This window comes from Bacillus sp. FSL K6-1005 (genome assembly GCF_038000225.1).
In the GTDB taxonomy this organism is placed as follows: Bacteria; Bacillota; Bacilli; order Bacillales; family Bacillaceae; genus Bacillus; species Bacillus mojavensis.
Map to the genome: position 1 here is coordinate 1,381,943 of NZ_JBBOBP010000001.1, position 57,223 is coordinate 1,439,165.

A 57,223-nucleotide genomic window follows, 5' to 3' on the forward strand; every position below is an offset into this window, starting at 1 on the left:
CGTTAATTGGAGAAACCACATTCGGAAAAGGCACAGTGCAAACCGCAAAAGAATATGAGGATGGTTCAACAGTCAAACTGACAATGGCCAAATGGCTGACTGCTGACGGTGAATGGATCCATAAAAAAGGCATCAAACCGCAAGTGAAAGCAGAGCTTCCTGATTACGCGAAGCTCCCATATTTGGACGCTGATAAAACGTACAAATCGGGCAATACAGGCACGGAAGTCAAAGTCGCTCAGCAAATGCTGAATGCACTTGGCTATCAGGTAAAGGTAAACAGTGCGTATGATCAAGATTTTGTATCAGTCATCAAACAGTTCCAGAAAAAAGAGAATCTGAAAGAAACAGGCGTGCTGACTGGCGATACTACAACAAAACTAATGACAGAACTTCAACAAAAGCTGTCAAATAATGATACGCAAATGAAAAAAGCAATTGAAACGCTGAAAAAAGAAATGTAAAAAACCATACGCGGTTACCGCGTATGGTTTTTTTTAAGCACCCTTCTGGTTCGAATTCGGTTCAGTTTTTTTAGCAAATAAACCTTCCTTGACTGGATTTGAACCTGCTCTTTTTACAAACAGCGGATTGAGAATGACTACAGCGATGATATTGGCGGACAATCCCCAGAAACCTTCATAAATACCGTGTGCAGATTGCGTGATATACACAATAAACGTAACCGCAAGGCCGGCTAATAATCCGATTATTGTCGCCTCTCTCGTTTGGTTCTTCCAGAATAAGCTGACGGCAATCGCCGGGAAGATCTGCACCATGCCGGAAACGCCTAAAAGCTGAAGTGTCACTAAGGCAGTTGGGAACAGCATTCCAAATAGAAGAGCAAGACCGATCACAACAAACACCATGGAACGTGTAATAAGGGTCAGCTTGCTTTGTGACACATTTGGATGGATCAAGTCACGGTATAAGTTATTGGCAAATAAATTCGACGCTCCGATAGCCATGATCGAACAAGGGATCAATGAGGCAAGGGCGATAGTGGCATAGGCAAAACCTTGTGCCACGCCGCCGTAAGACGCCTGAATTAGATGCAGCAGCGCCAGTCTTGGATTTGTATCTTCCGGCAGCACAAGAAAAGCGATAAAACCAAGGAAAATAACTAAGATTAAAACGATGTTATAAAGCGGCAAAAACATGCTGTTTTTTCTAACTGCATCGGCACTTTTCGCCGTAAATACACCTGTAGCGGCATGCGCCCACATAAAAAGTGCCAAGGCGGATACAATAGATGCTGTAATAAACCAAGGGATGCCTTTTGGGCCTTCTGTCGGTATCGTCAGCATTTGCGGCGCTTCCTTCACCAATGTATCAATCATCGGCGTCCAGCCGTTGAAATGAATAAGCGGGAGTGAAACGACCATAAACAGCATAATCACCCATACTAAAATATCTTTAATAATGGCTGTAAAAGTTGGCCCTTTAATCCCGCTGAAAAACGTGTAAAGAGCAACAAGGATGAATGAGATAATGACAACGAACTTTACGTTGATATAGCCGGTGCCCGCAACCTGAAGCGTATCTTGAATTCCGCTAAGCTGAAGACAGATATACGGGATAAGCATCAGGACCCCGACAATTGCAACGAGACTTGCCAACAGCTTACTGTCAAAACGTTCCCGCGCATAATCTGCGAGAGTTGTTAATTTGTGAATTTTCGCAACATTCCAAAGCTTCGGTAGGAAGAAATAGGCGATAAAATAAGCCAATACAGAGTAAGGAATGGCAAAAAACGCAACACTTCCGCCTGTGTAAGCCGTACTGGTCAGGCCTAAGAAAGTATATGCCGTGTAAAGGTCAGCGCCTACTAAAAACCAAACGAGAAGGCCGCCAAAACGTCTGCCGCCGACAGACCATTCTTCCACCGAGGTTCGCGATGATTTGTCTCTCCCGGCGAGAAATCCGATACAGACAACAGTTAATACGATAATAGCCGTAATCATAAGTGCAGTGAGATTTCCTTGCATTATTCAATTCCTCCATCTTTTCTTTGCACCAGGTAAATGCCAAATGAACATACCGGCGTAATAATAATCCACAGCAGCAGCCAAAAGTGGAAAAAAGGAAGGCCGAAAATAATCGGTTCAATTCGATTCACAAGCGGCAAAAGCGCAAGCTGAACGAATGGTAAAATGATGAGTATAACAATAAGTGCTTTTTTAACCATTTACTTTCCTCCTGAGGCATGATAATGCTCACTATAATAGCAGTTGTAAGATAAGATCACAAGATAATTATTAGAAAAAAATGATTTTTTCAATTATTTAATTAAATCACATGGTTTGCATCCTGCACAATATAGGTTTAAAATAATAAATATCTCGAAATCAAGATAATTGAGGAGTGAAGAGATGAAAACAGAAGGATTGCACCATGTCACAGCATTTGCCAGAGATCCGCAAGAAAATTTGCGATTTTATACTGAAGTGCTCGGGCTTCGGCTTGTCAAAAAAACAGTGAATTTCGATGACCCGGGAACATATCATTTTTACTTTGGGAATCAAAATGGAGATCCAGGGACCATTATTACCTTTTTCCCGTTTCAAGGAAGCGGGCAGGGGACGGTAGGGAAAGGCCAAGCCGGCCGGATTTACTTTTCAGTCCCTAAAGGCTCTCTGGCTTTCTGGAAGGAACGCCTTCAAAATAATGGGCTGAATGCAGAGGAGAAAATGCTATGCGGGGAACAGGCGCTTATCTTTAATGATACGGAAGACCTTCCGTTAGCGATCATGGAAGACGGCGATAGCGAAAAAAGCGAGTGGACACCTGACGGCATTTCAGAACATGAAGCCATCACCGGGATGAAAGGCGTGCTGCTGTACTCCTATGATCCGCAAGCGACGATTCAATTGTTAGTGGAAAGCTTCGGATACAGCAAAGTGGCGGAAGAAGATCAGATCGTTAGACTCAAATCCGCAGCGGCTGTCGGAAACGTGATCGACGTTCATTTTCAGCCGGAAAAAAGAGGCGTCGGCGGTTATGGAACAGTTCATCATATAGCGTTTCGGACAACGAGTGAGGAGCAGGCCAATTGGCAGCCGGTGATTGCTGAAAAACATCTCCCTTCATCAGAAATTCTTGACAGGGAGTATTTCACATCAATTTATTTCAGGGAAAAAGGAGGCATCTTATTTGAAATCGCCACAGATGAACCAGGCTTTATGACAGATGAAACGTTTGATGAGCTGGGGACATCATTAAAGCTGCCCGAATGGCTGGAGCAACACCGCAAACAAATTACAGATCTTTTGCCTGAATTGTAGGAGGGGAACATGATGAAGCATATTTTTGAAAAAGGAACATCTGACAACGTCTTACTGCTGTTACATGGAACCGGAGGAAATGAGCATGATCTCCTTTCATTGGGACGATTTATAGATCCGGATGCTCATTTGCTCGGTGTCAGGGGATCAGTGCTCGAAAATGGAATGCCGCGCTTTTTCAAACGCCTCAGCGAAGGTGTATTTGATGAAAAGGATCTCGTTGAGCGGACAAAAGAATTGAAAGATTTTATCGACGAGGCGGCACAAACGCATCAATTTGACCGGAGCCAAGTGATTGCAGTCGGCTACTCAAACGGCGCAAATATCGCGGCAAGCCTGCTTTTTCATTATGCGAATGTTTTAAAGGGGGCTATTCTGCATCATCCTATGGTGCCGATACGGGGGCTTGAGCTTCCCGATATGACAGGGCTTCCTGTTTTCATTGGGGCCGGGAAATATGATCCGCTCTGCACAAAGGAAGAATCGGAAGAGCTTCACCGCTGTTTGCTTGACAGCGGGGCATCTGCTTCAGTTTTTTGGCAGGATGGGGGCCATCAGCTCACACAGCATGAAGCTGAACAGGCTCGCCAATGGTACAAAGATACGTTTCAATAAAAAAACCTTAGTCCGTGTTTTTCCGGACTAAGGTTTTTCTTAGATTTACAGCCAAGTTGACACTTTTGTTAGAGGCAAGCGGTTGCTTTGATGTGCAGGTTTCACTGCTTTACCGATAGAAATAAGCATAACCGGAACATAGCGCTCGCTGATATCAAATTCCTTTTGGAACTGCTCCTTATTAAATCCTCCGATTGCGCAGGTATCATAGCCTTTCGCTTTTGCGGCAATCATAAGCTGCATAGCAGCCAATGAAGCATTTAAGAAAGCAGAATCGCGTGCGAACTGTTCACTTTGGTAAGCACCGTTAATTTGGCCCAGCAGCGTTTGTTTGATTTCGTCCGTGATGAAACCTTGGTTTGCCAATTCAGCGTAAACGTCTTCACCGTTTTCATTCGCTTTTAGATCGCCTAAAATGGCAACAACAGCAGATGATTCAACAATTTGCTTTTGGTTATATGCTACAGGCAGAAGAGCCGCTTTTGATTCATCGCTGTGGAATACTGTAAAATGCCAGTGCTGCAGGTTCCATGCAGAAGGCGCTTTAGTCGCGAGCTCCAAAAGTTCAGTCAGTTCCTCTTTAGAGATAGGGGCATTCGTATCATATTCCTTAACAGATGCCCGTGCTTGCAAAATGTCCAGAGTATCAGTCATAATGTTTCCTCCTTCGGGTAAACGTGGTATGATAATAGAAAAGTTAGAAGCTTACTAAATGTAACTTGAAAGATCATTTTAATGGATCAGTGAATACTTGTCAAACAATAGATGAAGGGATGAAGACTAGTGGGAAATACAATGTGCCCTAAAATGGAGTCAGCTTTCTCATTGCTGGGAAAACGATGGAACGGTCTGATCATCCATGTACTAATGGATGGGCCGAAACGATTTAAAGAGATAACGGAAACCATACCGATGATCAGCCAAAAAATGCTGGCAGAGCGCCTTAAAGAGCTAGAGCAAAACGAAATTGTAGAACGCCAGGTTCTTCCCGAGACACCGGTAAAAGTGATCTACACGCTGACTGAAAAAGGAACAGCGCTGGAAGCTGTATTTCAAGAAATGCAAGCGTGGGCCGATCAATTTTGTGAGCCTGGTGTCACAGTATGCGAAGAAGAGAAATAATGGAAGGGAACAGAAAAGGGTTTGTTTCAGTGAGAAAGTCATGTAAGTGGGTCATGCCGTTTACATGACTTTTTATTTTAGACCATGATGTGTATCAGCTTTTATTTTACATGGATAAAAAGAGATGTTAGGATGAATTCAACATACATAAATAGGAAGGTGTCCTTCCGTGAAAAAGTTATTAACAGCTATTCTGTTGTTAATGGGAATCATCATTTATCTTGTTGTTCAAATCAGCAAACCGGAACTCTATCTGCCTGAATTTTATATTTACGATCAAAACCCTGTCAGCTTTCATTGGAATTACATAGGCATTGAAACTGGATATAAAAAGGGAGACCCTAATTCTATCCACCAAATCTGGATCACTCCGTTATATTTCGTTTTGCTGGCTGTTTTCATTCTGGTTATTTCAGCTTTTCTGAAAAAGAAATAATAAAAGAGAGGTCTTGAATAAGGATCTCTCTTTTTTATTTCATTGACTGGCCATTTTCTAAGTGTAAAGCAGATGAATACGTTTCACCATTTTATAACTTGCCATTCAAAAACTGTGCTTCGCCGAGCCCGAAACTCCAATCAGCATCACCGTTTTCTGTAATGGAAACCATGAGGTCTTCCGGGGAAATACCGCATTCTGCTTCTAGTTTTTCAGCCAGCAAGGCATATAATTTTTCTTTTTGGCTCTTTGTTCTTGTTTTACTTGTAATACTGATGACGATCAAATCCTTGCTTCTATGAAACCCTAGTCCGGTATCGTGAATCACGAGCTCATTCTCGGGATGCTGGTGGACAATTTGATATCGGTCACTCTCCGGCATGCCAAATGCTTCTACCATTGCTTGATGAGCAGTGTCTAATAGTGCTTGTAATGCTTTTTGATCACGGCCTTCTATTAGATCGAAACGTAATAATGGCATTTGAATACCTCCTTTTGAGACACAGATTTTATGAGCCTTGTTAACACATTGTTTTGTTATCGGAGCCAATTGATAGCTGAAAATTTGCTGGCTTGATAAAAAACATAACATATAACCAATAATTGATCAATATATAACCATAATATTATCTGACAGCCTATAAAATCATAAATATTATTGACAATAGTTGATTAGAAGATTAGTGTGAAAATACTAGTTGATCAAAAGATGACAATCATATCGCCAAGGATTTTATTTCGGCAAAGTGAAAACGCTTTCTGATAAGCATCCTGTGCTATATCAGAAAACAAAAATGCAATGGAGGTTAGTCATGCCGGTTTTTATCGTTGCAACCGGGGTTCTTATTTTGTTATTTCTGATCATTAAAATGAAATTACATACGTTTGTATCTCTTAATGTCGTTTCATTTGTAGTGGTGATCGGCCTGGGAATGGATCTAAGCAAAATCGTACCTTCTATAAAAGCGGGAATCGGCGGTCAGTTGGGACATTTAGCTTTAGTATTTGGGTTTGGTGCAATGCTTGGGAGACTTGTCTCAGACGGGGGAGGCGGTTATCGGATAGCCATTACGCTGATTGACAAATTCGGAAGGAAAAGAATACAGACAGCTGTGGTTATTGCCTCATTTATTATTGGCATTGCTCTGTTTTTTGAAGTCGGCCTTATTCTATTGACTCCTATTGTTTATGCCATAGCGAAAGAATTAAAGGTGCCTTTTCTCTATTTGGGAATCCCGATGGCTGCTCCGCTTATGGCGGACAGCAGTGTAAATCCGGGATTGATGGTGCTTGTGACCGGAGCGGGAAGCGTGATCGCATGTCACGTAAATGACGCAGGGTTTTGGATGATAAAGGAATTTTTCGGCTTGAGCACGAAGGAAACGTTTCAAACATGGACACTGCTTTCAACGGTCCTCTCGGTAACAGGGCTGGGCTGTGTTGTATTGGCTGGATTATTTTTGTACCAATGCTTTATCAATAAAAATTAATGTAACAATAGCCTCTAGCCCAATCGTTTTTCTTCCTGGATGAATACCTTACATATAGGCAGACATAAAGGAGGAAAAAGTCATGTACCCTCAACACTCGTATCTTCGCGGGAACCCAGGTCCGGCCGGATACCCGGAACGAAACCCTTTTTTGTTTGGCGCTCCTTTAGTCGGCGGTTTATTAGGCGGTTTTCTTGGGAGTGCTCTTTTTAATTATCCGCGTCCCTATGCGTATCCGCCTGTTCCCTACGGTTACGGAGGTGCACCATACGGTCCAGTGCCGTATGGCGGAGGTTATCCCGGTTTCTATTAGGAAAAACGGCCTGCGCAGAAGCAGGCCGTTTTTTATCGCATTATTTCTACCTCGGACATATTGTAGTCCTGCTGTTTATGAAACATGACTTCCAACTGGCCGTCTTTATAAACGGCTTTCGTCCCTTTCCGCTTGACAAGACACGGAAGATTTACTTTTTTAGGATGGGTCGAACCTGGGAAATGTTCAATCAGTAATCTGTGAGATGTATGTTTAATTTTAAGCTGTTCCAGCTGACTTTCGGTTACTGCAACCTTTACAAACACATGGTCTGCTGTTTCGAATATATCTATATCAGGTTCGGTGCGCTGTGTTTTTTCTTTAGTCGGGAGGGGATCGCGAAATGGAAATTGAGCCGCGGAATCACTTCCGAACACACTTTCCATTACACTGTTTACATAATGCTCAACCTCTTTTGGATCAGCCTTTTTTAATGCTTCCTTGGAAAATTGATTGTGGAAAGGAAAGTATTTGTTCCACTCAAACATCTTCGTCACACCCTTTCTTCACGGACAAAATAGTATATGTCTGCTCGATCTTTCACGTGATATAATATAAGATGCTCTAAAGAAAGGCAGGGACAAAATATGCATCATTCAGAAACAAAAAAAGGCGTTCTTTACACAGCCGTTTCCTTTACCATGTGGGGGCTGTTTCCGCTCTATTGGAAGCTTCTTGAACAGCTGCCTGCACTTGATATTTTAGCTCACCGTATCATTTGGTCTTTTGTTTTTATGTGTATCGTGCTATTTTTCTTTCGTCAATGGAAAACGGGGTGGCATGAGCTGCGGTCTTTAAAAAAGAACGGAGGCATACTATCCTTATTTCTCGCTTCAATTCTCATTTCGATTAACTGGTTTGTATACATATGGGCTGTCAATCATGGATTTCTGCTCGAAGCAAGCCTTGGTTACTACATAAATCCGCTTGTGTCAGTTCTTCTCGGCATTTTGTTTTTAAAGGAAAAGCTGAATCGCCTGCAATTGGTTGCCGTTTCGATTGCGGCAGCCGGTGTAATTATTTCTGCGTTTCAATACGGATCCATTCCGTATATCGCGCTGCTGCTTGCATTCAGCTTCGGCTTATACGGGTTTACCAAAAAAAGAACAAGCCTTTCAAGCGCTATCGGTTTAACGCTGGAGACATTCATGATTATGCCGATTGCATTGGGGTATTTGCTGTTTAGCGGCCATATTCAGCCTGCGGGTGCAGAAAGCGGCGGGGCATGGGTGCTTCTCTTTTTTGCCGGTGTGTTTACCGCGCTGCCGCTTTTATTGTTTGCTGAAGGGGCGAAGCGGCTGCCGCTGTATCAAGTCGGTATATTACAATATATTGCACCGACCATCACCTTGCTGATCGGGCTGTTCGTTTATCATGAGCCATTTTCAAGCTCGAAGGCATTTACTTTTGCCTGTATATGGGCTGCATTAGTCTTGTTTACGTTTTCACAAGTAAAATGGAAACGGGCATCAAAAAGCCATTGAGCCTTTGGCTTTTCAGTTTGCCTATATATTATGTATAATCATTTCATGTATGTAAGACATAAAGGAGCAGGACGATGGACAATGATATAGAAATAGGAAAAGCATACGCCTCGCTATGGAACAGCCGCTCTTTCTCAAATGAAGATGAAGAAGCGATTACAGAGGCAATTGATCTTGAGCTTTTGGATAAGAGAACACATCCGAGACTCCGTAAACCTATGCTGGAAAAATATTATGCCGCTATACAGCGCATTGTGAATTCACAGCTGGAACCGGCTGACAAATATCAACTGGTCAAATTACATACAGAACGCGTACAGTATTTAAAAGAAGAAAGAGGGGAGCAATTATGAAAGCAATCATAAAAGAAGATGTGCAAGCATCTTTAGAACGATATGCGGACCGCCCTGTATATATCCATTTAGAAACCACAACCGGTTCTTACTCGGCACATTTAAATGAAAAAAACATGACGGTTGTTGCTTATATACGCAATGCGAAGGTAACCTATCATCAAGCTAAAATCAAAGGGAGCGGGCCTTACAGGGTCGGCTTAAAAACAGAAGAAGGCTGGATTTATGCTGAAGGCCTGACTGAGTACACAGTTGATGAAGAAAACCGCTTATTAATGGCAGGACACTTGCCGGGCGGGAAACTGGCTATTTCACTTCAAATCAGTGAAAAACCGTTCACAGTTTAAAGAAAAGGGTGAAAAAATAATGAAAGAACACGTGCTTGTAATCCTGCCTCACCCTGATGACGAATCATACGGTGTGGCGGGTCTGATAGCTTTAAACAGAAAAAAAGAGGTGCCCGTTACATATGCTTGCGCTACGTTAGGCGAAATGGGCAGAAATATGGGAGATCCATTTTTTGCTAACCGGGAAACCTTGCCATTATTAAGAAAACAAGAGCTTATCAACGCCTGCAAAGCAATGGATATCAATGACCTGCGGATGCTTGGGCTTCGGGACAAAACGCTTGAGTTTGAAGATGATGAATATTTAGCTGATATCATGGAAGAAATCATAGATGATGTGAAACCAAGCTTAATTGTCACATTTTATCCGGGACATGGCGTGCATCCAGATCATGATGCATGCGGGGAAGCGGTCATCCGGGCATTGTACCGCAAAAAGAAAGAAGACCGTCCGCGTACACTATGCATGGCTATTACACGCAATAGAGAAGAGGTGCTTGGTGAAGCAGACGTCGTACTTGATATCAAAGAAGTAGCAGATATTAAAATGAACGCGTTAAGAGCTCATCGCACCCAGACGGAAGGTATGCTCCGAGAGCTTGAGGAAAAACTGAAAAACAATGAACCTGTTATGGCAACGTGGTTTGAAGAAGAAGTGTATTGGACATATCAATGGAATGATTAAAAAAAAGGTATAAGGTCTATAGGGACCTTATACCTTTTTTAATTTCAAGTCGGATGCAATCGCTGACGCAAGGGTAGATCTCAGTGAGATGTCCTCAAAAGACAAACCGAGCTGAACCGCTGTTTGCGCAATTTCCGGTCGGATCCCCGACAATGTGGATGAAACGCCAATTAAACGCAAGGCCTCAATCAGACTGAAAAGCTGGTGGGCAACCATGGTATCAATGACCGCTACCCCGGACAAGTCAATGTAAAGCTGCGTCACCTTTTTTTTCGCACATTGATTCAAGGTATTTTCCATGATCAATTTAGCACGGACGGTATCAATATCTCCGATTAACGGAAGCAGTCCCACACTGTGGAACAGCACGATCACCGGTGCGCTCAATTCGGTGATCATATCCTTTTGGGCCTGAAGCTGAAGGCTTGTGTTTTTGTACATTTCTTCTATAAAAATATGAATCACAAGATCAAACGCCTTAATAAGAGTGTGATACAAATCCTCGGCTTCTTCGCTTTTCACGGTATCCTGATTGATATGAACAAATTCCTTCACATAGGAAACAAACAAGTCTCTTACTCTGACAAACTCACGGATAATATAGTGGATAGGCGTTTTTAAATGCTCTTGATCCTGAGTGACTTCAAAAGCCCAGGCTTTTAGAATGGGTAAGTATACCTCTTCTTCATCTATAAAGATACGGCTGATCTTATAATTGAAAGCAAGGTTCTGGCTCTTTAAATTTTTAATGACGGCCGGGTCTGTTGATGCATAGATTGAATTTGGGTCAGTTTCCTCGATTGTTTCATACCATGCTGAACTTATTTCTTCCGCATGCTGAGACAGATACTCATATAATTTCTGATTTTGTGCCATGCATATCACCTCTTTTAAAATTCCTGTTTCAATAAATAACGTTTTTGCAGTTTAACCAGCCTGAAAAACAGACCGACTGCTCCTGCCGCTAGCCCTGCAATTAACCCGATCCAATAACCGTACGCGCCAAGTCCTGTAAACGTGCCGACGGCATATCCGACAGGAAGACCGATAACCCAATAAGAAATAAAAGCCGCTGCAAGTGTATAATTGACATCTTTATATCCTCTGAGGGCGCCCTGAATAGGTGCTGCCACTGCGTCGGAAAGCTGAAAAAACAGCGCGTAAATTAAAAAGTGCTGCGTGAGCCGGAGGACATCCGGATCAGAAGTGTACATGCCTGCGATTTGCTCTCTGAATAAAAGGATACAGGCAGCTGTTAACAAAGAAAAGCCTACCGCCATCATGATCCCGATAAAGCTGTAAGAGCGAGCGTCTTTAAAACGAGCTGCTCCGGCCTCAAACCCGACAACTATCGTTAAAGCCATGGACACGCTGAGCGGCAGCATATATAAAAGTGACGCAAAGTTCATGGCGGCCTGATGGGACGCGATGGTCACTGTATTAAAATGGCTCATCAGCAAAGTGACAGCCGCGAAGATGCTCGTTTCAAAAAACACGGCAAACCCGATAGGCAATCCGATTTTCAGCATATTTTTGCACGCTTCCCAAGAGAACTTATACATGGTAAGGAAAATGCCATATCCAGAAAACGGCGCTGCTTTACGAATGATGATAAAACTGATGATACAGATGCACCAATACGTAAGCGCTGATGCAAGCCCGGCGCCGACTCCGCCAAGGGCAGGCATGCCGAATTTCCCGAAAATAAATACGTAGTTTAACACAAAATTTATCGGCAGTGAACATAGTGTAATCATCATGGTGACTCGTGTTTTTCCTAATGAATCAATGAACGATCTCAAAACGGTGTAAACAAATAAAGGAAAAATCCCCAAAGATAAAAAACCTAAAAAGTGCTTCGCAATGTCATGTACGTGAGCCTCAAGGTTCAATCGGGATAGAACAGGGTCAACTATTCCATATCCAGCCGCTAAAACGGCGATGCTTAGAAGCGCGGCCACATATACTGCCTGTAAGACAGTAAAGGGTATTTGTTTGGTATTCTCAGCGCCTAATAGCTGCGCGACGATTGGGGTGACTGCCATTAATATCCCCGCCAGTCCAGTATAGACAGGCGTCCAAAGACTTGATCCAATGGCCACACCGGCTAAATCGGCGGCGCTGACTTTCCCTGACATCACCGTATCTAAAAAGGTTATGAGAGAAAGGCCCGCCTGAGTGATTAAAATCGGAATTAAAATGTGCAATAGCTGTTTTACCTTTTGTCCGGCGTTTTTTGTTTCTTTCATACATTGATCCCCGTTTCTTTATCATAACGAGAGAAATTATAACATTTTATGTATAAAAAGCAATGAACGCCTGGCCTATTCTTTTTTTGTCGGTTTCGTTTTTCTAAACATTTGGGCATAAATAAAAGAAAGCGAAATAACGCCTAAAAAGGTGCAGATATACTGAATGATTCTTTCCATTTCCATTCTTTACATACCTCCTTTACCAATAGAATGTGCATCAATAAGATAAGCATGCGTGCAAAGTTGAAAATATGAAAAGGAGATGAAGGCCCATGCATTACGAACAGATGACAGAAAGTGTATTCACGGCAAAGATACAATCGCATTTAGAACAGATATTAGGGGATGCTTCTCTTATTTTGAAAACGCTTCATGAAAAAGATCAATGCCTCCTTTGTGAATTGGATGACTTGGGACGTATTTTTCAGAATATGCATGGCATCGCCTCATCCTTTTATTTGCAATCATACATTGAACAATTTACACCGTCATTTGTGGAACTGGCCAAGGCGATTAAAAATTTATCGGAAAATAAGCATGGCGCGTTAATTGTCATTGAAAGGACAGACTCGGTTGACAAGTTTATTCAAAAAGGAACATCGCTTCATGCAGAAATCAGTGCTTCATTAATTGAAAGCATCTTTTTTCCGGGAAATCCTCTTCATGACGGCGCTTTATTAGTGAGGGAAAATACACTCGTCTCAGCAGGAAACGTTCTCCCGCTGACGACCCAAGAAGTGGATACTCATCTGGGAACCAGACACCGGGCAGCTTTGGGGATGTCTGGATATACAGATGCGCTTGTACTGGTTGTTTCTGAGGAAACAGGCAAGATGTCGTTTGCGAAGGATGGCGTGTTATACCCGCTCATCTCACCGAGAACATAAAAATAAACAAAAGGACCCGAACTGCTTTTGTCTCATGAGACAAAAAGACTGAAATAGAACCCTTTTTCAAAAGCATTCATGCCATACTGAATGCTTTTTTTCTTGAAAATAGAAAGTCGGGAAATGTAACCTGGTATAAAAGTTATATAAGATTAATATTAATTAAGTTAAATACTTTACCTGATTTTGTATTTATAGTACTGTATAAAATATTACATAAATTTTAATGAAAGGGCGTGGCCGCATGGCTAATGTATTAATGGTTGGTTTTCCGGGAGAGGGCCATATTAATCCGTCTATTGGTGTAATGAAGGAACTGAAATCAAGAGGAGAAAACATTACTTACTATGCAGTAAAGGAATACGAAGAAAAAATCACCGCGCTTGATATTGAATTTCGTGAATATAACGATTTTAGAGAAGATTATTTCGGAAAAAACGCAACTGGTAATGAGGAAAGAGATTTTGCCGAAATGATATGTGCCTTTTTAAAAGCGTGTAAGGACATCGCCACCCATATTTATAATGAAGTCAAAAACGAATCATATGATTATGTCATATATGATCACCATTTCTTGGCCGGCAAAATCATTGCCAATCTGCTGAAGCTGCCGAGATTTTCATTATGTACGACTTTTGCGATGAATGAGGATTTTTTAAAGGAAATGATGGATACATTCAATAGCAGCCCATTGGAAGACTCACCTTATTTCGAATCCTATCAGCAGCTCGCAGAAACCTTAAATTCCGAGTTTCAAGCGGAAATTACCAAGCCGTTTGACGTTTTTTCGTCCGATGGAGATTTGACGATCGTCTTTACGTCAAGAGAATTTCAGCCAATGGCAGAGCAATTCGGAGAAAACTATGTTTTTGTTGGTCCTTCAATTGCAAAAAGAGCCAAAAGCAATGACTTTCCATTCGATCAAATGAACAATGAAAACGTGCTGTTTATTTCTATGGGAACTATTTTTAATAATCAAAAAGAGTTTTTCAATCAATGTCTTGAGGTATGCAAAGACTTTGACGGAAAAGTTGTGCTGTCCATTGGGAAGCATGTTAAACAAAGTGAGTTAAACGATATTCCGCATAATTTTATTGTGCGCCCGTATGTGCCTCAGCTTGAAATCCTGAAAAGAGCCAGTTTGTTTGTCACCCACGGCGGAATGAACAGCACAAGCGAAGGCTTGTATTTTGAAACACCGCTCATTGTCATTCCAATGGGAGCCGATCAATTCGCTGTCGGAAAACAGGTGGAGCAAGTAGGTGCTGGGAAAGTGCTGAAAAAAGAACAGTTGTCTGAAAGCCTTCTGAAAGAAACCATTCAAGAAGTGATCAGCAATCCTATCTATGCCAAGAAAGCAAAAGCAATTGGCCAGTCACTGAAAGCGGCAGGCGGTGCTGAAAAAGCTGCCGTCAGCATTCTTGAATATGTTAAACACAATACTCAATCAGCTAATGCATAATGGATTCAGCCTGTTCATTTGAAATGGACAGGCTTTTAACTGTTTAGAAAAGCTGGGCAGTGTTGCAATCAGAAGAAGGGATTTGACACTTTGATAGAGAATTGAAAGAAAAACAGACAGAAAAGGAGGAAAATCTGCTTCTTTCATCAACATAAACCAATCATTTTACCCCCGCTTAAATAGTTCCTTAGACTTTCGATAAACCTATCCAAATTATGTAAAATATAAGGTGTTTATCTAGAGGTTTAAGGTCGAACGAAGCTACATTTGCTGCCGAATCTATAAAAATTTGTTTATAACGCTAAAAAAGTGACGATATAACGTATGTGTGCCATTTTTGGAAACTGAATACTAATTCTTTCTGTTTGTGTCATAAAAAGTTTAGGAGGTTGCATGAATGAAAAAGAAGATCGTAGCCAGTTTGGCTGTTTCCGCAGTTGTTGGGTCATCGATGGCAGCAGCACCCGCGGATGCAAAAACGATAAAGGTGAAAAGCGGTGACTCTCTTTGGAAACTTTCGCGCCAGTATCATACGAGTATTTCTGCATTGAAATCCGAAAACAAATTGAAATCGTCAATGCTTTATGTCGGACAAAGTCTTAAAGTTCCAGAAAGCAGCAAAAAAGGCAAAACATCCTCATCAAACTCAAACAAAACGTCAACATACACCGTGGCATATGGTGATTCTTTATGGATGATTGCCAAAAATCATAAAATGAGTGTTTCAGAGCTTAAAAGCTTAAACAGCCTGAACAGTGATTTGATTCGTCCCGGCCAAAAACTGAGAATTAAAGGGACAAGCAGTTCAAACAGTTCGAGTGGACCGAAAAAAAGCAACGGTTCAAATTCTACAGGTCCATCAAAAAGTACATATACTGTAAAGCTTGGTGATTCTCTGTGGAAAATCGCAAACAGTTTAAATATGACGGTTGCCGAATTGAAAACCTTAAATGGCTTAACATCAGATACACTTTACCCTAAGCAAGTATTAAAAATAAAAAAAGGCAGCTCATCCAATAGCGGTAGCAGCGGTTCAAAAAAGCCGTCAAACTCAAATTCTTCAAAAACAACTACATACAAAGTGAAATCAGGTGATTCGTTATGGAAGATTGCGAATCAGCTGGGCGTCACTGTGCAAAGTATTCGTGATAGAAACAATTTGTCTAGCGATGTTCTGCGAATCGGACAGATTCTCACAATTTCAGGAACGACTAAATCAAATAATTCCAATAAGAATATCCCGAAAGACAAATCAGGATCAAACGTTCAAATAGGAACAAAGATTGACAGAATGATAACGGAGGCAAAAAAATATGTCGGTGTTCCGTATCGCTGGGGAGGAAATACGCCTTCCGGTTTCGATTGCAGCGGCTATATTTATTACCTCATTAATAAAGTATCATCTATTTCAAGGCTGAGTACGGCAGGGTACTGGAATGTGATGCAAAAAGTCAGCCAGCCGTCAGTCGGTGACTTTGTTTTCTTTACTACGTATAAATCCGGACCGTCTCACATGGGGATTTACTTGGGCGGCGGCAATTTTATTCATGCAAGCTCCGACGGTGTGGGCATTTCCAATCTCAGCAATTCGTATTGGAAACAGCGCTACTTGGGAGCACGAAGCTATTTTTAAACTTTGAGCATGGACATTAGACAGACGGGGCGTTTGGGCAGGACGTCCTGCTGCCCTAATGTAAAAGCCTTTTAAAAGGCTTTTTTTTAGTTTATATCGGAATATGATTGACCACACTGTTAGAAAAAACAAGGGGGAGACAGCATGAATCGTTTCTTGCTCCTTATCGTGGTGGCGGCACTGGGTCTTGCGGGATGCAGTCAGGAAACACCGCCTGACCATCCGCGGCGGGTACCGGATAAAAAGGTGATAGAAACGTCAGCGTTTAGTCATCAGATCCAGCTGATCAATAGAGAAGGCAAAAAAGTCGGGTTTATTGAAATAAAAGAATCAGAAGACGAAGGGCTCGATTTTCACATCTCAGCACACAGCCTGACACCCGGAGCTTCACTCGGTTTTCATATTTATGAAAAAGGATCATGTGTAAGGCCGGATTTTGAATCTGCGGGCGGACCCTTTAATCCGCTGAACAAAGAACACGGCTTCAATAATCCGATGGGACATCATGCCGGAGATCTTCCGAATCTTGAAGTCGGCGCAGACGGGAAAGTAGATGTTATTATGAATGCGCCTGAAACCTCTTTACAAAAAGGAAGCAAATTGAATATTCTCGACCAGGATGGCAGCGCGTTTGTTATTCATGAACAGGCTGACGACTATCTGACGAATCCGAGCGGAAATTCAGGAGCGCGAATTGTGTGCGGAGCGCTTTCTGGCAATAACGAGAAACAGTAATATAGCGGGAGCCCTTTGTATTGAGCATACAGGGGCTTTTTTAGTATACTCGTTAATGGAATACGAATAGGAAAGGAAACCTGTCTATGACATCTCAATTGCAGCACTTAACATTGCCGGAAGATATACAAAATAAGCTTTTATCATATAAAAGCCAGCCGATTTCTCCAGAATTTCAATCGCTTATCGGGACATCAGGCTATGAGGCGGAGGATGAAGCCATTTTATTCGATGCCATTATCGCATTGGCGATGGGGAAAAATATCCTGTTAAAAGGGCCTACAGGCTCAGGTAAAACTAAGCTGGCGGAAACATTGTCCAGTTATTTTCATAAACCAATGCACAGTGTCAACTGCTCAGTTGATTTGGATGCTGAAGCACTGGTTGGCTATAAAACCATTGAAAATCAATCTGGCCAGGCAACGATCGAGTTTGTCTCGGGGCCTGTGACAACAGCCATGAATGAAGGCCACTTTCTTTATATAGACGAAATCAATATGGCAAAGCCGGAAACCCTGCCCATCTTAAACGGTGTATTGGACTATAGAAAAATGATGACAAATCCGTTTACAGGAGAAGTCGTTCGGGCAAAAGAAGGCTTTGGAGTCATTGCTGCCATCAATGAAGGCTACGTTGGAACCGTACCGCTGAATGAAGCGCTTAAAAACCGTTTTGTCATTATTGATGTGCCATATATTAAAGGCGAGCTGCTGAAACAAGTACTCATGTCTCAGTCTGCTCTTCATGATGAGAAATTAATTGACCGGTTTATCACGCTGTCTTCTGATCTGATCGTTCAGGCCAATAACGGGCAGGTGTCTGAAGAAGCGGCATCTATCAGAGCTTTAATTGATACGTGTGATTTAGCCGCTTATATTCCGCCGCTACGGGCCATCGAACGGGGAATTGTAGAAAAGCTTGACGATGACCGTGAAAAGGCGGCGGTCCGAAATATCGCGGAAACTCTGTTTGAATGAGGGATGTGCGATGAAATTTATCAAATTTAATGACAGCACAATTGACTCGTTTTTATTTATGATGCTGACCGATTTGGCCAAAACGCTCACCAAAAGTGAGGCGGTGGAAGTGGAGTATGGCGTTCAGTCCTACTACAACCCATTTGAAAAAAAAATCTACATGAGCCACTTTTGGAAGGACAGAGCAGCTGAAGATATGGAAGCAGGTCTCAAAAGCGATGTCTACCTTCGATCGGTCGGAACTAAATACAGCTCGCTGCAAGAGTTTACGAACTTTTTGGATAATATCCATCGGCATCTTACATTCAAAAGCTTTGCCAAACAGCTGTTTATGCTGCTTGAGGACATCAGAATTGAAGAATGTATCAAACACGAGCGTCCCGGCACAAAACATGTATTTGCAAAACGAAAAGACATGTACAGAAAACATTTCTCCACACAGCTCACTTTAAATTTAGAACGAAGCATTTTTACGGATGCGCTCTTTTGCGCCATGTATACCAAGCTGACGGCGGAATCGCCTCTGGAAACCATCCCGTCTATGCGTGATGATATTGATCTGATGCGACCGTTTATTGAACAGCAGCTCTTGCGTGTGTATGAAGCTGACTCTACACGCCACGTTCTGAAAATTGTCGAAGACATCATGGACGGGCTTGAAGAGGTACTTGATAAAGACATGCTGAATACCTACTTCTTTTTGCCTGAGTTAGATTACGCTAAAGCCGCAGAGCAGCCGTTATTTGAAGAAGAGAAAAAAGCGCCGAAGCTGAGTGATGACGTAACGCTTCCGAAAAAATCAGACGGCGATGAAGATATTCACGATGAAGAAATGCCGACTTGGCACCGTGAAACAGAAGCGCCGTCTAAAAGCTTCCTTCAATTTGATATTGAACACGGCGCAAAATCCGATTTAGGAAAAGATGCTTCTCGTGAAGGGGACGATGGAGACCAAGCTCTCGGCTCTGTTCAAGGTTCAGCCAGACAGACAAAACGAAAAGACTATTCCAAACTGGAAGCGCTAGACTCCAAAAAAGACCAGCCGAACGGCGCGGGTCTTGCCGACGGAAAGGAAAATAAATTCGCGTTTGCGATTTATAAAGAACCGGAGCCTGCAACAAAAGATGAAGAGCTTTCTTATAAACAGCAGGCAAAATCGATCGAATCGTATCAGAAGCGTTTAAAACAAATGATTCAAAAAACGCTTGAACACAAAAAAACGCTGCCAAGGACTGACCTCCACGCGGGCCGTCTGAACAACAAGCTTCTCCGTTATTTTACGGAGCGGAATCCGCGTCTTTTTTACAAAAAACAAGAGCCTTCTTCAGAAATTGACGCTGTTTTTACATTACTGGTCGACTGTTCAGCCAGTATGTTCGACAAAATGGATGAAACGAAGCGGGGTATCGTATTGTTTCATGAAGCCTTGAAATCAGTAGCAGTTCCGCATCAAATTGTCGGTTTCTGGGAGGATACAAACGATGCCACCGAAACGAGTCAGCCGAACTATTTTAATACGGTAATTCCATTTCAGTCGTCCTTAAGACAGGCAGCGGGACCGGCGATTTTGCAGCTTGAACCTGAGGAAGACAACCGTGACGGCTATGCGATCAGGCAAATGACGAAAAAAATGCTGCAGCGGAGCGAGGCGCAAAAATTCTTAATCGTGTTCTCTGACGGAGAGCCGGCCGCATTTGGTTATGAGCAAAATGGGATTGTCGATACAAGTGAAGCGGTTATAGAAGCTCGAAAAAGGGGAATAGAAGTCATAAATGTTTTTCTCTCCAACTCAGAAATTGAAGAATCACAAATGAAAACGATACAGGATATGTACGGGAAGTTCAGTATATTTGTCCCGGATGTCGATCAGCTTCCGGATGTACTGTATCCGCTTCTTAAAAAACTGCTCCATAAAAGCATAGGATAACCCTTTATTCTATGCTTTTTGGCGTTTCTTTTTGTAAATGATTAAATTTTTTGTTTTTTATAAAGGTTTTTTACTATTTTGTGAACAATCAAGGTAGAATCAAATTGCAAACAGTGGTAAAATATCGTTGGAAGCGTTTTTATTACATAATTTTGGACACAGCGTTCGAAAGTTATTTTAAGATAGTGAATGAATCACTTGATTATCTAGGTTGGGGGTAATATTCAAATGTTTCAAAATAATATGAAACAACGAATGAATTGGGAAGATTTTTACGGTCCGAACCTCGGCTATGCGCTGGAGCTTTACGATCAGTACACCCAGGATCCGAACAGCATTGATCCGGATCTGAAGGACATGTTCGATGAACTAGGAGCTCCTCCAAGCGATATAAAAGAGGCATCGGGAACAAAAGAAAAGGGACGTGTTACAGCCGATCTGATACAAAAGATCGCATCAGCAATCAGACTTGCAGAAGATATACGAACCTATGGCCATTTGAACGCTTCCGTCAATCCGCTCAGAAAGGATGGGAAAAAGAGCGAGCTCTTTCCACTATCCGATTACGGGCTAACAGAAGAGGAAATAAAAGAAATACCTGCGTCGGTCATTTGTAAAGACGCTCCTAAAAACATTACGAACGGTTTAGAAGCCATTCAGTATTTACGAAATACGTATAAAAGAACCATCTCATTTGAATTTGATCATGTACACGACTTTAAAGAGCGAGAGTGGCTGACTCAAAAGATTGAATCCGGTGAATTGTTCCAAAAGAACTCAGCCGAAAAGCTGTCAGCTGTGCTGGAAAGACTGACGGAAGTAGAGGGATTCGAGCAATTTTTACACCGGACCTTCGTCGGGCAGAAGCGTTTTTCAATTGAGGGTCTGGACGCTCTTGTTCCAGTGCTTGATGACATTATCGCACAATCTGTCAAATCAGGTACAACGAGCGTTAACATCGGTATGGCGCACAGGGGCCGCCTGAATGTGCTGGCACATGTGCTGGGCAAACCGTATGAAATCATATTCTCAGAGTTCCAGCATGCGCCGAACAAAGATTTAGTCCCGTCTGAAGGATCTATCGGCATCAGCTACGGATGGACGGGGGATGTCAAGTATCACCTGGGAGCGAACCGCGAGCTTCAAGACGCTGAAACGAAGTCGGCGCGTATTACGCTGGCGAATAACCCGAGCCACTTGGAATTTATCAACCCGATCGTTGAAGGCAGCACAAGAGCGGCGCAGGAAACAAGAACACAAAGCGGATACCCGGTTCAGGATGAAACAAAATCACTTGCGATTTTAATTCATGGAGACGCTGCATTCCCTGGGGAAGGAATTGTCGCTGAAACATTGAATTTAAGCTCTTTAAAAGGGTATCAAGTAGGCGGTGCGATTCATATTATCGCCAATAACATGATCGGATTCACAACAGAAAGCGCTGAATCAAGATCAACAAACTATGCCAGTGACCTGGCGAAGGGCTATGAAATACCGATTGTTCACGTAAATGCGGACGATCCTGAAGCCTGTCTTTCAGCTGTTAAGTTTGCGGTAGAATACCGAAAAACATTCAACAAGGACTTTCTGATTGACTTAATCGGGTACAGACGTTACGGACACAACGAAATGGATGAGCCGTCAACTACTCAGCCGATGCTGTATGATGCTGTAAGAAAGCATCCGACTGTCAAACATATTTTCGCGGAAAAGCTCATTAAAGATGGGGTGCTGACCGAGGAAGTTGTTCAAAACATTGAAAAGTCGGTAACGAAACGCATAGAAGACGCTTATCAAAAAGTGCCGGCTAAAAAGGAACCTGTCGCTTGTGAAATAGAACTTCCGGAACCTGTTTCAAACGGTTTTCCGGATGTAGACACATCTATTGATTTTGATGTGCTCCGCAAGCTGAATGGCGAATTGGTCAATTGGCCGGAGTCGTTTAATGTATTCGGTAAGCTAAAACGCATTTTAGAAAGACGGGCCAAGGCGTTTGATGATGACAGAAAAGTGGAATGGTCATTGGCTGAATCTCTCGCGTTTGCTTCCATTCTGAAAGACGGAACACCGATTCGATTAACAGGACAGGATTCTGAGCGCGGAACGTTTGCCCAAAGAAACCTTGTACTTCACGACAGTGAGACAGGCAAAGAATTTGTGCCGTTGCACCATTTGTCAGATTGTGATACATCATTTGCCGTTCATAACAGCCCGCTGTCTGAAGGATCTGTTCTCGGCTTTGAATACGGTTATAACGTGCATTCACCGGAAACACTTGTCCTGTGGGAAGCGCAGTATGGAGATTTCGCCAATGCTGCTCAAGTGTACTTTGACCAATTTATTTCTGCCGGACGCGCAAAATGGGGACAAAAATCCGGATTAGTGATGCTGCTCCCGCACGGTTACGAGGGACAGGGCCCTGAGCATTCAAGCGGTAGAATCGAGCGGTTCCTGCAACTAGCTGCTGAGAACAACTGGACGGTTGCCAACCTGACAAGCGCCGCTCAATATTTTCATATATTAAGAAGACAGGCTAAAATGCTGCTGCGTGAGGAAATTCGACCGCTCGTCATCATGACGCCGAAGAGCCTTCTGCGCAATCCGAATACCGTTTCTGAAGTGCAGGAGCTCAGCGAAAGCCGCTTCCAGCCTGTTTACGAACAGTCAGGACTTTCTCATGAATATGAAAAAGTGACGCGGCTCGTATTATCCAGCGGTAAAGTATCTATAGACATCAGCGATCATTTCAACAAGTTAGAAGACGGGAAAGAGTGGCTTCACATTGCGAGAATTGAACAGCTGTATCCATTCCCTGCAAAAGGAGTCAAAGAATTATTTGCAAAGCTTCCGAATCTTAAAGAAATCGTTTGGGTTCAGGAAGAGCCGCAGAACATGGGGGCATGGAGCTATATCAGCCCTTATTTGACAGAACTTGCACCAGAAGGAGTAAGCGTTCAATATATTGGACGAAGAAGACGATCCAGTCCTGCAGAGGGAGATCCGACAGTTCATAAAAAAGAACAGGAACGTATTGTATCTGATAGCTTGACTCGCAAAAACTAAGGGGGAAATGAAAAAATGGCGGAAATTAAGGTACCTGAATTAGCAGAATCAATCTCAGAAGGAACTATAGCCCAATGGTTAAAGCAGCCCGGTGATTATGTAGAACAGGGTGAATATCTGCTTGAACTTGAAACGGATAAAGTTAATGTTGAATTGACAGCAGAAGAATCGGGTGTTCTTCAAGAGGTATTGAAAGATTCGGGTGATACCGTCCAAGTTGGAGAAATTATCGGTACCATTACAGAAGGCGCGGGTGAAAGTTCTGCCCCTGCTCCTTCAGAGAAGGCTGAAAGCAAAGAAAGTGAAAAAGAAGAAAAGCAAGCTGAACCAACGGCGCAAGAAGTGAGCCAGGAAGCGCAAACGGAAGCAAAAACAAGAACAATCGCATCTCCTTCTGCCCGTAAGCTGGCGAGAGAGAAAGGGATTGACCTGTCTCAGGTTCCAACTGGCGATCCGCTTGGAAGAGTGCGCAAACAGGATGTTGAGGCGTATGAAAAACCAGCGGCGAAACCAGCTCCTCAGCAGCAAAAACAACAGCCGCAGCCTCAAAAAACACAGCAAAGCTTTGACAAACCTGTTGAAGTGCAAAAAATGTCACGCCGCAGACAGACGATTGCTAAACGTCTAGTCGAAGTTCAGCAAACATCTGCGATGCTGACTACATTTAATGAAGTTGACATGACGGCTGTTATGAATCTCAGAAAACGTCGCAAAGACCAATTCTTTGAGCAAAATGAAGTGAAGCTGGGCTTTATGTCTTTCTTTACTAAAGCTGTTGTAGCGGCATTGAAAAAATATCCGCTCTTGAATGCAGAAATTCAAGGCGATGAGCTGATTGTTAAAAAATTCTATGATATCGGAATCGCTGTTGCAGCTGAAGAAGGACTTGTCGTTCCAGTTGTAAGGGATGCAGACCGTCTGACATTTGCAGGCATTGAAAAAGAAATCGGCGAGCTTGCGAAAAAAGCGAGAAACAATAAATTAACCCTTGGTGAGCTGCAAGGAGGCTCATTTACAATTACAAACGGAGGGACTTTCGGTTCACTCATGTCAACACCGATTTTAAACAGCCCTCAAGTTGGTATTCTGGGTATGCATAAGATTCAGCTGCGCCCTGTCGCAGTTGATGAAGAACGTTTTGAAAACCGTCCGATGATGTATATTGCTTTATCTTATGATCACCGGATCGTAGATGGTAAAGAAGCAGTTGGATTCCTTGTTACTATTAAGAACTTACTAGAAGATCCTGAACAGCTTTTGTTAGAGGGATAAAACAAAAAAGGTACATCACGGCTAAACGTGATGTACCTTTTTATATAGAATAGAATGTTAAAGAGTCAGTTCTGTGCTGTTAGAATCTTCTTTTTGATTCTTACCTTTTTTAGACCAATATGTAGCGAGCAGAGAGCCTGAAAGGTTGTGCCAAACACTGAAAATCGCGCTAGGAACAGCGGATAGCGATGAAAAATGTGCCGTAGCAAGTGCTGCGCCAAGCCCTGAGTTTTGCATGCCGACTTCAATTGCAACCGCTTTTTGAGATGCATAATCCATTTTTAACAGCTTTGCACAAAGAAACCCCAGTAAATATCCAATGCCATTATGCAGGATAACTACTGAAAAAATAAGCCATCCTGATTGAAGCAGGTTTTCCCGATTGCCGCTTACAACAGCTGATACAATCGCAACGATACCGATGACTGAAACAAGCGGCAGGACATGAACGGCTTTTGCGACCTGTTTTTTGAAAAACATTTTGACGATTAGGCCTGCAATGATTGGAAACAATACAGCCTGCAAAATCGAAATAAATAATGAGCCAGGCGAGACAGGCAGCCATTCCTTGGCAAACAGCATAATCAATACCGGCGTCAAAACAGGTGCCAACAAGGTGGAAATTGTAGTGACAGCAACAGACAGGGCCGTGTTGCCTTTTGCTAAAAATGTCATGACATTAGAGGCAGTTCCACCCGGACAGCAGCCAACAAGAATGACGCCTACCGCGATCTCCGAGGGGAGATGCAAGCCATAGGCTAAGCCGAAAGCAACAAGCGGCATAATCGTATATTGGGCAATCACTCCGATAATGACGTACAAAGGTTTTCTGATCAGCTCTTTAAAATCATCGGTTTGCAGTGTTAGCCCCATTCCAAACATGATAATGCCGAGAAAAATCGTAATATAAGAACTGATCCAAGAAAATAATAACGGGAACGAAAATCCGAGTACGGCAAAAACAATAACCCAGATGCCGAAGGTTTGTCCCGCGAATTGACTAATCTTTCTGATGTTTTCCATACAAACACTCCTCATACACTGATCAAGAACTTCAGCAGAAATTCCTACAGATTTTTTGGTATTCTCCTATTATAATTAATTTTCTGAATAATTCAATATTAATAAATTGACTGTATTCTGATATATCTATGTAGATAGATGATAAATATATTATGTAAACTAATCAAAATATTCTTGACTATATAGGTAGATATTCTTACAATGAACCTTTAAACTGTTTTGAAAAATAGGAGTGATAGGGTGAAGGAAGCTAATCAATGGTCTTCGAAGCTGGGCTTTATTTTAGCAGCGGCTGGATCGGCTATCGGTCTCGGTGCGATATGGAAATTCCCATATGTCGCAGGCACCAGCGGAGGAGGCGCGTTTTTATTTATTTTCATTTTATTTACAATATTAATCGGACTGCCATTATTGCTCGGTGAATTCATCATAGGCAGAAAAACACAGCAAGATGCCGTCCAATCCTATAAATCTCTTGCTCCTGGGTCTAAATGGCATTGGATAGGCTATTTAGGCATGGCGACGTGCTTTATTCTGTTATCATTCTACAGCGTTGTCGGCGGATGGATTTTAAATTACATTTTTAAAGGCTTTACCGGCGGTTTATCGCATACATCAGGTTTTGATACGCTGTTTGCGAATACCATTTCAAATCCATATTTGGCTGTAGGAGGCCAGCTGCTGTTTATGCTGGTCACAATTTTGGTTGTCGCAAAGGGTGTAAGCAGCGGAATTGAAAAAGCAAGCCAAATTTTAATGCCAGCGCTATTTATATTATTTATTATTTTAATGGTGCGTTCAGTTACTCTTCATGGAGCGATGGAAGGCCTTACGTTTTTCCTGACACCTGATATCTCCGCTATTGACGCCAATACAATATTATATGCGATGGGCCAGTCCTTCTTCTTATTAAGTGTCGGTGTATCTGTAATGGTAACGTATAGTGCCTATCTAGAAAAACAAGAAAATCTGGTGCAGTCTGCTGTATCTGTTACGGTTTTGAATGTTCTTGTCGCCATTATGGCGGGAATCGCAATCTTTCCAGCTGTTTTTTCATTCGGCCTCAAACCGGATCAAGGACCTGTCCTGTTATTTAATGTGCTGCCGACTGTATTTAATCAAATGCCGTTTGGAATTGTCTTTTTATTAGCATTTTTAATTCTATTTTTATTTGCGGCACTGACATCCGCCTTTTCAATGCTTGAAATTTTGGTCGCTGTGCTTTCAAAAGGCGATGTGAGTAAAAGAAAACGATTTGCCTGGATCGGCGGGATGGCTATCTTTCTGGTCGGCGTACCGTCTGCGTTATCATACGGTATTTTAAGTGATATCACCATTTTTCACATGTCCATTTTTGACGCAGCTGATTTTCTGGTCAGCAATATTTTAATGCCGTTAGGAGCGTTATTGATTTCTATCTTTGTACCGTTCAAAATACCGAAAGAAGACTTGTTTAACGAGCTGAAAAGCGGCTCAAATCTCAAGCGAAAGTGGTTTGCGGTTTGGCTTCTGCTCATACGTTATCTTTCACCTGTTGCAATCATTATCGTATTTTTACATGTATTAGGTATTTTTTAAAAAATGAAGCCCCCTGGAAAAGGGGGCTTTTTTAATAGAGTTTCCATACGACTTCTTTTGCCTGTTCAAAACGTTTTTCGGCTTCACGCCAATCGACTACATTCCACCAATGATCAACATAGCTTCCGCGGTCATTTTTATATTGCAAATAGTAAGCATGTTCCCATACATCAAGCGGTAAAAGAGGGATTACATCCCATTGGCTGAAGAGCTGGTGCTTCTCTGCGGCTAAAATCTCCAGCCGCCCGGAACGAGGGGACCAGACAAGAATGGCCCACCCGACACCCTCCACTTTTTTTGCAGCTTGGGTAAAATGCTCCTTAAAGGCCGAATAGCTTCCAAATGAAAGATCGATCATTTGAAACAATGCTCCAGTAGGACGTCTTTTTCCGTTTGGATGCATAGAAAACCAAAAAATACTGTGCAAATAATGGCCCGCTCCATGAAACGCAAGCTCTCTTTCCCAATGAGTGATCAAGTCATAGTTCTTTGAAGCTCTGGCTTTCTTAAGCTCCAATTCTGCTTTATTCAGTCCGTCAACATAGCTTTGGTGATGTTTTGTATGATGAAGTACCATAATATCACGTGAAATATAAGGTTCTAAAGCAGAGTACTTGTACGGAAGCTTTGGAAGAACATGTTTTCCTATAGGAACGAAGGCACGTCTTTCACCTGTTTCTTCTGATTGTGTAATATCACGATAGAGTGTGGCGGCCTGCTGATACCACTGTTCTTCTGTCGTCTGGTCATCCTCCAGCGCTTCAATCATCCTTTCGATTTGATCCTCAAATTGATCAAGCTGTCCTCGTTTTTGAATCTGATCTTTTAAGGCTTCACACCAATTGAACATCTCGGTTTGATAAGATTCACGTTTCATATGCTGTCTCCTTTTCAATAGAATTCAAATATTTGCCGACAGCCAGCAAAGGGAACACATAAGGATAACTGTGGTAACGAATATAAAACTGCTTTGGCAGCCCGATTCCCACTGGATAAGTCAAGCTTCTACCGTCATGAGAACTGCTGTCCATGAGGTAGTTCATTCCTTTCACAATTGCTGGATGACTGGGTTTTTCATATAGCAATAAAGCATCTAAAGCCCAGGCAGTTTGTATAATGGTTCCTTTTTTAAGCGGCACATAGGTTTTGACCTCCGCGCTTTTGCAGGATTCACCCCAGCTGCCGTCATCATTTTGTATGGTTTTGAGCCACCGGATTGCCTTTTGTATCGAAGGGTGGGTTCGAACAACTCCGCAGGCGTGCATGCCGGTTAAGGCAGCCCATGTGCCGTAAATGTAGCAAACACCCCAACGTCCGTACCAAGATCCATTATGTTCCTGATTTTCATAAAGCCAGTTCACAGCACGCTGAATGTGGTGATGTTTTACTGAAAAGCCGGCTTTTTCACCTAAAAAGTGCAGCACACGCCCGGTAAGGTCGGCGGTTGAGGGATCAACAGCCGCATCCTCGGCGGATTCAAGCGGGAGGTGGCGGATAAGAGGGTGGTTCACATTTTTTTCAAAGGCGGAAAACCCTCCATCATTGTTCTGCATCGATAAAAGCCAAGCCACGCCTCGCTCCCAAGAAAAAGGAGAGAAGCTGCGGGGAATTGCTTTTAAGACGGCTGCAGTGTCGTCACAATCAGGGTTATTCGTGTTGATATTTGAAAATCCCCAGCCGCCTGGAGATACGTGTGGATTGTTGACAGACCAATCTGCTATCTTGGTATGCTGCCGCTTTTGTAAAAAAGAAACGGCTTTTGTAATTGTACCGTCTGTTTCGGCAACGCCGTTTTGCTGAAGCGCATAAGTGATTAATGCAGTATCCCAAACAGTGGAAGTGGAATTTTCTAAATAAGGAATGCCGCCACATTCAGTCACCAATGCTTTGATGCCATTAATGGCCCTTCGGATGACCGGTGAATGGCGTGACACACCAAGTGACAGAAGGCTGTATACCATAAATATTGTGGCGCTTGCATAACTGTACAGTGTGCCGTCTTCTTCAATTCGGTCAAGCATATATGTTTTAGCTGTGTGTAAGCCAAGCTCCTGAAGAGCAAAGGGTGCACGAAAAAGCCGCTTCCAATGAGTCAGAACAGAAGAGAGGTCTCTCTCCTCGAAAGCATCAGAACGGAGCCATGTCAAAGGGTTTTTTGTCATGTGCGGGTCGAGGTGGCGGAGAGATTGAACATTGCGGTTTTTTAGTGTGAATCGCTGATTGAGTGTGACAGCCATCGGCGCAAAGTGAATACGTGCATAGGTGCTGAACTGATAGAAATGAACCGGGAATGTTGGGGGGATTGCTAAAAGCGACAATGGTACATATAAAGCGGGCCAAGGGTAAAGGCTGTTTGCTGCAAGCATCCATTTTGTCATAAAATGAATATTCCTCAAGCCCCCATGTGATGTAATGAATTGTTCAGCTTTTTTCATGTGCGGATCAGTTCGATGGTAGCATCCTGAAGCCAGCATTCCGACATAACCTTGGACGGCAGCTGTTATATTGCCGCCTGTTTCGTCAGGGAAATTGTTAAACGTTCCGTCTGGCTGCTGATTTTCGCGAATGCCGGCTGCGAGCGCCGAAATGAGTTCTTTTTCATTTTCATCTTCATCAAGTGAGGTGAGGAGCAGAATAAAAAAAGAATTCGTCATGATTGGACCTTCAAAGCAAAATGTCCAAGAACCGTCACCATTTTGCCTATCTTTCAGCTCTGAAATCGTGTTTTGCTGATAGCGCCTCACCTTCTCCTGAAGTGTGCTCATCACGCTCAACTCCTTCAGAAAGATATATATTCATCAGCTTTTGTTGCCATTACTGAAAGAAAAAAACTGCTGGCAGGCAGCAGTTTTTTTAAAAGCTTTTAGTCTTCAAGATTAATCCATACACTTTTGACTTCTGTGTAGTTATCTAGAGCATATGAGCCCATTTCTCTTCCTAGTCCGGATTGTTTATAACCGCCGAACGGCGAAGCTGCGTCAAACACATTATAGCAGTTTACCCAGACAGTCCCGGCTTGAAGGCGATCTGCAATATAATGGGCTTGTTTTACATTCTCAGTCCATAGGCCGGCAGCAAGTCCGTATTCAGAATGGTTGGCTCGTTCAATGACTTCATCCACTGTTTCATACGGAATCGCCGTCAGGACTGGTCCAAAGATTTCTTCTTTGGCGATTGTCATATCGTCTTCAACATTCGCAAACACAGTCGGCGCGACAAAGTAGCCTTCTTCATAAGGGCAGCTTCCGCCAGTGACAGCTTTTGCTCCTTCATCTTTCCCTTTTTGAATATAAGAAAGAACGCGTTCATGCTGCTCCTTGCTCACGAGCGGGCCGATTTGGGTATCTTTATGAAGTCCGGCTCCTTGGCGGAGTGATTCAGCATAAGACACCATCTCATTGACAACTTCATCATACTGGTCTTTATGAATAAAGACGCGTGAGCCCGCACAGCAGACTTGGCCTTGGTTAAACATGACACCGTTTAAAGCGCCTGGAATGGCTTTTTTCAAATTGGCATCCGGTAGCAGGATATTAGGTGATTTTCCGCCCAGTTCCAGGGTGACACGCTTAATGCTTTTTGCCGCCGTGGCCATGATTTTCTTTCCGATTTCTGTTGATCCGGTAAAGGCAATTTTGTCAACCGCTTCATGGTTGGTAAGTGCTTCTCCAGCATCCTCACCGAATCCCGGAATGATATTGATCACACCGTCAGGGAAACCGGCTTTATCAATTAACTCAGCCAAATAAAGAGCTGAAAGCGGGGTTTGCTCAGCAGGCTTAAGCACAATTGTACAGCCGGTTGCAAGAGCCGCACCCATTTTCCACATCGCCATAAGGAGCGGGAAATTCCATGGGATGATTTGGCCGACGACGCCGACAGGCTCATGGCGTGTATAATTAAAATAGGAGCCGGAAACAGGGATTGTCTGCCCTGTTATTTTTGTGCACCAGCCGGCGTAATAGCGCATATGCTCAATAGCCAGCGGGATATCTCCATTTGTTGTTTCGTTTATTGGCTTTCCGTTATCAAGGGTTTCAAGCTGAGCAAGCTCAGTTTTATGCTCTTCCATTAAATCTGCCAGCTTATACATCAGTCTGCTTCTCGATGCTGGAGACATTGTTCTCCACTCGCCTTGATCAAAGGCTTTGCGGGCAGCTTTAACGGCTTTGTCCACATCTTCTGCCCGGGCTTCATACAGCGACATTAAGGTTTCGCCTGTCGCCGGGTTAGGCGTGTCAAAGGTTGCCCCTGAGGCACTCGGAACAAACTTCCCATCAATATAAAGCTTTTTCGTTCCCTGTAAAAATGTCTCCAGCCTTTTACTCACTTGCATCGTTAAAGAACTCATTCGTAACAAACCTCCAGTCATTTTTATGGCCTGTTCTGAGATTCTTGGTGATAGAATGGATATTGCTTCATTGAAGAGCGGAAATTAGCTGTGATTGTTACTATGGAAGTAAGCGTATACAACCATTCTATACTAGAAAACATGACAAAATCAATGAATAACCGATATTGCAATTTACAAAAGAAAAAAGCTACAATAGGCTTATAGACAAGTAAAGGAGATTTCATCATGATACATAAAAATTGGCTTGAAAAAGAAACGGTTAAAAAAGTAAAGTGTGTTCAGACAAACGCAAAGAAATACATTGTAAATCGCGTATTAACACCAGGGAAAGAATATGAAGTGAAGAATGAGACAGAGGAATTTCTGTTTGTCGTTGATAATACAAATAAAATCGGCGGATACTATAAAGAATATTTTGAAGAGGTATAATCACCGAGAATCCCTGATTGAAGGAGAAACAGAAGCCTTTCATGAACGGCTCATCGGGCAGGAAGCATATGTCACATCAATTTCAGACTCTAATATAGATGGCACAATTGAAGATACAGATCGTTATGCAAAGGACCGCAGCTAAGCTGCGGTTCTTCTTTGATTCAAAAAGGGAAAATAAAACAGATACACAGAAGAAAACGTTAAAAAACTCATTTTTCAAAAAATATTTGTGAAAAATGAAACTTTTTTCTCTATTGGTGCGTACTACATGATGACAGCAATACAAAAAACAAGAAACAAATCAAAAAAGTGAAAAATGTAATCTGTTCGTAATGGTTTAAATGTCTTCTATGTCGTATTCTTATATAGGGATAAAGGACTTATTTTATTTAATGTAATCTCGTCATAAGAAAAATAGATAAATGCAGAAAGAGGGGTTCTTCATTGGGTATTTTTTCTGTTAGCAGACCAACTGACGCAAAGAAGCTTGAAGCTTTGCTCGTTGAAGGGGAAAGAATAGAATCGATTTATAAGCTCCGGGTTGACCAAATTTGCTTTACAAATAAACGTATTATTTTCTTTGATAATAAGGTGTTTTCTAAAAAGAAGGTTCGTGTATTTCTTCCATATAAAACGATTGAAAGCTTTGCCATCCAAGAAGCGGGAATGTTTGATCCAGACACCGGACTTTTATTAATGACAAGAAGCAAAACCTTTGAATTAGAATTTGCGAAAGATACCGATTTAAGCGAAGTGCAAGCGGTATTGACGAAGTATTTATGCAACTGAATAAACTAACTGAGGCCAGCCGTCTCTAAAGAATGGTTTGGCTTTTTTTGTGCCGTAAAAACGCCTTTTTTGGTTTGTCAGTATTCAAAACTGGGAACAGAGAAAAAAAGGAGAGGATACACATGGCACTGACTAAAGAACAAACTCAGCATCTCTACCATAAATTGCTTCATATGCAAAAAGAATTGTCTGGTGAAAAAAAGAAAACACAATCAATGACTGAAGAAGTAGGAGAGCTGTCTAATGGGGTTGATAACCATATGGCTGACCACGGAACGCTTGTAACAGACCGCATGACAGACCAAACGGTAAAAGAAATAGACCGGGAGCTTTTGGAGGAAGTTAATCACGCTTTACAAAAGATAAAAGACGGAACGTACGGAATTTGTGAAAAAACAGGTCAAGATATCCCATACGAAAGATTGGAAGCTGTTCCATACGCAAGAATGACAGTGGAAGCCCAAGCTGATGTAGAGGACGATTTGGAAACGGATGCTCCGTCATTTGAAAGGGAGTTTCACCAACAAGTTAAAGATCTTTCTAATAAAGAAACAATTGATCAAAAAAGTTCTCAAACGTATGAGATTTTAGACCGCGAGCAGGATTCAAATTGAAAATCGCAAGCAAGTACACCGATATAAGGTGTACTTGCTTTTTTTTATAAAAAAATCTCATATTCGAAATAAAGTGATTGACTTTGCATAAAAAAGAAAGTAACATACTATTTGTAAGTTAATATAAAAAGTTTACCGGGAGGAATACAAATGTCTACAGTTTTATTTGTAAAATCAAGTGACCGTACAGCTGAAGAAGGTGTTTCAGTTAAACTATACGAAGCATTTTTAGCTGCATATAAAGAAAACAACCCTAATGATGAAGTGATTGAATTAGATCTTCATAAAGAAAACCTTCCTTACCTTGGAAGAGATATGATTAACGGAACATTTAAAGCAGGTCAAGGTATGGAAATGACTGAGGAAGAAAAAAAACAAGCTGCAACAGCTGACAAATATCTGAACCAATTTGTAAAAGCTGATAAAGTGGTGTTCGCATTCCCGCTTTGGAACTTCACAGTGCCAGCAGTGCTTCATACTTATGTGGATTACCTGTCTCGCGCAGGCGTTACATTCAAATACACACAAGAAGGACCAGTTGGTTTAATGGGCGACAAAAAAGTTGCACTTCTTAACGCGCGCGGCGGCGTTTATTCAGAAGGACCAATGGCTTCACTAGAAATGTCCTTAAACTTCATGAAAACAGTTCTTGGTTTCTGGGGTGTTCAAGACTTGCACACAGTTGTCATCGAGGGACATAACGCAGCGCCTGATAAAGCACAAGAAATTGTTGAAAAAGGCTTGCAAGAAGCGAAAGAGCTTGCTGCTAAGTTTTAATGAATGAAGACTCCTATCCGTGAGATAGGAGTTTTTTTGCGTACATATTATATGGAAGAAAGTGATTACTTCTTGCCGCTAGAAAATGATGTTTTTTTTATTGTAATATATTTTTTGTTTGTCGAATCATAAGATATATTAGCGAAAAAACAGTTTTATGAATAAAAAAAGTTTTTCTGAACAATTGATTTGCCCCCTTGATAAAATATGTCCAATGGTGTACTATATAAAAGAAGCTACTTTGTACGTATTGTTAATTAAGTTTTAACCTTTAAGCTGTAATAGGGAGTTTTATATCGAAGCCGGAATGTCATGCCTCCATTGCAGAGGACGACAGGAACGTTTCTGCAAACACCCACTTTGAGGAGTGGTGGTTTAAAACTTTCTTACTTGCATACGGCAAGATGTAGCGAAGGCCATTTCCTTTATGGAAATGGCTTTTTATTTTATCTGAAAAAGGATTTTTATATCGAAAATTCAATTTCCATTCGGGAAGAAATGCAGGTCTATTTTTTGTGATATGATGGGAGAAATTGAAGGAAAAGCGAGGGTTAGACGTTATGTTACATAAAGCCCAATCTCTGTTGGCGCATTATTTCGGTTATGAAAAGCTGCGCAGAGGGCAGGAGGAAGCCATCCGTTCGGTGACAGAAGCGAGACAAAACACGGTCTGCATTATGCCGACGGGCGGGGGAAAATCAATATGCTATCAAATTCCGGCACTGATGTTTGAAGGAACAACGATTGTCATTTCGCCGTTAATATCATTAATGAAGGATCAGGTTGATGCTCTTGAAGAAGCGGGAATCAAAGCCGCTTACATCAACAGTTCGCAAACCAATCAAGAAATATATGAAAGGCTGAACGGCCTGAAAGAAGGGGCCTATAAGCTTTTTTACATTACACCAGAGCGGTTAACCTCAACAGAATTTATACGTATTTTGCAAAGCATCGACGTTCCTTTAGTAGCAATAGATGAAGCGCACTGTATTTCTCAATGGGGCCACGATTTCAGGCCAAGCTACAGAAACATTGAAATTTTGTTTCACGAGTTAAATGACAAACCTGTCATCATGGCATTAACCGCAACAGCAACACCTGAGGTGCATGATGATATATGCCGTCAGCTGCATATTCAAAAAGAAAACACGGTATATACCGGTTTCTCCCGTGACAACCTGACTTTGAAAGTTGCAAAAGGGGAAAACAAAGATCGTTTTATTGATGAGTATGTAAAAAGAAACAAACATGAAGCAGGAATCGTCTATACCGCGACAAGAAAAGAAGCAGATCGGATTTATGAGCGGTTAAAACGAAATCAAATTAGCGCAGGGCGGTATCACGGGGGCTTACAGGACGAAGTCAGAAAAGAACAGCAGGAAAGGTTTCTGAACGATGAGCTGCAGGTCATGGTTGCCACATCTGCTTTCGGGATGGGCATCGATAAATCAAATATCAGGTTTGTTCTTCATGCACAGATACCGAAAGATATGGAAAGCTACTATCAGGAGGCGGGACGAGCTGGACGGGATGGCCTCGACAGTGAATGTGTGCTTTTATTTTCTCCGCAAGATATTATGGTTCAGCGCTTTTTAATCGAGCAATCGGAAAATGAAGAAAAGCAAAAGCAGGACTTGAAAAAACTGCGACAAATAGTTGACTACTGCCATACGGAAGATTGTCTGCAGCGATTTATTCTGATGTATTTCGGAGAAAAGGAACCTGACGCCTGCGGACAGTGCGGAAACTGTACAGATACAAGAACAGCTCATGACGTGACGAGAGAAGCGCAAATGGTCTTATCGTGTATCATTCGTATGAATGAACGTTTTGGGAAGACGATGGTTGCCCAGGTGCTCGCTGGATCAAAAAATAAAAAAGTGCTCGAAAACGGCTTTAGCAGCCTTTCAACATACGGAATATTAAAGCACCGATCAGTTAGTGAAATCAGCGACTTTATTGAATTTCTGATTGCTGACGACTTTATTAGGATGTCAGATGGAACATTTCCGACTCTATTTGTTAGCGGCAAAGGGAGAAATGTGCTGAGAAGCGAATTGGCAGTAGCGAGAAAAGAAGCATTAAAAGCAGAAGCCATTACGGAAAATGACGAGCTGTTTGAACGGCTTCGCACCTTACGCAAGCAAATTGCAGCAGAGCAGGGCGTTCCGCCTTTTGTCGTTTTTTCTGATCAGACGCTGAAAGATATGTCAGGAAAACAGCCTGTAAATGATGAAGAACTTTTGTCTATAAAAGGAGTCGGAGAACAAAAAAGAGCAAAATATGGCCGGCTTTTTTTAGAAGAAATACAAGCTTATGTAAAGATGACAGCCCCAAAAAAAGCATAAATCAACCTTTTTTTCTTTGAAAAACACATTTTCTTTTCTTTTTTTTGACTCAAACTTAAAAGACTTGAAAAGCCTATTATATCAAGGGTTCAGTAAGACTTTCCAACAGAGAGAAATCCTTCATGTAAAGGAACTGTAATCTAAATCATATCTTTTTGTTATTGATTTGACATTTACATGTGTTACGATATCACCTGTTAGCCGCCAATAAAAAGCTAACAAGGGAGGATTTACTTATGAAGAAGACGATTATGTCCTTTGTAGCAGTTGCAGCACTTTCAACAACTGCATTCGGAGCTCACGCTTCTGCAAAAGAAATCACGGTGCAAAAGGGTGATACGCTCTGGGGGATCTCTCAGAAAAACGGAGTGAACCTGAAGGACCTAAAAGAATGGAACAAGTTAACTTCTGATACAATCATTACGGGAGAAAAACTGACCATTTCTTCAGAAGAAACAACCACATCTGGGCAATATACAATTAAAGCGGGAGATACGCTTTCTAAGATTGCTCAAAAATTCGGTACGACAGTTAACAACCTGAAAGGTTGGAATAACTTAAGCTCTGACATGATCTATGCTGGATCTACACTTTCAGTAAAAGGTCAGGCAACAGCAGCAAACACAGTGACTGAGAATGCGCAAACAAGCGCACCTCAAACTGAAACAAAACAAGAGGCTGTGCAAAAAGAGCAACCTAAACAAGAAGCTGTTCAACAGCAACCTAAACAAGAAACAAAGGCTGCAGCAGACACTTCTGTTAAAACAGAAGAAAAGGCTGTTGAATCTAATACAAATCAACAAGAAGCGACAAAAGAACTAACAGTTACTGCTACTGCTTACTCTGCTAACGACGGCGGCATTTCCGGCGTTACAGCAACAGGCATCGACTTAAACAAGAACCCGAATGCTAAAGTTATTGCGGTTGATCCAAACGTGATTCCGCTAGGTTCTAAAGTCTATGTTGAAGGTTATGGAGAAGCAACAGCAGCAGACACTGGCGGCGCAATAAAAGGAAATAAAATTGACGTATTTGTACCAAACAAAAGTGATGCACATAATTGGGGCGTCAGAACAGTAAGTGTAAAAGTGTTAAATTAATAGAATAGATGAAGATAAAGGACATGTAGCTCTAAGCTCGTGTCCTTTTTTTGTTTTTAGAGACGTAAAACATAATATGCCGATAAAAAAATTGTGCTCCTTCTGCAATGATAAATAGAAGGTAAACGGCCCCTATCATCTTTATCTTTGCAGAAGGAGCTGCTGGCTTTTGCTTTGAAGATTGTATCGTTTCTTATCATGAATACCTGCATATTTTTATGGCGAAGGACAAGGGGCTCAGCTTGCATCCTCTAACCGTTATTCCTTAGGGGGAGAAGCCTTACTGCTTTATTATTGGAAGCTCGCTTTTATTAACGAATGTATCAACCGAGCAGATGGTGGGGTTAAATGGACAAAGCTAAGCTACGCGACCTCTATGACAGAATGTCTTCGGAAGCTTGTGCGCCGCTGGCGTTAATTTCTCTGGCATTTGTCTTTTGGCCAGGTTACTTAAAATCAAGAATCATGACGATACCTGATTTTTTTGGAGCAGCGATTTGATTAAAGAACAACAGATCGTTTCTGAGCTTTTGATCATAGGTTACACTGTATCATTCCTGCCGAAGTGCTGTATTCAGGGGATCTTGTTTTTGGCATCAGCACGTTCATTGCGGTTTAAAGTGAAAAAACTGTTTTTAAATGAGAAGGCTGCTAAAGGAAAGATCCCTTAAATCAGATAATCACACATCTAAATACGTATAGCCATGGACATGAGCCGTTTCCTAGACTTGGGATAACGGCTTATTTTGTGATTGGTGGACGAGGAAATGGAAGAGGGCTTTGTCTGCGCTGTTCTCCCAAAACAATGAAATATCTTGACTGTCTTCCTAACATACTAACTGTTCATATAGGAAATCGTGGTTGACGGTATTCGTGATCAGTTCAGCTTCCGAGTCATTAGGTTTAATGTCTGATGCAGGTTACGGAATAATGTTTGGTGATGTTGATGCGAGGATACGCAAATGTTGTACTGGTTCGCTGTTGGAGTTTTACACCTATCGTGCCGAGAGATATAGTTTTATGTCTTCTGAAGACATGGAGACAGACGTACGGAGTCTAAAGTTGAAGGAATGAGCTGGCTCCAATGAGGTGTGTTCATATGGCTTACAAAATTTAAAATGAATCTTCCCCTATAAATACAACGTGTTGGAAAGAGAAAATTTATTGCTGCACAAGGCGGGTGCCACATGGACCAACTTAAACAGATAGGTTGACGGCTCTCATGAAAAGGCAGAATTTAATAAGAAAATAGATTCTGAAACCGGACCTGACTCTGTGTAAGTGAAAATTCAGGATTAAGCACAGCAGACTGGAAGCAACTGTGAGGACAATACAAAAAATCACGATTCTCATGCTTCTTTAGAGAATAGTGATTTTGAAACTTCTACCTAGATTATTTGATTTGGATTGCTGAAGCCTTGTTGTCCCAATCTGAAGCCATATTGGCAGTTTTGCGATACCAATCAGAATGTCTAAACATGACTCCTTTGCCATACCCTTGAGTTGAAGTGTGCTCACAGAGCGTCGTTGAATAGCTTAAAATAGGCGAAGCCATACTTAAGGAGGAAATTCTGTCATTCCAGGTGGAAGGCTAGTTTTTTAACCCGTCTCTCCAATAAATATACAGCGCGGGGCGCGGCAGATTAACAAAAGAGGATCTTGGACATATGTCAAGATCCTCTTTTACTTAAACCAGCCTTTTTCCTTTGAACGCGTAATGGCTTCTATACGGTTTTTCACTTCAAGCTTTTCTAGAATCATGGATATATAATTTCGCACCGTCCCGCTTTTAATGCTGAGTTCTTGGGCGATTTCTTTTGTGTTTTTTCCGTCAGCCACAAGTTCGAGCACTTCTTTTTCTCTATCTGTGAGAGGGTTGGCCTCGCTATACATATCCTCCATCAGCTCAGGTGCGTAGATACGCTTTCCATTCATGACGCTTCGGATGGCGCTCGCGAGCTCTTCGCTCGGACTGTCCTTTAACAAATAGCCTTTAACGCCGGCTTTAATGGCTCTCTGAAAGTAGCCGGGGCGGGCAAAAGTGGTTAAGATAATAATTTTGCAGCCTGTATCCTTTAATTCCTCAGCTGCTTCAAGTCCTGTCTTACCGGGCATTTCAATGTCCATAATGCATACATCGGGCTGGTGTTTTTTTGCAAACTCGACAGCATCCTGTCCGGTTGTTCCTTTGCCGACGACTTTCATATCGTCTTCTAAGTTTAATAGTGATCCTAAAGCACCCAGCAGCATCTGCTGATCTTCTGCAATAAATATATTAATCATGTAAGCCATCCTTTTTGTTTATTTTGAGTTATTAGGAATTTTCATGGTAAGCTTGGTCCCGTTTTTGGTGTTGATGTGAAGGCTCCCGTTTGCAAATTCAAGACGCTCTCTCATACCGAGTAAGCCATGTCCCTTTGAAAAGCACGTTTCTCCACCTTGAAATGTTCCATCGTCTGACACTGTAATAACAACTTCCTTCCAGAGCTCCTGGATATCAACTCGGCATGTTTTAGCCTGACTGTGTTTGACAACATTTGTGACAGCTTCCTTTAAGCACATGCTCAAAATGTTTTCATTAAGCAATGAGATATTTTCGGGCATTTTCTCATCTTCGTAGATAAATGTAATGTCAGCAGCTTCGAGAATTTGTTTGATGTTTATGATTTCATCCTTGAGCCGGATACCTTTCATAGAGGATACGATTTTTCTGACTTCATTTAAAGAAGTTCTCGCTGTTTGCTGAACGCTTTTCAGCTCACGCGCTGCTTGTTCGGGATCTTTGTATATTAATTTTCTCGCCAAGTCGCTTTTTAAACCGATAAGAGAAAGCTTTTGACCAAGCGTATCGTGGAGATCGCGGGCAATCCGCTGCCTTTCTTCTAATTTTACCAAATCGGCAATCCGTTCATTTGCAAATTCGAGTTTTTCTTCCAGCTGTTCGCGCTCCTTGCGGCTTTTGATACTGAACGGCAATAAAATCGCACTGATGAGGGTGATGACGACAAAAGGAATTTGTGTCAGAAAGAATTCCTTTTTTAACACAAGACTGAAATTCGCTGCGACAGCTGCGCTTATTAAATGTACGTAATATAAAATGTGGAAAGGAACGCGTTCTTTTATGTTTCCGATAAAATACGCGATAAAAAAAGCAAAATAAATATAGCTGAACAGCGTAATGGAGGCGGTTGAAATGCCGATTAACAGAAACGCCCACAAATAAATGGCCCAGCCTTTTGAGACAAAAGCAAATCGATAAACCGAAAAAAATAAAAGCGTCAAAATAATTCCGACGATAATAACAAATGTAGAAGATGATTTAAATATAAAGTAGAACGGCAGGATGAAAAATATCGTCCATATATAAGGCGTGATTCCGCTTAGTTTTTGAAATGTAAAATGCTTTTTGATCATGATATAACCTCATTTTCAGCTTTTCATCTTAAATGTAACTTTACCATTGTAAAAGCCAGATTGCACCACCGAACAATAAAAAGGAAGTCTTCTTGTTGTATAAGAAGACCTCCTAATAGTCAGGCGTTCTCCCGCAGCTTCTGTTTTTCTGTTGAATCAGGCGGAAGGCGGAATGATATTTGTTTTATACCCCGAAATGATACAAATTGTTTTTTGTCTTCATCCCAAAGGCGGAAGGCGAGTGATTGCAGGCTTGTTTTTAAGGTAATTGTCGGTACGTTTTTTAATGGTTCGTGATGTTCATGAGCAACTTCAAGCTTGTAGTTGGGCACCTTTGGGCTCAAATGGTGAACGTGGTGGTAACCGATGTTGCCTGTCAGCCATTGAAGGAGTTTCGGGAGTTTATAAAATGAACTGCCCTCCACAGCGGCCTGAACGTAGCTCCAGTTTTCATCTGCTTCAAAATAAGAATCTTCAAATGTATGCTGTACATAAAACAGCCACACGCCGATTGAACCTGAGATCAGAAAGATAGGGCCTTGCACGAGCAAAAACGATTGCCAGCCAAAGATGAGACAGCAAACAGCAGCCAATGACACAATTGCCAGGTTTGTAAGGTACGTGTTCACGCGCTCCTTACGTCTTGCGCCTTTTTTGTTAAAACGGTTGGTGATCAGAAAAACATAAATTGGTCCGATAATAAACATGATAAACGGATTTCTATAAAGTCTGTATGCAAGTTTTGTGCGTCTAGATGCGGCTATATATTCGTTTACCGTTAACAGCCAGATGTCACCTGTTCCGCGTTTATCCAGATTGCTGCTGGTCGCGTGATGAATCGAATGGCTGTGTTGCCATTGAAGGTAAGGGAACAAAGTCAGAACACCTGTCAGAAAGCCGAGAATATGGTTATAGCGCTTTTGTTTGAAAAATGATTGATGGCAGCAGTCATGAAAGATAATGAAAATTCTTGTCAAAAACCCTGAGGCAACCACTGTTAATGCTAAAGTAAGAAGATAGGAGACATTGAGGCTGAAATAAGCAAGAAACCAAAGTCCGAAGAAAGGGATAAACGTGTTTAAAAGCTGAATCAGACTGTTTTTTGTTTCGGGCTGAGCAAAAGCAGCGACTTGCTTTGTCAGCAGTTTTTGTTTGTGTTTAAGGGTTGGTTCAGTCATAGTAAAGGATCCTCTCATTGTGTGTCTCGCTTAAGTATACGAAAGAGAAGGATGTCTTTGTAGTAGCACACATCATACATCATATATGACATTTGTCATGTGGATAGAGATGAAGTGCAGATGTGAAAACAGCTTGTAAAAGATTTTACAAGCTGTTTAATGCTTGTCAATCCATATTCGTGATGTACCCGAAACAACTTCAAGCCTGCATGTTCCCCCAATAGGGAACGTGGCAATTGGAGAGGTGTGCCCGGCATTTATGTTTGCGACGACGGGGAGGCCGGATAATTCTTTTTTTGTACCAATTATCGCTTTTACGTGATCTATTGATACGTTTGATGCTTTTTGAAACCTGCCGATCAATATCCCCTTTACATTTGAAAAAGAAGGGAGGTGGATGAGCGATTGTAAATCGCGGTCAAACATGTTTGCGTCTGACATATAATCATCTTCAATCAGTATAATTGTGTTTTCTGTCTCAGGAAAATACTCCGTTCCCTGCAACAAATTAAGTGTACACAGGTTGCCGCCAATCAATGTGCCTTCAGCATAGCCATCCTGGATCACAATAGGACCGGAATGAGGGTGAAAGTGCCTGTTTTCTTGATCTAAAAACCATTGATCATCGCTCCACTCTTGTGATGGCAGAATTTCAAAGGCTTCATCCGAAGCGCAGCAAGCCAGAAAATAATCTTTTATATATTCCAATCCTTTTTTCATTGCAAATGTAGAAAAGTGGGGGCCTGAATATGTAACGAGACCGGTTTTTTGATAAATGGCATTAGCGAGAGCCGTAATATCGGAATAGCCGCAAAATATTTTTGGATTCTGTTTGATTTTTTCGTAATCAAGATAACGCAGCAGCTGATTGCTGTTGAATCCGCCAAGTGTCGTTAAAATAGCTTTGACGTCGGGATCGAAAAAGGCGCTGTGCAGATCACTTACTCTTGATTCAATAGAGGATGACTGGAATTCGTTTAATTCCTCTGCGTGTTCAGCAATGGTCACCCGAAAACCCAATTGTTCTAATGTCGTTTTTGCGTGCAACTTTGCTTCATTTGTTAATATGGACATGCTGGTGGCGGGAGACACGATTCGAATTTCGTCTCCCGGTTTCAGTTTGGGTGCAAACAATTCAGGTCCTCCTAAGCGGTTTTACACCATTACAGCATATTTCGGCACATTCTTCCAGATTTTTTTAAAAATCTGTCCATTTAATGCTTCCTGATTGTGTATCGTAGTCAATACATACTTCAAATTGATGTTTTTCATAAAAATGAATGAGCCTGTCCACATGATTCCAATCCCGTTTGGCTATGTCGCCGGTAACTTTCGGGATATTGCAGTCTCTGGCAATATCCTTTAAATATTTCATACAAATAGAACCGAAACCGTAATTCGGAGGTCCTTTAATATCTCCAATATGAATGGCATCGTCCTGATAGGATGCTACAAGTGAAAAGCAGCTTTCCCCTCTATAAGCTGTTTCACAATCCGTGAGCATAATTTTGCATGTTTGGCCATCATCAATCGAGGAAACAATCATCCAATCTTCATCTTTCGATTGATCAATACCAAGCACTCTGGCATCTTTCGATAGATCCTTTATATTTTCCTGCATGCGATAAAGTTGAAATTCTAAATGATTCAGCTCTTCTTCAAGCTCTTGGCGGTTTTTTTCCTTAATGGTAATCAAAATCAAACCCCTTTCAAAAAATAGTTAGAAACACAGTAACCAATTGTAGTAGATAGAAGAGGCGTTTGTAAATGATAAATCCATAATTGCTAGAATTTAGCGCAAGTAAGGTTTAGTCGGTTTTAAGAGAGGAAAAAGAAAAGTAACCCGTTGCAAAAGGAGGAAGATGAATGCCGATTGATTCATTGATTAAGAAATTGCGTTATGTCCAATTGGAACCCCCTGACAAAATTCTTTCGTTATATCTCAACACAGATATGAGGGATCCAGAGCAACAGGGGGGAGAATGGAAAATTACCCTTAAGTCAGGGTTCGGGAGATTAAAAGAATATCTGGCAGCAAGTGACCCGGAGGAAGAAAAGTGTCTGAATGCAATCAGTGACAAAATCTATCAGCACCTTAACGGAATAGGAAAAAATATGCCGCGCAGCCTTGTATTTTTTGTTTCAAATAGCGGGATATGGGAAGCGATCACGCTTCAGATTCCTGTTGAAACAACATTTTTCTGGGAGGAGACAGCTGTACTTGACCAGCTGGAAAATTTGCGCAAAACGTATCCAAGTACAGCTTTTATTTTAACGCAGCAAAATGAAGTGAAAATTATAGAAAACGTTCTAGGCAAAATTGAAGCGGTCGAACATTATGAATATGACGCAATCAATGAGTCTTGGGAGAGCAGCCAGTCTTCTAAAACCAAATCGGCATCATTAGAAGAGGAACACCTGAAGAATCATGTAACGGAGAATCAAACGAGACTGTACAAGCGGCTGGCGGCCAATCTCGACCAGAAAGCCGCGGCAAAAAAATGGGAGCGAATGATCATTGCCGGTGATAAAAAAACAGCTGACATCCTGGATCAGCATATGAATAAACCCATTCATTCGAAAATCCAAAAGAATTTGCTGAATGAAAATGAACATAAGGTCGTTGATCATTTAATGCAAGAGGCATAAACCAAAAGGCTGGTGCTTTTTAAGCATCGGCCTTCTGAAGTGTGTCTAATTTCTGACGAAGCCATCGAAAACGTTGACATCTCCGTTGAATTTGCATACGATTTGGATAGCCAGTACAAATTAGGAGAGGTCACCAAATGAATCAAACAGAAAATAAACCGAAAAATTATACTGGAATTGTCCTTACGCTGACAGTTCTGATTAACGGTTTGATCGCAGTGCTGTTTTTTATGCCTAAATTAGATCAGTTCAGCCATGCGAATATTCACATTTTGCCAATGCTGAATGCGATATTCAACAGCTTTACGTTTATCTTCTTGTTGGCGGCATTGATTATGATTAAACAAAAAAACATTAAGGCGCATAAACGCTTTATTTTAGCTGCTTTTACGACAACATTATTGTTTTTGATTTGCTATGTCACATACCATTCGATTGCGGAGAATACGCTGTATGGCGGAGAAGGTATTATGCGTCCGATTTATTTCTTTATATTAATTACGCATATCTGCCTTTCTGCAATCATCGTGCCACTTGCGCTGTTTACGCTGATCAGAGGCTTCAGCATGCAGGTGGAGCGCCATAAAAAAATCGCCAGATGGACAATGCCGCTGTGGCTGTATGTCAGCCTTACAGGTGTTATTGTTTATTTGATGATATCACCGTATTATTAAAAGCCATACTCAGTATGGCTTTTTTGAGGTTTGTAAACATGACAAAAGCCCAAATATCGTTTTGGGCTTTGTCAGTAAATTAACAGGCTCCTTTAATGAGCCGTTGATTCCATGGTTTCAAGTGTTGCAACTTGTAAAGATTTTTCAACCGTTTTCGTTTTTTCTTTTACTTTTTCCGCGTACGTGTAATCACCGTAGCAATACGGATAACGGAAATTGTTTTCATTTCCTCCGCAAGTATAGAGCCCGGGATTTTTTTCGACTTGCTGCTCGGAGTATTGTTTTGCCAATTCCTCAGTATGCGTTCCTCCATGTTCAGCTACAAAATCAATATAACCTGCCCCCATGTTGTAGCTTTGAATAATCGTGTCCAAATCCACACCTTTTTCTTTACCGGTTTTGTACATGAGGGTAAATTGCTTGATGCCTTGTTTAATACTGAGTTGAGGGTCTGTTATCTCATTACGCTTTAACCCCAGAGATTCAGAGGACTGCATCGGATCATTGCCTTTTCCTTTTGACTCCTGATACATCATGCCGAGTATCAGCGATGTGTAATTGGAGAGTCCCCGGTTTTCAAGCTCGTCCTCAACCAGCGGTTTATAATCAGTTAAACGTTCGAGGACAATGGTTTTCGTGTCAATTGGAAGTTTTTTGATTAAATCGTGGTTGAACAAAAGCAGGACCAATAAAAAAGAGGCCATGACAAAGACAGAAATCATCATAAAACCCGCAGCAGCGAAACAGCCTTTTCTCTTTTTCTTCACTGTGTTTCACCCTCAATGTTTGCAGCAGTATGACTTTTTTATTATGACATAGAACGTATACCAGACCAAGTAAAAACCTGATTTGAAACATAAATTTAAACTGTGAGGTTGAATTGAAACAAGAAGAGACAGGTTTGCATGAAAGGTCATTTGTTATAAGATAAAACTATGAAATAAGAAAGGTGAGACACATGACTGAATTTCGAGAAGCGGACCGTGCAAATGAAACGGTGACCGATTTGGACGAAGAAACTTTATTCCTAGTCGCACAAACCTTCAAAGCGCTTTCTGATCCTACCAGAATCAGGATTCTCCATTTGCTTTCTCAGGGTGAACATGCTGTGAACGGGATCGCTGAGAAACTGAATTTACTGCAATCAACAGTATCCCATCAGCTCAGGTTTTTAAAAAATCTCCGGCTCGTGAAATCGCGCAGAGAAGGAACATCAATCTACTATTCTCCCGAGGATGAGCATGTTTTAGATGTGCTTCAGCAAATGATCCACCATACAAGACACGATTAAAAAAGACATCCTTGCTGCCGCATGTCGCGATTAAGCAAGGATGTCTTTTTCTTTACTGTGCCCATTTTGCTCCAGCCCGTTTCTGCTGATTTTGATGACAATAGAGGAAAAACCGATATAATAGACGGCGATCAGAAAACAGACGCCAATCGTGAAAGGATCAGTTCCGATAGACTGACTGTAAGATCCCAGGCTGTGTAAATCAGGCGCGGCAAGGTACAGCTCTGTTACACGATAAAGAAATCTCGATAGAAATAGGGTTAGCAGAATAAGCTCCACCCAAATATGAGTCCGAAAATAAATTTTTCCTTTGCGTTTTTCAAAGGAGAGATTTTTCCTGGCGAAAAAAACCAGCAGACATCCGCCGATAATGCCGATAATGAAATATCCGTACAAAAATGGATGAATGAGGCTGAAAATGGTGAGACCGAATGCAAACATTGAAAAAAGAACCAAACGAGTAAAAAGCCAGCGAGGCTTCAGCGGCTGATATCCGATGGAGCGCTTGATTTTTTTATACAGAAAAAAGACGATAATCATGACAGGATAAACGCTTTGAAGTGTAAGATGCATGATGTGAATCCCCTCCGTTGAGAAGTGTATGCTTATCCGTTTTGAAATAGTAGTCTAAATAAACAATGACCATAAAAAAAGAAGGGGAGGCCCCTGTTTTCATAATATATGCACGATGCCTTTAGGCTGCATAATAGATATGCCCAAGCCTCATAAAATGGTATGATAATATTGGAAAATAAAAGCAGGAGACAAGGTGCGAAAAATGAAACTGGAACGTATGTTAGCGATGGTGATGTTATTAATCAGCAAAAAACAAGTGCAGGCTGCTGATCTAGCTGATTTATTTGAAGTATCAGTCAGAACGATTTACCGAGATATTGATACGATCAGCAGAGCGGGCATTCCGATTGTAACCTCACAAGGCGCCGGGGGCGGGATCAGTGTGATGGAAACGTATCGGCTTGAAAGAGAGTGGCTGAAAGAAGAGGAGCTATTTGCTATTGCTTCCGCTTTGCAGAGCATCTCATCCATGTATGAACCCGCTTCTCACAGCGCGGCTTATCAAAAAATAAAACATCTCATACCAGACCAGGCCGCAGAGGCATTTAAGCGTGAAACGGAAAAATGGTTTATTGACATGACGGCATGGGGACAAACAGAGGACCAAAAGGCGCTTCGAGAAAACATCAGTGATGCAATCGATCGGTCGTCAACCATATCGTTTACATATACAAATGCAAACGGGGAAACACTTCTCCGTGAAACAGAGCCTTACACGCTGGTATGCAAGGCAGGCCGCTGGTATTTATACGCCTACTGTCTGGTTAGAAACGATTTCCGCTTTTTTAAATTAAGCCGCATAAAAGATATGACTATTTTACATCAATCATTTATGAGAAAAGACATACAGCTGGAGACTCTGCCCTGGGATGTGAATTGGTATCAAAAGGATCGTTTAACTGAGCTGGTCATTCTTGTTCAGCCCGGGGCGCGTCAGCGTATAAGTGAATGGTTTGGACATGATAGCCTTCAATTTGATGAAAATGAAGCCTGCCGAGCGGTGATATCCCTGCCCGAGGATCAATGGTTGATCGGTTTCTTGCTGCAATTTGGCAAGGATATTGAGGTCCTGGAACCTCTTCATATCCGGGAAAAGGTAAAAGAAACGATTTTTCATATGCAAAAAATATATGAAACCTGACACAATGCTGTCAGGTTTCTTCTTTTATAATCTAGGTAAAAAGGAGGTATCATATGAACTATTCACATGTAACACATTTAGAACAAAAGCGCTTTTCAGGACTATCCCAAAGAACAAGCAATGCACTAGAAATGACAGAAAAAAGACAAATTCCGCTCTTATGGAATCGATTTTGGCAGCAGGATACGAGCGTGTTACTCCCGCCTCATAAAAAGGATCAGAGCATTATCGCTTTATACTCTCATTACGAACAGCAGGAGAATGGGTTTTACACATTTTCTGTCGGCGCTTTTACCGAGCATAGCGACATGCTTCCGGAACCGTATGAAGATATATATTTACCGGCCTCCGCTTATGCTGTTTTTACTTCAAAAATCGGTCCTATTGAAGACGTTGTACTCGAGACGTGGAAGGAAATTTGGACTTGGGACAAGCGGCATTTGCGTACGTTTTCGGGAGACTTCGAACAGTATGATCAAAGTGCGCTTTCACCGCAGCAGGCGCAGGTGAAAATATTTGTCGCCATAAAACTAGCATAACACTCTTGAAAAACTAATGGTATTAGTTAATAATAAAACTAACACCATTAGTTTTTTATTCAGGAGGAGTTATCATATGAGAATGATTCAGAATCAAACTGTGCGGCAGCTGACGTTTTATCCGGCATTATTTCCGGTCAATTGTTACCTTGTAGAGGAAGAAAATGAAGTAACCTTAATAGATACTGGTCTTCCGAACAGCTATAAAGGGATTATCCAAGCAGTGAATCAGCTGGGAAAACCACTGCAACATATTTTACTGACTCATGCGCACGGTGATCATGTCGGTTCGTTGGATGTACTGTCCCAAGCTTTTCCTGATGCAAAGGTTGTCATTTCCGAGCGTGATTCATTTTTGTTAAAAGGTGATGTTTCTTTGCGGAAAGATGAACCGCAGACGCCTATAAAAGGAGGAATTCCAAAAAAAATCAAAACAAAGCCTGACGTTTTGCTGGCGGGTGGCGAAACAATCGGTTCTCTCCTTGCGATTTCAACTCCGGGTCATACCCCGGGAAGCATGTCGTTTCTGGACACAAGAAACGGAATTGTAATAGCTGGGGATGCATTTCAATTACGCGGGGGGATAGCCGTTTCCGGCCAAATGAGATGGACATTTCCTTTTCCTGCCTTCGCCACTTGGAATAAGGAGGCTGCTGTAAGAAGTGCGGAACGGCTCGTTGACAAGGCGCCGAGCTGTCTTGCGGTCGGACATGGTCATTTCCTTGCTTCACCTGAACAGTCGATGAAATTAGCCATTCAAAAAGCAAAGAAAGGGGTTTGAACATGTCACCGAGAGCAGGTCTACATCAAAAGATGATTATAAAGGCGGCGGCAGAGATTGCTGACCAGGAAGGAATAAACGGCGTGACGCTGGCCGCACTCTCTAAAAAAATGAATGTACGGCCCCCGTCTCTGTATAATCACATAAGCGGGCTGCAGGGAATCAGAACAGAGCTTGCTGTCAGCGGTTTGACAAAACTTTTTGATCAGATGGCTGATTCCGTCAAAGAACAGAAGGGGGAGTCCGCCTTGCTATCTTTAAGCGATGCATATGTTGGGTTTGCAGTTGAAAATCCGGGTTATTATGAAGCGACTTTGCTTAAAATTCAAGATGAAAGAGCTGAAAGCCTGTCAAACCAGATTGTCCGGCTTGTCGCGAAACTGCTTATTGACAGCGGTTATACAAACGAACAGAATGTGATTCATGCAACAAGAGGGCTGCGAAGCTTGCTGCACGGATTCGCGACTTTAATCGGAAAAGAAGCGTTTGAACTAAAGGAAGACATTTCAGACAGCTTAGCATTTTCAATTCGATTATTCCTATCGGGTCTGTCGATAAACAATAAAAATATTATGTAAACCAAATAATGCATGTCTTATATTTCTGAATATTGTATAATATATCTTGCAGTATAGATAAGGGAGAGGCAAGAGGCTATGCATGATATTTACAAAATTGAGCAATTAGCGGCAGCATCATGGCCGTCTTATATTCAAAAGAGAATGGGGAAATGGCTTCTTAGAGCGAATTTTGGCGTGACCAAACGTGCAAACAGCGTATGGACATCGGCGGATATGCCAGAAGGAGATTACCAAAAAGAGATCGAGCATTTTTATAAAAGTTTAGGCCTGCCTGTTTGTATTCAAATCAGTGACGCATCACCTGAAGGACTGGATGATGCATTGGCAGACAGCGGATATGAAAAGATAGATGAATGTTTTCAAATGACAGCATCATGCTGCGATATGTTAGAACGTACTTTTGACAGCAGCCGATTTACATATAAATGGGAGCAGGAGCCATCGTCTTTATGGATTGATGATTTTATCCGATTGGAAGAATTTTCACAAGAACGGCATTGCGGCTATTCAAGCATTTTCAAACGAATGCAGCCGTGTAAAACCTTTCTCACTATGTATGACCAAGGCAGCCTGACAGCAGTGGGCACGTCCTCCGTTATCGATGGCTATGGGGGACTCAGCAACGTTGTTGTAGCAAAGGAACATAGAGGAAAAGGGGCAGGGACTCAAGTCATCAGGGCTCTGACTGAATGGTCAATGAACAATGGAGCTAAGTATATGTACTTGCAAGTGATGAAAGAAAACTCAGCCGCCGTTTCTTTGTATGAAAAAATCGGGTTCTCGCCTATATCGGAACACCATTACCGGATCAAAAAGGAGGATGGCTGATGAATTCGCTTCAAGAGATTATCTGTGAAAAACGGACATATACACGCCTTTATTCCTCACATAAGCACGCGTACAGCCAATTTCTTTTTCCCCTTGAAGGGAATATCGATCTTGAAACAGAGGAGCGTCAGGTCAAATTAAAGCCGGATCATTTTTTATACATTCCGCCAGAGTGCGAGCATCGGTTCCGCTCTATTGGCAGAAATGAATGTCTTGTGCTGGATGTGCCGCTTCATGCGATGAAAATTGAGGAGTATCATGCAGCCGCAGGGGTTGAAGCTGCAATCGATCCTTTTTGGTCATCGATCAGGCACTTATTAATAGAGGAAGCAAATACACGCTCAGCACATACGCTCCATCTGCTTGTTCAATACATAAAAGAAAAACTGCAAACCCATACTCATGCTTCAATCGCATACATCCATAGCCATTTGTCTGAGCCGCTGACAATACAAAAGCTGGCGAAAATTGAACATTATCACCCAGCTTACTATTCAAGCTGGTTCAAGAAACAGACCGGAAAATCCCCTCAAGCCTATATAGCTGACCTCCGTCTCGAGGAAGCGAAACGGATGCTGATTGAGAAAAATGAAACACTGACTGTTGTGAGCCAATCGCTCGGCTTTCAAAACCTTTCTTCTTTTACAAGATGGTTTGCAAAATGTACAGGTGTATCGCCCCGAATATACCGGAACACCTTTCACTCGGATAAAAAAATATGAGCTTTTGGTTAAACAATTAGCAAGTGTCTCTTTTAAAATAGTAAGAAAAAGGAGATAAAATGATGGCTGTAATTGAGGATTTTGAAAAATTGGATATCAGAACTGGGACCATTATCAAAGCAGAAGAATTTCCTGAAGCAAGAGTCCCGGCGATTAAACTGTTCATTGATTTTGGAGAAGAGATCGGCGTCAAACAATCAAGCGCTCAAATCACAAAGCGCTATCGCCCAGAAGAATTGACCAACTCACAAATTATCGCTGTCGTGAACTTTCCGCCGCGCCGAATCGCAGGTTTTAAGTCCGAAGTGTTAGTCCTCGGCGGCATTCCCGGCCAAGGTGACGTCGTCCTGCTTCAACCGGGACAACCGTTACCAAACGGAACAAAAATCGGATAACACAAAAAAGACGTTTGCCTAAGAGGCAAACGTCTTTGCGTATTGAGGCGATGCACCACACGCCACATTCGTGTGTGCCGCAAAGGGCATGTACATCGGCTTACACAATTCAGCTCATCGCTATATGAATATAGCATGGTGGGGAAGGAATTGCAAGGGTTACTTTGCGTTATTGTGATTAAATTTGTTGTAAAAACGTGTCTTCTTTTGACGAAATTTGTCGAAAATAATCAAAAATCGACTATGATTACTGTATTATTGTTAATTTGTATGACAATAATTGGTTCTATCCTTGTCATCAACAATCGCAATGTGACTTAACTGTGACCCGTACTGTGACCTGAGTGTGATCTGAAACACCGTTTTGTGAAAGTGAATAAATGCTGTTAAATCAACGAAAACGTACTAAATGATAAGGTGAATACAGGGGAGTAGTGTGACCTGGATTTTTAATTCAGTTCTTTTTTTATATACAAAAAAATGCCTATCTAGAGATCATAGGCATTAAATATTTTTATCAATATCTTCATTTATTTTTTGGCTAAGTTTCTGAACCTTCTCTTTAACATTTGAAACAGCTCTTTTTTGAATTTCATCAAAGTTCTCCTGAATATAGTCCATGACACTTCTTATTAGAACTTCACTTTCAAAATTGAATATCTCATTTATTTCTGACTGTTCTTCATCTGTTAGGTGATGGTATTGAAAGTTGTTTAGCATTTACTTCAGCAGCTACATCAATCCTAACTTAGTTGTTCTGGTTGTACAATTTCATATTCACCTTCTGCATACTCTTGCTCCGCATAACGGCCTCCCCATTGACAGAGCTCCTGTAAGATAGGTTTAAGAGATTCTCCAAGTTCAGTGGATGAATATTCAACCTTCGGCGGTACTTGATTATACATCTTTCTGCTCACAAGTCCACTGGCTTCAAGCTCTCTAAGTGTTTGAATCACATTTTCTGAGTTATATTTGGGATAATACGCTTTAATTCACTCGTTCTCTTTGGTCCATTCATTAAAAAGTATAATACAAGCCCTTTCCATTTTCCGCCAATCACTTCCTTTGTCACTTCAAACCCACAGCTAAATTTTTTCATGTCTAAAGCTCTCCATTCCACATTTATTACTTTTTAGTTACTATATCACAAAAAAGTGGGTACTTCCGATAATGTGCTTACTGAAGGATACTATATCTTGTAAGTTGTTCTACAAGTACTTAAAGGTACTAAACATAAAATAAAATTAATTCTAAAGGAGTGTTAAGTATGGGTAAATTTGAAGGTAAAATAGCGCTTGTAACGGGTGGAACAAGTGGGATTGGTCTTGCTACAGCACAAAAATTTGTAAACGAAGGTGCATATGTTTATATCACGGGACGTAGACAAAACGAACTTGATAAAGCTGTTAACCAAATTGGCAAGAACGTAACCGGTGTTCAAGGTGATATTTCTAAGCTTGAAGACTTAGACAAACTATATGACATGATAAAGCAGGAAAAAGGTAAGTTGGACATTCTTTTTGCTAATGCAGGCACCGGCAACTTCCTTCCATTAGGTGAAATTACTGAAGAGCAGGTTGATAGAACGTTCGACATTAACGTTAAAGGAACCATCTTTACTGTTCAAAAAGCGTTATCACTATTCCCGGACAAAGTAGGTTCTATTATTGTAACGGGCTCTACTGCTGGATCAATTGGCAACCCAGCGTTTAGTGTATATGGAGCATCTAAAGCAGCATTAAGAGCACTAGTTCGCAACTGGATTCTTGACCTAAAAGGTACTGAAATCCGTGTAAATGTGGTTAGTCCAGGAGTTATTCTTACACCTGCATACGATGAGCTTTTTGGTGATGCACTTGAAGGAGCAATGGAAAATACCAGAAATACTGTTCCAGCTGGAAAAGTTGGGACACCTGAAGAAGTAGCAAACGCTGTATCTTTCCTTGCTTCAGACGAAAGCAGTTACTTGACGGGTGTTGAATTGTTCGTAGATGGCGGACTAGCACAGGTATAATTTCACTGCGCAGAGATTACAAATAGTCCCCAAAAAAGGTTAATGGGGATTTACTTGAAGAAGTCGTATAAAAAAGTCGTTTTCCTTAAAGGACAGGGAATTCGACTTTTTTATGTTTGAATTTGATTAACGTTGTAAATTCGCATTTTCCTGGGGCTACCACTAAATGACCTGTAAAAAAGATTACTTTGTGAATAAATGTACTTAAAGTAACGGGGGCGTTAATTGAAGAACAAACAACACCGTTGTTGTAGTAAATGAGGTCATTTGTTGTACAAAAAAAGGATAGTTGAATACAGGCATTTTCACCCTGTTCATCTATCCTCTCTTTTTGTTTATAAAATGTGTGACATTTTATTTGGTTGCTTAAACATTAATAATATTAAACATTTTCTTGACTTTTAATAAAAAATAATATCCCTGTCCTTGTATTCTAATACTTTTGAAAATATTTAAAGGAATCCTTCAATTGAACGATTTCCTAATGATCACAGCAAAATGGTTTATGACGTAAAATTGATTTGCGGGAAGAGGTTAGGAGAATTCAAGGATCTAGATCCAAGCGATGTTGATAAAGCTGTATTGTTTCACGCACCTTATGTGAAAGATGGGGCAGCATTTTATGACTCAGAAGAACAGTATCAAACTGAGGCTTCTCTTCATTATTTGATTAGAGATTTAGAGGATATTAGTGAGTTTATTGTTAAAATGGCTGAGGATTTAAAAGATAAGGATAATGAATTAGCAAGCTGGTTACGGTTGTAAGGGGGATTTAAATTGCCATATGGAGTTAATATGGATGCAGATGAGTTTTACAGACGGTTGCAACAAAATGAAGAATTAAAAAACCGGTGGGTACAAGTTTAAAAACATATTGTCAAAACCTAAAGGAAGACGCAAAAAACGCATCAGACTTTCAACAGGTTATAGCTGAAGTGTATGTTGCTTTACTCTCTTCATTTGAAGGTAAAGCTAAAGAAGCATTAGTACAAAAACTCAATGAAAATGCAACAATGCTGACAAACGCCACAGAGAACAGAAGTGCTTTTCTGAGAAGTATTAAAACTAAATAGTTAAAATAACCCCTTCACAAATTGTGAGGGGGTGTTTTTATTTTTTTTTTGACATTCTAAATTAATTTGGGCTGCCGCTTAACATTTTCATCTTTATGGAACCTAGAATTCTAACAGCAGGAGATACGAAGCATAAGCCCGAATTTGAATACATCTCGAATAGAAAGTGCCCTGTATATGTATCATCGTTGGTGCCACTTTGGTTAGAGGGTTTCCCCTTTGGTTTTTTGTTTCGCTTTTGAAATGACAGGAGGACAACGCTGTGTGGAAAGCTTTAAGACAGTTACTCAAGAAACAGAAAGATCACAGTCAAATAGACGAACGTTATTTACAGATTCCAGAAAAGGATTTAAATCTTGATTTGAAACAAAAGGTAATTGAATTGGAGAGATTAGGGGATGCAGTATCCGAAAAACTGCAAAATAAGTATACAGATGCTTTTGAAATTCAGGGTAAATCAAACCTTAGCATCCAGATTTGTAGGGACATAGATGGTGACATATTGAGTGATTTAACAGCTGAGAGGTGTTTTGAAAAAGAATACCGTTCACAAATAACATTTAACTATGGAGCTACGAAAGCCTACAATGAAGATTTGGACTGTTATACAATTGAATTATGGTATTTCTACGGTGGATATAAAGGAACCGGTTGTGGAACATTATTCGATTTAAATAAAAATGATTTAGAAATAGAAATTGAAGAGACACTATTATTTTTACTCAATGATAAACAATCCGAGAAATAAAAAAAGAGAGCCGCAAAGGTCTTTCATTCATCGTTCAAATGCATAGTTGTCAAGATCCCTGTCCATTTTAGATTGGTAAGCAGGGTGAGAGCTCCTTCTTCAACTTCATTTTCCTTTCTTTATATTGGTAGACCATCAATAATTATAATCCTGTATCCAATTATTGAAAGTTTAATTTTTTCATAATACTATCAAGCCCAATTTAATATTTCACACGTTATGTTAAAATTTTACTGATTCATAATCGAAAGGGGAATGAGATTATGCTAGGGATTAAAGTTGAGAAATCAAACGAAAACTTAATTATTCATTGACAACTTTCCAAAGTTGAAATTCCAATAAGAGAAATCAACGATGTATTCTTTGATCCAAATTACGGGGGAGAGGAGAAACGTGCAGTAAGGATAGGGTTTCCTTATGGCTCTACGGAGAGGGTAGTGATTAAAACAGCTAATAGCACTTATATTTTGTTCACCACTCATGCAGCTATGATTATGAATAAAATTGTTAATGCTTAAAATATTTAAATTCATTCACCATGTATTGGCAATGATAAATAGGTACTTACATTTGGGGTGAGTTATATGACTAACTTTGTTCATAAGACTGTAAACGGTTTGAAAAGTCTCTTAGATGATAAAGGAGCCATTACATTGTTTTGTTCTGAAGGAGATACCATGGAATGCCTTGTTACTTTTTCACCGGACAAAGCAACCCTTAACGAGATTCAAAGCTTTGAAGCTAAACACCAGCTTACCCTTCCAGCGGATTATCAAAAGTTTATTACACTGCATAACGGTGCGAAAATTTTTGAGATTCTTTCTGATGGGGAGAATATAGGTGGAGGACTTCAGCTATTTAGCCTTGAAGAGATTGAAGAGGAACTAAACTATGAGGATTTGTTTGAAGGTATCAATGGTATCCCAATTGGCTACCTATTGGAAGAATGCCATTTAATGATCGATAAAGATAAAATTAATCAAGGTGATCCTAACTATCTCTATATATTTGAAAGTGGTTTAGAATATAATCCATTAAATTTAAACTTTGAAATATTTTTAGACCGGTATATATTGGCTAATGGGGAACCTTTTTGGGATTGGCGCTACTATACCGCAGAAAATTATTATAGAACAAGATAGTGTGATGTATAAGACAGTCATTTTGGCTGTCTTTTTCTGTTATTCAAATAGATGATTATGGTAAAATTTACATATAGTGGGGCTAGGAAGGAGAATGATATGAAGGTATTTGAGGCTGATTCATT

The 57,223-nt window shown here is 41.3% G+C and carries 63 protein-coding genes, 1 other RNA gene and 3 pseudogenes (2 of these 67 cut by a window edge); 46 read left to right on the plus strand and 21 right to left on the minus strand.

The genetic code is table 11. The annotated features are described in order from the left end of the window. Positions 1-464 carry the final stretch of a carboxy-terminal processing protease CtpA gene (gene ctpA / locus NST16_RS07310; protein WP_340885252.1) on the plus strand. The gene continues 937 nt to the left of window position 1, outside the view, so the window shows 464 of its 1,401 coding nt (coding positions 938-1,401); its start codon lies beyond the left edge, outside the window; it ends in the stop codon at positions 462-464. A gap of 33 nt (positions 465-497) precedes the next feature. Here ctpA and NST16_RS07315 read toward each other — a convergent pair whose 3' ends face one another. Both NST16_RS07315 and NST16_RS07320 read right to left on the minus strand, forming a co-directional pair. Then, the gene (locus NST16_RS07315; protein WP_010334606.1) at positions 498-1,988 is read right to left on the minus strand and encodes a sodium:solute symporter family protein; all 1,491 of its coding nucleotides are present in this window, start codon (positions 1,986-1,988) and stop codon (positions 498-500) included. After that, positions 1,988-2,188, minus strand: coding sequence for a DUF3311 domain-containing protein (locus NST16_RS07320; protein ID WP_010334605.1), 201 nt, complete (start codon positions 2,186-2,188; stop codon positions 1,988-1,990). The genes NST16_RS07315 and NST16_RS07320 overlap by 1 nt, the downstream gene beginning before the upstream one ends. A 184-nt stretch (positions 2,189-2,372) precedes the next feature. Between NST16_RS07320 and NST16_RS07325 the strand changes: the two genes are divergently transcribed. Both NST16_RS07325 and NST16_RS07330 read left to right on the plus strand, forming a co-directional pair. Next, positions 2,373-3,284: a ring-cleaving dioxygenase gene (locus NST16_RS07325; protein WP_340885257.1), complete on the plus strand. Its 912-nt coding sequence runs from the start codon at positions 2,373-2,375 to the stop codon at positions 3,282-3,284. Positions 3,285-3,296: 12 nt separating this feature from the next. After that, the gene (locus NST16_RS07330; protein ID WP_268451232.1) at positions 3,297-3,899 is read left to right on the plus strand and encodes an alpha/beta hydrolase; all 603 of its coding nucleotides are present in this window, start codon (positions 3,297-3,299) and stop codon (positions 3,897-3,899) included. Positions 3,900-3,944: 45 nt separating this feature from the next. On the opposite strand, the gene NST16_RS07335 is transcribed toward NST16_RS07330, so the two are convergent. Beyond that, complete coding sequence (locus NST16_RS07335; protein WP_010334602.1) at positions 3,945-4,553, minus strand: nitroreductase family protein; 609 nt, start codon at positions 4,551-4,553, stop codon at positions 3,945-3,947. 129 nt (positions 4,554-4,682) lie between these two features. Between NST16_RS07335 and yodB the strand changes: the two genes are divergently transcribed. Both yodB and NST16_RS07345 read left to right on the plus strand, forming a co-directional pair. Beyond that, positions 4,683-5,021 carry a transcriptional regulator YodB gene (yodB, locus tag NST16_RS07340; protein ID WP_268451234.1) on the plus strand — a complete coding sequence of 113 codons (339 nt, stop codon included), beginning with the start codon at positions 4,683-4,685 and terminating at the stop codon, positions 5,019-5,021. Positions 5,022-5,190: 169 nt separating this feature from the next. Beyond that, complete coding sequence (locus NST16_RS07345) at positions 5,191-5,457, plus strand: hypothetical protein (protein ID WP_010334599.1); 267 nt, start codon at positions 5,191-5,193, stop codon at positions 5,455-5,457. Between the two features lie 91 nt (positions 5,458-5,548). On the opposite strand, the gene NST16_RS07350 is transcribed toward NST16_RS07345, so the two are convergent. After that, complete coding sequence (locus tag NST16_RS07350; RefSeq protein WP_340885267.1) at positions 5,549-5,938, minus strand: tautomerase family protein; 390 nt, start codon at positions 5,936-5,938, stop codon at positions 5,549-5,551. A gap of 331 nt (positions 5,939-6,269) precedes the next feature. On the opposite strand from NST16_RS07350, the gene NST16_RS07355 reads away from it, so the two are divergent. Beyond that, on the plus strand, positions 6,270-6,947 hold the full coding sequence (locus NST16_RS07355; protein ID WP_340885270.1) for a GntT/GntP/DsdX family permease: 678 nt from the start codon (positions 6,270-6,272) through the stop codon (positions 6,945-6,947). Positions 6,948-7,029: 82 nt separating this feature from the next. Beyond that, a complete protein-coding gene (locus NST16_RS07360; RefSeq protein WP_010334597.1) occupies positions 7,030-7,260 on the plus strand; it encodes a hypothetical protein in 231 nt (76 codons plus the stop codon). A 32-nt stretch (positions 7,261-7,292) separates the two neighbouring features. On the opposite strand, the gene NST16_RS07365 is transcribed toward NST16_RS07360, so the two are convergent. Continuing rightward, positions 7,293-7,748 (minus strand): Hsp20/alpha crystallin family protein, encoded by a 456-nt coding sequence (locus NST16_RS07365; protein WP_268446037.1) that lies wholly within the window; start codon positions 7,746-7,748, stop codon positions 7,293-7,295. Between the two features lie 99 nt (positions 7,749-7,847). Here NST16_RS07365 and rarD point away from each other — a divergent pair, with 99 nt between their 5' ends. The 4 genes from rarD (at position 7,848) to bshB2 (ending at position 10,129) form a co-directional block, all read left to right on the plus strand. Next, positions 7,848-8,744, plus strand: coding sequence for an EamA family transporter RarD (gene rarD / locus NST16_RS07370; protein WP_229147221.1), 897 nt, complete (start codon positions 7,848-7,850; stop codon positions 8,742-8,744). 74 nt (positions 8,745-8,818) lie between these two features. After that, positions 8,819-9,097 (plus strand): hypothetical protein, encoded by a 279-nt coding sequence (locus NST16_RS07375; protein WP_340885279.1) that lies wholly within the window; start codon positions 8,819-8,821, stop codon positions 9,095-9,097. Next, positions 9,094-9,444, plus strand: a complete 351-nt coding sequence (locus tag NST16_RS07380) for a YojF family protein (protein WP_010334594.1) — start codon at positions 9,094-9,096, stop codon at positions 9,442-9,444. Before NST16_RS07375 ends, NST16_RS07380 begins: the two co-directional genes overlap by 4 nt. A 19-nt stretch (positions 9,445-9,463) precedes the next feature. Beyond that, positions 9,464-10,129 (plus strand): bacillithiol biosynthesis deacetylase BshB2, encoded by a 666-nt coding sequence (gene bshB2 / locus NST16_RS07385; RefSeq protein ID WP_010334592.1) that lies wholly within the window; start codon positions 9,464-9,466, stop codon positions 10,127-10,129. 27 nt (positions 10,130-10,156) lie between these two features. Here the strand turns inward: bshB2 and NST16_RS07390 are convergent, their stop codons facing one another. Next, positions 10,157-11,005, minus strand: a complete 849-nt coding sequence (locus tag NST16_RS07390) for an STAS domain-containing protein (protein WP_268505082.1) — start codon at positions 11,003-11,005, stop codon at positions 10,157-10,159. 14 nt (positions 11,006-11,019) lie between these two features. Further along, positions 11,020-12,378, minus strand: a complete 1,359-nt coding sequence (locus tag NST16_RS07395; protein WP_168748056.1) for an MATE family efflux transporter — start codon at positions 12,376-12,378, stop codon at positions 11,020-11,022. A 275-nt stretch (positions 12,379-12,653) separates the two neighbouring features. Here NST16_RS07395 and cdaS point away from each other — a divergent pair, with 275 nt between their 5' ends. The 8 genes from cdaS (at position 12,654) to odhB (ending at position 24,337) form a co-directional block, all read left to right on the plus strand. Further along, positions 12,654-13,268 (plus strand): sporulation-specific diadenylate cyclase CdaS, encoded by a 615-nt coding sequence (gene cdaS / locus NST16_RS07400; RefSeq protein WP_010334588.1) that lies wholly within the window; start codon positions 12,654-12,656, stop codon positions 13,266-13,268. A gap of 244 nt (positions 13,269-13,512) precedes the next feature. Then, positions 13,513-14,730: a macrolide family glycosyltransferase gene (locus NST16_RS07405; RefSeq protein ID WP_326202728.1), complete on the plus strand. Its 1,218-nt coding sequence runs from the start codon at positions 13,513-13,515 to the stop codon at positions 14,728-14,730. Positions 14,731-15,127: 397 nt separating this feature from the next. Beyond that, positions 15,128-16,363: a C40 family peptidase gene (locus NST16_RS07410; protein WP_340885302.1), complete on the plus strand. Its 1,236-nt coding sequence runs from the start codon at positions 15,128-15,130 to the stop codon at positions 16,361-16,363. 144 nt (positions 16,364-16,507) lie between these two features. Further along, entirely contained in the window at positions 16,508-17,098 is a 591-nt protein-coding gene (locus NST16_RS07415; protein ID WP_326334051.1) for a superoxide dismutase family protein, read from the plus strand. Positions 17,099-17,184: 86 nt separating this feature from the next. Further along, complete coding sequence (locus NST16_RS07420) at positions 17,185-18,075, plus strand: AAA family ATPase (RefSeq protein WP_010334584.1); 891 nt, start codon at positions 17,185-17,187, stop codon at positions 18,073-18,075. Between the two features lie 10 nt (positions 18,076-18,085). Beyond that, positions 18,086-20,002, plus strand: a complete 1,917-nt coding sequence (locus NST16_RS07425) for a vWA domain-containing protein (RefSeq protein WP_340885307.1) — start codon at positions 18,086-18,088, stop codon at positions 20,000-20,002. A gap of 228 nt (positions 20,003-20,230) precedes the next feature. Beyond that, on the plus strand, positions 20,231-23,065 hold the full coding sequence (gene sucA / locus NST16_RS07430) for a 2-oxoglutarate dehydrogenase E1 component (protein ID WP_168748050.1): 2,835 nt from the start codon (positions 20,231-20,233) through the stop codon (positions 23,063-23,065). A 15-nt stretch (positions 23,066-23,080) separates the two neighbouring features. Further along, complete coding sequence (gene odhB, locus NST16_RS07435; RefSeq protein WP_340885310.1) at positions 23,081-24,337, plus strand: 2-oxoglutarate dehydrogenase complex dihydrolipoyllysine-residue succinyltransferase; 1,257 nt, start codon at positions 23,081-23,083, stop codon at positions 24,335-24,337. 57 nt (positions 24,338-24,394) lie between these two features. Here the strand turns inward: odhB and NST16_RS07440 are convergent, their stop codons facing one another. Beyond that, on the minus strand, positions 24,395-25,360 hold the full coding sequence (locus NST16_RS07440) for a bile acid:sodium symporter family protein (RefSeq protein WP_340885313.1): 966 nt from the start codon (positions 25,358-25,360) through the stop codon (positions 24,395-24,397). A 240-nt stretch (positions 25,361-25,600) separates the two neighbouring features. Here NST16_RS07440 and NST16_RS07445 point away from each other — a divergent pair, with 240 nt between their 5' ends. Then, on the plus strand, positions 25,601-26,938 hold the full coding sequence (locus NST16_RS07445; protein ID WP_229147233.1) for a sodium-dependent transporter: 1,338 nt from the start codon (positions 25,601-25,603) through the stop codon (positions 26,936-26,938). Positions 26,939-26,969: 31 nt separating this feature from the next. Here the strand turns inward: NST16_RS07445 and NST16_RS07450 are convergent, their stop codons facing one another. From NST16_RS07450 to dhaS, 3 genes are all read right to left on the minus strand, one after another. Further along, positions 26,970-27,815, minus strand: coding sequence for a superoxide dismutase (locus tag NST16_RS07450; RefSeq protein WP_168748048.1), 846 nt, complete (start codon positions 27,813-27,815; stop codon positions 26,970-26,972). After that, positions 27,805-29,703, minus strand: a complete 1,899-nt coding sequence (locus tag NST16_RS07455) for a terpene cyclase/mutase family protein (RefSeq protein ID WP_326227170.1) — start codon at positions 29,701-29,703, stop codon at positions 27,805-27,807. Before NST16_RS07455 ends, NST16_RS07450 begins: the two co-directional genes overlap by 11 nt. 98 nt (positions 29,704-29,801) lie before the next feature. Next, positions 29,802-31,289 (minus strand): aldehyde dehydrogenase DhaS, encoded by a 1,488-nt coding sequence (dhaS, locus tag NST16_RS07460; RefSeq protein WP_010334578.1) that lies wholly within the window; start codon positions 31,287-31,289, stop codon positions 29,802-29,804. 228 nt (positions 31,290-31,517) lie between these two features. Between dhaS and NST16_RS07465 the strand changes: the two genes are divergently transcribed. From NST16_RS07465 to NST16_RS07505, 9 genes are all read left to right on the plus strand, one after another. Next, positions 31,518-31,721 carry a DUF6501 family protein gene (locus NST16_RS07465; RefSeq protein ID WP_010334577.1) on the plus strand — a complete coding sequence of 68 codons (204 nt, stop codon included), beginning with the start codon at positions 31,518-31,520 and terminating at the stop codon, positions 31,719-31,721. A gap of 447 nt (positions 31,722-32,168) precedes the next feature. Next, complete coding sequence (locus NST16_RS07470) at positions 32,169-32,513, plus strand: PH domain-containing protein (RefSeq protein WP_010334575.1); 345 nt, start codon at positions 32,169-32,171, stop codon at positions 32,511-32,513. Between the two features lie 122 nt (positions 32,514-32,635). Beyond that, the gene (locus NST16_RS07475; protein WP_168748045.1) at positions 32,636-33,127 is read left to right on the plus strand and encodes a TraR/DksA family transcriptional regulator; all 492 of its coding nucleotides are present in this window, start codon (positions 32,636-32,638) and stop codon (positions 33,125-33,127) included. 150 nt (positions 33,128-33,277) lie between these two features. After that, complete coding sequence (gene azoJ / locus NST16_RS07480; RefSeq protein WP_168748044.1) at positions 33,278-33,904, plus strand: FMN-dependent NADH-azoreductase AzoJ; 627 nt, start codon at positions 33,278-33,280, stop codon at positions 33,902-33,904. A 230-nt stretch (positions 33,905-34,134) separates the two neighbouring features. After that, positions 34,135-34,321, plus strand: a non-coding RNA gene (gene ssrS, locus NST16_RS07485) — 6S RNA. 143 nt (positions 34,322-34,464) lie between these two features. Further along, positions 34,465-36,252 (plus strand): DNA helicase RecQ, encoded by a 1,788-nt coding sequence (gene recQ / locus NST16_RS07490; protein WP_340885329.1) that lies wholly within the window; start codon positions 34,465-34,467, stop codon positions 36,250-36,252. Positions 36,253-36,488: 236 nt separating this feature from the next. Beyond that, the gene (locus NST16_RS07495) at positions 36,489-37,352 is read left to right on the plus strand and encodes a LysM peptidoglycan-binding and 3D domain-containing protein (RefSeq protein WP_010334572.1); all 864 of its coding nucleotides are present in this window, start codon (positions 36,489-36,491) and stop codon (positions 37,350-37,352) included. 348 nt (positions 37,353-37,700) lie between these two features. Continuing rightward, positions 37,701-37,853 carry a hypothetical protein gene (locus NST16_RS07500; RefSeq protein ID WP_229147248.1) on the plus strand — a complete coding sequence of 51 codons (153 nt, stop codon included), beginning with the start codon at positions 37,701-37,703 and terminating at the stop codon, positions 37,851-37,853. Continuing rightward, complete coding sequence (locus NST16_RS07505; RefSeq protein WP_229147249.1) at positions 37,850-38,023, plus strand: hypothetical protein; 174 nt, start codon at positions 37,850-37,852, stop codon at positions 38,021-38,023. Before NST16_RS07500 ends, NST16_RS07505 begins: the two co-directional genes overlap by 4 nt. A gap of 722 nt (positions 38,024-38,745) precedes the next feature. Here NST16_RS07505 and NST16_RS07510 read toward each other — a convergent pair. From NST16_RS07510 to NST16_RS07535, 6 genes and pseudogenes are all read right to left on the minus strand, one after another. Further along, positions 38,746-38,976: pseudogene (locus NST16_RS07510) on the minus strand (hypothetical protein); the annotation flags it as partial. A 59-nt stretch (positions 38,977-39,035) separates the two neighbouring features. Continuing rightward, positions 39,036-39,635: a two-component system response regulator DesR gene (desR, locus tag NST16_RS07515; protein WP_268446052.1), complete on the minus strand. Its 600-nt coding sequence runs from the start codon at positions 39,633-39,635 to the stop codon at positions 39,036-39,038. An 18-nt stretch (positions 39,636-39,653) separates the two neighbouring features. Continuing rightward, positions 39,654-40,766 carry a two-component sensor histidine kinase DesK gene (gene desK / locus NST16_RS07520; protein WP_010334570.1) on the minus strand — a complete coding sequence of 371 codons (1,113 nt, stop codon included), beginning with the start codon at positions 40,764-40,766 and terminating at the stop codon, positions 39,654-39,656. A gap of 119 nt (positions 40,767-40,885) precedes the next feature. After that, a complete protein-coding gene (desE, locus tag NST16_RS07525; protein WP_340885337.1) occupies positions 40,886-41,944 on the minus strand; it encodes a fatty acid desaturase DesE in 1,059 nt (352 codons plus the stop codon). Positions 41,945-42,100: 156 nt separating this feature from the next. Next, on the minus strand, positions 42,101-43,078 hold the full coding sequence (locus NST16_RS07530) for a S66 family peptidase (protein ID WP_340885340.1): 978 nt from the start codon (positions 43,076-43,078) through the stop codon (positions 42,101-42,103). Between the two features lie 64 nt (positions 43,079-43,142). Continuing rightward, positions 43,143-43,640 (minus strand): hypothetical protein, encoded by a 498-nt coding sequence (locus NST16_RS07535; protein WP_010334567.1) that lies wholly within the window; start codon positions 43,638-43,640, stop codon positions 43,143-43,145. A gap of 170 nt (positions 43,641-43,810) precedes the next feature. Here NST16_RS07535 and NST16_RS07540 point away from each other — a divergent pair, with 170 nt between their 5' ends. Together NST16_RS07540 and NST16_RS07545 are read left to right on the plus strand one after the other, a co-directional pair. After that, positions 43,811-44,593: a VLRF1 family aeRF1-type release factor gene (locus tag NST16_RS07540; protein WP_340885344.1), complete on the plus strand. Its 783-nt coding sequence runs from the start codon at positions 43,811-43,813 to the stop codon at positions 44,591-44,593. Positions 44,594-44,730: 137 nt separating this feature from the next. Next, positions 44,731-45,267: a DUF420 domain-containing protein gene (locus NST16_RS07545; RefSeq protein WP_003231280.1), complete on the plus strand. Its 537-nt coding sequence runs from the start codon at positions 44,731-44,733 to the stop codon at positions 45,265-45,267. Between the two features lie 92 nt (positions 45,268-45,359). On the opposite strand, the gene NST16_RS07550 is transcribed toward NST16_RS07545, so the two are convergent. Then, complete coding sequence (locus NST16_RS07550; RefSeq protein WP_340885347.1) at positions 45,360-46,034, minus strand: lysozyme family protein; 675 nt, start codon at positions 46,032-46,034, stop codon at positions 45,360-45,362. Between the two features lie 191 nt (positions 46,035-46,225). Here NST16_RS07550 and czrA point away from each other — a divergent pair, with 191 nt between their 5' ends. Beyond that, positions 46,226-46,558, plus strand: a complete 333-nt coding sequence (czrA, locus tag NST16_RS07555; protein WP_010334564.1) for a Zn(II)-responsive metalloregulatory transcriptional repressor CzrA — start codon at positions 46,226-46,228, stop codon at positions 46,556-46,558. 30 nt (positions 46,559-46,588) lie between these two features. Here the strand turns inward: czrA and NST16_RS07560 are convergent, their stop codons facing one another. Next, positions 46,589-47,131, minus strand: coding sequence for a kinase (locus tag NST16_RS07560; protein ID WP_340885351.1), 543 nt, complete (start codon positions 47,129-47,131; stop codon positions 46,589-46,591). 205 nt (positions 47,132-47,336) lie between these two features. Between NST16_RS07560 and NST16_RS07565 the strand changes: the two genes are divergently transcribed. The 7 genes from NST16_RS07565 (at position 47,337) to csaA (ending at position 52,121) form a co-directional block, all read left to right on the plus strand. After that, positions 47,337-48,275 (plus strand): helix-turn-helix transcriptional regulator, encoded by a 939-nt coding sequence (locus tag NST16_RS07565; RefSeq protein ID WP_326227168.1) that lies wholly within the window; start codon positions 47,337-47,339, stop codon positions 48,273-48,275. 53 nt (positions 48,276-48,328) lie between these two features. Then, positions 48,329-48,814: a GyrI-like domain-containing protein gene (locus tag NST16_RS07570; RefSeq protein WP_340885354.1), complete on the plus strand. Its 486-nt coding sequence runs from the start codon at positions 48,329-48,331 to the stop codon at positions 48,812-48,814. 76 nt (positions 48,815-48,890) lie between these two features. Beyond that, positions 48,891-49,595 carry an MBL fold metallo-hydrolase gene (locus NST16_RS07575; RefSeq protein ID WP_326227167.1) on the plus strand — a complete coding sequence of 235 codons (705 nt, stop codon included), beginning with the start codon at positions 48,891-48,893 and terminating at the stop codon, positions 49,593-49,595. 2 nt (positions 49,596-49,597) lie between these two features. Further along, positions 49,598-50,173: a TetR/AcrR family transcriptional regulator gene (locus tag NST16_RS07580; protein WP_326227166.1), complete on the plus strand. Its 576-nt coding sequence runs from the start codon at positions 49,598-49,600 to the stop codon at positions 50,171-50,173. Positions 50,174-50,251: 78 nt separating this feature from the next. Next, complete coding sequence (locus NST16_RS07585; RefSeq protein WP_286058435.1) at positions 50,252-51,004, plus strand: GNAT family N-acetyltransferase; 753 nt, start codon at positions 50,252-50,254, stop codon at positions 51,002-51,004. Then, positions 51,004-51,726, plus strand: a complete 723-nt coding sequence (locus tag NST16_RS07590) for a helix-turn-helix domain-containing protein (protein WP_268446057.1) — start codon at positions 51,004-51,006, stop codon at positions 51,724-51,726. Before NST16_RS07585 ends, NST16_RS07590 begins: the two co-directional genes overlap by 1 nt. A gap of 62 nt (positions 51,727-51,788) precedes the next feature. Continuing rightward, a complete protein-coding gene (gene csaA, locus NST16_RS07595; protein ID WP_010334556.1) occupies positions 51,789-52,121 on the plus strand; it encodes a chaperone CsaA in 333 nt (110 codons plus the stop codon). A 504-nt stretch (positions 52,122-52,625) separates the two neighbouring features. Here the strand turns inward: csaA and NST16_RS07600 are convergent. Beyond that, positions 52,626-52,841 (minus strand): hypothetical protein, encoded by a 216-nt coding sequence (locus NST16_RS07600; protein WP_268505099.1) that lies wholly within the window; start codon positions 52,839-52,841, stop codon positions 52,626-52,628. 23 nt (positions 52,842-52,864) lie between these two features. Further along, positions 52,865-53,220, minus strand: a pseudogene (locus NST16_RS07605) (winged helix-turn-helix transcriptional regulator). Between the two features lie 168 nt (positions 53,221-53,388). Between NST16_RS07605 and NST16_RS07610 the strand changes: the two are divergent. The 7 genes and pseudogenes from NST16_RS07610 to NST16_RS07640 form a co-directional block, all read left to right on the plus strand. Then, complete coding sequence (locus NST16_RS07610) at positions 53,389-54,135, plus strand: SDR family NAD(P)-dependent oxidoreductase (RefSeq protein WP_015239743.1); 747 nt, start codon at positions 53,389-53,391, stop codon at positions 54,133-54,135. Positions 54,136-54,633: 498 nt separating this feature from the next. Then, on the plus strand, positions 54,634-54,900 hold the full coding sequence (locus tag NST16_RS07615; protein ID WP_340885362.1) for a hypothetical protein: 267 nt from the start codon (positions 54,634-54,636) through the stop codon (positions 54,898-54,900). A gap of 86 nt (positions 54,901-54,986) precedes the next feature. Continuing rightward, complete coding sequence (locus NST16_RS07620) at positions 54,987-55,208, plus strand: hypothetical protein (RefSeq protein WP_340885365.1); 222 nt, start codon at positions 54,987-54,989, stop codon at positions 55,206-55,208. A gap of 262 nt (positions 55,209-55,470) precedes the next feature. Continuing rightward, entirely contained in the window at positions 55,471-55,956 is a 486-nt protein-coding gene (locus tag NST16_RS07625; protein ID WP_340885368.1) for a hypothetical protein, read from the plus strand. Between the two features lie 263 nt (positions 55,957-56,219). After that, positions 56,220-56,474: pseudogene (locus tag NST16_RS07630) on the plus strand (SunI/YnzG family protein). A 66-nt stretch (positions 56,475-56,540) separates the two neighbouring features. Next, the gene (locus tag NST16_RS07635) at positions 56,541-57,098 is read left to right on the plus strand and encodes an SMI1/KNR4 family protein (protein ID WP_326217549.1); all 558 of its coding nucleotides are present in this window, start codon (positions 56,541-56,543) and stop codon (positions 57,096-57,098) included. Positions 57,099-57,197: 99 nt separating this feature from the next. Next, positions 57,198-57,223: the start of a T7SS effector LXG polymorphic toxin gene (locus tag NST16_RS07640; RefSeq protein ID WP_340885373.1), read on the plus strand. The gene runs 1,729 nt beyond the window's last position; 26 of the gene's 1,755 nt are visible here — the first part of the coding sequence; its start codon is at positions 57,198-57,200; its stop codon lies beyond the right edge, outside the window.

Coding starts and splice junctions, on each gene's coding strand:
- NST16_RS07315 (WP_010334606.1), bottom strand. CDS start 1,988: ATGCAAGGAAATCTCACTGCACTTATGATTACGGCTATTATCGTATTA.
- NST16_RS07320 (WP_010334605.1), bottom strand. CDS start 2,188: ATGGTTAAAAAAGCACTTATTGTTATACTCATCATTTTACCATTCGTT.
- NST16_RS07325 (WP_340885257.1), top strand. CDS start 2,373: ATGAAAACAGAAGGATTGCACCATGTCACAGCATTTGCCAGAGATCCG.
- NST16_RS07330 (WP_268451232.1), top strand. CDS start 3,297: ATGAAGCATATTTTTGAAAAAGGAACATCTGACAACGTCTTACTGCTG.
- NST16_RS07335 (WP_010334602.1), bottom strand. CDS start 4,553: ATGACTGATACTCTGGACATTTTGCAAGCACGGGCATCTGTTAAGGAA.
- NST16_RS07350 (WP_340885267.1), bottom strand. CDS start 5,938: ATGCCATTATTACGTTTCGATCTAATAGAAGGCCGTGATCAAAAAGCA.
- NST16_RS07355 (WP_340885270.1), top strand. CDS start 6,270: ATGCCGGTTTTTATCGTTGCAACCGGGGTTCTTATTTTGTTATTTCTG.
- NST16_RS07360 (WP_010334597.1), top strand. CDS start 7,030: ATGTACCCTCAACACTCGTATCTTCGCGGGAACCCAGGTCCGGCCGGA.
- NST16_RS07365 (WP_268446037.1), bottom strand. CDS start 7,748: ATGTTTGAGTGGAACAAATACTTTCCTTTCCACAATCAATTTTCCAAG.
- rarD (WP_229147221.1), top strand. CDS start 7,848: ATGCATCATTCAGAAACAAAAAAAGGCGTTCTTTACACAGCCGTTTCC.
- NST16_RS07375 (WP_340885279.1), top strand. CDS start 8,819: ATGGACAATGATATAGAAATAGGAAAAGCATACGCCTCGCTATGGAAC.
- NST16_RS07380 (WP_010334594.1), top strand. CDS start 9,094: ATGAAAGCAATCATAAAAGAAGATGTGCAAGCATCTTTAGAACGATAT.
- bshB2 (WP_010334592.1), top strand. CDS start 9,464: ATGAAAGAACACGTGCTTGTAATCCTGCCTCACCCTGATGACGAATCA.
- NST16_RS07390 (WP_268505082.1), bottom strand. CDS start 11,005: ATGGCACAAAATCAGAAATTATATGAGTATCTGTCTCAGCATGCGGAA.
- NST16_RS07395 (WP_168748056.1), bottom strand. CDS start 12,378: ATGAAAGAAACAAAAAACGCCGGACAAAAGGTAAAACAGCTATTGCAC.
- cdaS (WP_010334588.1), top strand. CDS start 12,654: ATGCATTACGAACAGATGACAGAAAGTGTATTCACGGCAAAGATACAA.
- NST16_RS07405 (WP_326202728.1), top strand. CDS start 13,513: ATGGCTAATGTATTAATGGTTGGTTTTCCGGGAGAGGGCCATATTAAT.
- NST16_RS07410 (WP_340885302.1), top strand. CDS start 15,128: ATGAAAAAGAAGATCGTAGCCAGTTTGGCTGTTTCCGCAGTTGTTGGG.
- NST16_RS07415 (WP_326334051.1), top strand. CDS start 16,508: ATGAATCGTTTCTTGCTCCTTATCGTGGTGGCGGCACTGGGTCTTGCG.
- NST16_RS07420 (WP_010334584.1), top strand. CDS start 17,185: ATGACATCTCAATTGCAGCACTTAACATTGCCGGAAGATATACAAAAT.
- NST16_RS07425 (WP_340885307.1), top strand. CDS start 18,086: ATGAAATTTATCAAATTTAATGACAGCACAATTGACTCGTTTTTATTT.
- sucA (WP_168748050.1), top strand. CDS start 20,231: ATGTTTCAAAATAATATGAAACAACGAATGAATTGGGAAGATTTTTAC.
- odhB (WP_340885310.1), top strand. CDS start 23,081: ATGGCGGAAATTAAGGTACCTGAATTAGCAGAATCAATCTCAGAAGGA.
- NST16_RS07440 (WP_340885313.1), bottom strand. CDS start 25,360: ATGGAAAACATCAGAAAGATTAGTCAATTCGCGGGACAAACCTTCGGC.
- NST16_RS07450 (WP_168748048.1), bottom strand. CDS start 27,815: ATGAAACGTGAATCTTATCAAACCGAGATGTTCAATTGGTGTGAAGCC.
- NST16_RS07455 (WP_326227170.1), bottom strand. CDS start 29,703: ATGAGCACACTTCAGGAGAAGGTGAGGCGCTATCAGCAAAACACGATT.
- dhaS (WP_010334578.1), bottom strand. CDS start 31,289: ATGAGTTCTTTAACGATGCAAGTGAGTAAAAGGCTGGAGACATTTTTA.
- NST16_RS07465 (WP_010334577.1), top strand. CDS start 31,518: ATGATACATAAAAATTGGCTTGAAAAAGAAACGGTTAAAAAAGTAAAG.
- NST16_RS07475 (WP_168748045.1), top strand. CDS start 32,636: ATGGCACTGACTAAAGAACAAACTCAGCATCTCTACCATAAATTGCTT.
- azoJ (WP_168748044.1), top strand. CDS start 33,278: ATGTCTACAGTTTTATTTGTAAAATCAAGTGACCGTACAGCTGAAGAA.
- recQ (WP_340885329.1), top strand. CDS start 34,465: ATGTTACATAAAGCCCAATCTCTGTTGGCGCATTATTTCGGTTATGAA.
- NST16_RS07495 (WP_010334572.1), top strand. CDS start 36,489: ATGAAGAAGACGATTATGTCCTTTGTAGCAGTTGCAGCACTTTCAACA.
- NST16_RS07500 (WP_229147248.1), top strand. CDS start 37,701: ATGGACAAAGCTAAGCTACGCGACCTCTATGACAGAATGTCTTCGGAA.
- desR (WP_268446052.1), bottom strand. CDS start 39,635: ATGATTAATATATTTATTGCAGAAGATCAGCAGATGCTGCTGGGTGCT.
- desK (WP_010334570.1), bottom strand. CDS start 40,766: ATGATCAAAAAGCATTTTACATTTCAAAAACTAAGCGGAATCACGCCT.
- desE (WP_340885337.1), bottom strand. CDS start 41,944: ATGACTGAACCAACCCTTAAACACAAACAAAAACTGCTGACAAAGCAA.
- NST16_RS07540 (WP_340885344.1), top strand. CDS start 43,811: ATGCCGATTGATTCATTGATTAAGAAATTGCGTTATGTCCAATTGGAA.
- NST16_RS07545 (WP_003231280.1), top strand. CDS start 44,731: ATGAATCAAACAGAAAATAAACCGAAAAATTATACTGGAATTGTCCTT.
- czrA (WP_010334564.1), top strand. CDS start 46,226: ATGACTGAATTTCGAGAAGCGGACCGTGCAAATGAAACGGTGACCGAT.
- NST16_RS07560 (WP_340885351.1), bottom strand. CDS start 47,131: ATGCATCTTACACTTCAAAGCGTTTATCCTGTCATGATTATCGTCTTT.
- NST16_RS07565 (WP_326227168.1), top strand. CDS start 47,337: ATGAAACTGGAACGTATGTTAGCGATGGTGATGTTATTAATCAGCAAA.
- NST16_RS07570 (WP_340885354.1), top strand. CDS start 48,329: ATGAACTATTCACATGTAACACATTTAGAACAAAAGCGCTTTTCAGGA.
- NST16_RS07575 (WP_326227167.1), top strand. CDS start 48,891: ATGAGAATGATTCAGAATCAAACTGTGCGGCAGCTGACGTTTTATCCG.
- NST16_RS07580 (WP_326227166.1), top strand. CDS start 49,598: ATGTCACCGAGAGCAGGTCTACATCAAAAGATGATTATAAAGGCGGCG.
- NST16_RS07585 (WP_286058435.1), top strand. CDS start 50,252: ATGCATGATATTTACAAAATTGAGCAATTAGCGGCAGCATCATGGCCG.
- NST16_RS07590 (WP_268446057.1), top strand. CDS start 51,004: ATGAATTCGCTTCAAGAGATTATCTGTGAAAAACGGACATATACACGC.
- csaA (WP_010334556.1), top strand. CDS start 51,789: ATGGCTGTAATTGAGGATTTTGAAAAATTGGATATCAGAACTGGGACC.
- NST16_RS07600 (WP_268505099.1), bottom strand. CDS start 52,841: ATGCTAAACAACTTTCAATACCATCACCTAACAGATGAAGAACAGTCA.
- NST16_RS07610 (WP_015239743.1), top strand. CDS start 53,389: ATGGGTAAATTTGAAGGTAAAATAGCGCTTGTAACGGGTGGAACAAGT.
- NST16_RS07615 (WP_340885362.1), top strand. CDS start 54,634: ATGGTTTATGACGTAAAATTGATTTGCGGGAAGAGGTTAGGAGAATTC.
- NST16_RS07635 (WP_326217549.1), top strand. CDS start 56,541: ATGACTAACTTTGTTCATAAGACTGTAAACGGTTTGAAAAGTCTCTTA.